This is a genomic window from Pseudorhizobium xiangyangii (assembly GCF_020531965.1).
Lineage (GTDB): Bacteria > Pseudomonadota > Alphaproteobacteria > Rhizobiales > Rhizobiaceae > Neorhizobium > Neorhizobium xiangyangii.
The window spans coordinates 1-57,671 of sequence record NZ_JAJAWH010000015.1 but is presented as its reverse complement, the minus strand read 5'-3'; the positions used below and the strand labels follow the sequence as shown (position 1 = coordinate 57,671).

Here is a 57,671-nt window from a genome sequence, read left to right as displayed (position 1 = left end):
TAAAGCCCACCAAGAGGCCGGAGTTGCCCAACCAGGTTGATATTCAGGCTCGCTTTCCGTCCTCGCGACTTGGGTTCAAGCTACATCGCCGCTGGAAGATCCAGGCCGCTATCGATCAGCCGCCTCTTCGCCGAGAATGCACCGAAAAGTATTCCTCCCGACGAGCCTGATACGGCTCACCTATGACCCAGATCACGGAAGCGGAACGCCTAAGGGGCAGAGGCCGCACGTCTCAGGCTCGCGCGACCAGCGAGACGGCAGCAGAGCATGATTTCCCCGGCCTTGACCGGAAGAAGACTGAAATCGACACGCTGGAAGAGGCAACGGAACTCCTGAAGCAGGCCAGGAGCGGTACCTTGAACGAGAATGTGACTTTGCGCTCTTTCGGGGGAGCTACGATAATCGTTGAGTGTGCCAGGTGCGGCCTCTTCGGTAAACTGGACCGGAAAGACGTCGTCCGACGCTTCAAGGCGTCTGCGTCGATCTCCCGGGTTCGCCGGGGGATCATCGGCAACTGCGATCGCATGTGCGTTGACGGTGTTGACAGATGCGACGCCTGTCTTCTGGCATCCGCTTCAACGGACCAAGAAAGCGGTTAGCGGTACGGCGGTTGCCCAATCACCTGATAGCTGCATCGATCTCATCGAGAGATCTGTCTCCGAGTAAGGCTAATTGCCGAAACCGCGGCTGTCGGAGAGAAACTGAATGGGGACCGCACATAGCGGTCGCCATTCGACATTTTGCCCTGAGATTTTTTCAGAGCTTCAGTTTATGCGCCGCGTGCTTGCCTGACTTTTCGACACTCACCGACGGCGGGGCCCTTTATGTTGTGTCGGGCGTTTAATCTTGACAACCTGGCCTTCGATCCTTCCTGGCTTGTCTCCCAGCTGAGTTTGTCGCCCTTTGACGTCCGTGGTCAAAGATCTTTCTACTCAATCCGAGCTGATTGCAGACGCCGGCTTGAAGTCCGTTGCAGGCCCGGGCTCTTTGCCATCTGTGCCCAACTCGCGGTCGGCTTCCTCCCGCCTCACTTTCGTGACGTCTTCAGATTGCTGATCGCTAGATTGCTGATCGGTCCGCTCCTGCTCCTCCTCAGCGCGCTTCCAGTGGACGTCGTGAAGGCCATCCTGCCGACCCTCATCTTCCCAGATTTTGTATGCACGCTCGCGCTGCTGTAGTTCCTTGTCGGTCATTGTCATCCCTCCTTTTTGATTCGGAATAACTCACCCCACAAACAGTCGTTCCATATCGGAGAAGTCTATTTCGCAGGCAGAGGAACTTCGAGTAACCGAGGTCGTTTTCAGCTCATCATCCACCTGAGGACACCACAATGGCAGGTAACAAATCTCCAGCGGTTCAAGCACTAGAAAACGAACAGGCCATGGACCGTGGTCGATCGAACGAGCTTGATGAAAGGCTGCAGGGCACATTCCCGGCATCCGATCCGGTTTCTGCTACCAGATCGGGCGCTCCTGATGAGATATCACGGTTATCGAGAAACTCTGCTCTGGCCTCTGATGCCCCGCGTGTCGATGAAGCCTTGGCGTCGATACTCGAACACCGGAACGACCCTTACGTCGAACCCCGTGAGAACATTGCCGCCTTGAGAGACGAGGCTGAAAGCCTCAGCTACCGTGTCACGAGTGACGTCAAGAGCAGGATTCGGAGCAATCCGTGGCAGGCGGTTGGGGTAGCCGCTGCGCTTGGCTTTGTTTTTGGACTCACTCGCTAGTCTCACGGAACAATTGCAATCGTGCCTGTTCTTGACCGGAGGCCATTGGAGCCTCCGTGCCCTACTTAACGGTTCAGGGAAAAGGTTGCTTGCGTAGGGCGTGGGATTTGCAGCGAAGCGACCGCTGGCCGAGCGTTTGACGAGGAAGCAAAGATTCGCTCGGCCATGTACTTCAACATTAAGGTGCCTCGCTCCTCTGTTTCTTCGTGCACTCGCCAGTATACTCAACAGCCCACGATTCTGCGACCGCATGACGGAATATTGGACCGGCAAAGTGAGGGCTGTGCTTAGCTTGCTGAACAGGAAATCTGAGCGGCCGGTCTGCTGCGGTGGAACTTTCGATCCCTTCTAAGGTTCACTGCGAGCATACGAAAATGGAAAATCGGGGCCTTCAATTATGAAGCCGCAGGTGAAGCAAATCGCAAACTATCTGGACGTCGGGGCGAAGCTCGAAGTACATATCCCCGAAACCGGGGGCTAGATCGGTATATGGCATATCCTCACGTCTCGGCAGTTTGGATGGTAAAGCCTCGCCATCGCCACAATTGTGAGGAGAGTCTTCATGTCACCACCAAACTGGCGCCATCTCTGCATCGACATGCAGCGGATGTTCAACGAAGACACGCCGTGGCATGTCGATTGGATGAACGCTGTGTTGCCGATGATTGACGAAGTGGCCGGACGCTTCCCATCTGAGACGGTTTTTACTCGGTTTGTTCCTCCCCACCATGCGTCACAGGCGACTGGTGCGTGGCGAGATTATTATGAGAATTGGGGATCCATGACACTCGACCGGCTTCCTTATGAGATGATCGATGTTGTTGATCCTCTGAGGAAGCATATACCCCCGGCTCGGGTATTTGATAAGGCAACCTATAGCCCTTGGGTCGACGGACGCCTCCATTTAATGTTGATCGAGGAAAAGGTGTCGTCGATAGTGGTTTCAGGCGGTGAGACCGATGTCTGTGTTCTGGCGACAGTATTAGGCGCGATAGACCTCGGCTACCACGTGACTGTCTTATCTAATGCAGTCTGCAGCGGAACGGATGAGACCCACGATGCAGCTCTCACTCTCCTCAGAGACCGGTTCTCTATCCAGCTTGATGTAACGACCGTGGAGGCATTTCTTCGAACTGCCAACTGAGCAGGGAGGGGCGCCCCGGCCCCTCGTGATCATGCTTAGCTATGTTTTGAAGGGGTGGGGCGCAACGATATGAGCCCCCCACCACTAGGCTAGCGCGAGTTCTTGTAGAGCTTCTGCGCGATCTCGAACATTTCCTCGGGGGAATAGTCGGGAGTAAATGCCGAGGGAACACCGACGAGCTGTTGAATTTTATGGCCTTCCGGCATGCCATCGATGACCTCAAGTTCGCCCGGGGGATCGGTGGGCAAAGCGACTTCGCCATTCCCCCAGATGCCCGACATCTCCTGGTAATCGCTCGGGCTAAAGGTATAGAGACGACGATGTGAGCCCTCGTCCAAGTACTTTTGGCTCTCGGGTATCTTGCTCAAGGGGATGTTCGGCGTGGGGAGGAATTTTTCGATCTCGACACCAGTAATCTTCTTCAGCGCTAGCGCATATGCGTGTGCGTGAACGGATCCACGAACCAGCAAATAGCCGCATACTTCTCGGCCCGTTGGATCGCTCAGGGTCTCGTAAACGCGAAGTTTATGGAGCCGTGCCCCACACTCGAGGTGGAAGTTGTGAAGGAGGTCCAGAACAACGTTTCCCGTGGTCGTGATAAAGTCATTGTTCCAAGAGACCCCATTGCTATTGACAGGCATCGCTCCGCCTCCGCCGGAGAGGAACGCCGCCGCAAGACGGATATCGGTCATGTCCTCGAACGGCGCGCCCGAGATATCGCCTCCATCGCCGGCATCGCCATCTGGGATATCCGGGCCATTGTTCAACATGGCAACGCCATTGCTGACGAGTTCCACGTGACCGAGTTCTTCGGCGGTGATCGCCGCTACAAGGCTGTAGAAAGGCCGCAGTTTCTCTTTCGATCGAAAATTGAAACTTTGGAACATGTAGTTCCCAAGGGTGGACATTTCCCCGTATTTTCCGCCGAGCAGCTCCTGCAGGGCTGCGGCGGCATTTGGATCGGCACGTTTCGGGGGCGGCAGGTTGGCCTGCAACTCATCGACTCGCATGAACATGGATCATATCCCTTTATTGGAGGTCCAGTTGAAACCACCTGGAGCCGTCAAAGTTCCGCATACTTGCAAAGACAACCGGCGTTCATATGCCCCTCTGTTGTTCGAAATGTCAGGTCCCATACCCCCAAGGACGTGGAAGGGCGCGGCGTAAATCACATCGTAATTAGATAGGTCTGCGCGCTTCCAGTTCCTTGACCTGCGTGGAACTCTTTCCCCCGCGGTAAGTTTGTGAGCGGGAAAACAAGGAGAAAAGCTATGAAGAAGATTCTACTCACCACTGCGCTGGTGCTTACTGCGGCCGGCGCATTCGCCCAGTCTGCCACTGAATCCACCGGAGTGAACTCGGCGCTTGGCGTTGCGCCAAAGACCGAAGACTTCATCCTGCAAGCGTCGGCAAGCGATGTATTCGAGATCGAGTCCAGCAAGCATGCACTGCAGAAGGGCGACGAACCCATCAAGGCGTTTGCCCAGCAGATGATCACGGAACACGAGAAGACGACCGCCGAGCTCAAGGCGCTCCTGACAACCGGCAAAGTCAAGGGAAGTCCTGTTGCGGCCCTGACAGAAGACCATAAGGAAGTAGTTGATGAACTCGCCAAGCTGAACGGTGCCGAGTTCAACGAGCAGTACATCGACGACCAGGTTGAAGCCCACGAAAACGCCGTTGACCTATTCAAACGCTATGCCGAGGAAGGCGAGAACGCTGATCTGAAGTCTTGGGCCGCGAAGACGCTTCCAGCCCTTGAGCATCACTACAAGATGGCTCAGGATCTCGACAAGTAACCGAAGTCGTTGCGGGGAGGCGACGTTTGCCTATCCGCAGCTCATCGCCGTTACGCCGTCCAATCACGAACCGGGGCTTCCGAGCGGAAAGTCGAGCTGGACGAAACGATCGCCTCCGCGCTCCGGCTCCTCATCGAAGAAGCTGCCAGGTGGCCACGATCTCATCATTCGATGATGACCCTCAGATCCTCGCCTGTCAGTCATTCTTCTGCCATAGCGTCCTTGTGCTTGTTGGCATGCACAGGAAAGGCACTCTGTGCCGGGAGCCAAGAACGGAGAACAGAACTGAGCTTGCGCCCCTCCTGGAACGAGGCGATCAAGATCGCGACCGCCTCGCTCCACTTTTTCTCCGCTCTTCGCAAAACGCGGCGGCAATTTCATTCACCAGCGGCAACGTCGCCAACTCCTCGATAGGCACCGACAGCTTAGGCTTCCAGTTGGGATAGCCGTCGCTGGTACCAGGAATATTTGTTGGGCGGTTTTCGCCCGTCATGTCCGCCAACCGGACCGCAGCCAGTACCGACGGCGTCTTGGCAACAAAGCGGTGAGCGCTGACTACCAAGTCTGTCAACTTCTCGTCGCTCGCCGTTTCGGTTGGCAAGCGGTCTGGTGGGCCGGCGCCTGCTTCATCCAGCGCAACCTTCAGGTCCTGCCGTTCCTCCTGGCGTCGTTCAATATGTCTCTCGCTCACATCGGGGGGAACGATCCCATGTTCTGCCCGCGCCTTGATGTCGGCGCCACGCCACCACCCCGCCAGTGTCTGGTGGTCGTGCGTCGAAATGCAAGCAAGCGACAGCCGGGGATAGGCGTCCACGGGCTTGAAACCATCGTCTTCGCGCTCGTAGGAAAGGATACGGTAAGACAGGATCCGAGCTTGAGCCAGGTCGTCCTGTAGCCCTTCCGGGAGCATCCCCAGATCTTCCCCGATCACGAGACAGCTAAACGTCTCGGACGCCTCCGCCAGTATTCGCAGCAAATCATCCTGCGGGTAGTTTACGTAAGCGCCGTCTTCGGGCGCACCGTCGATGGGCACGAGGAACAACCGCCGCAACGCCGCAGCATGATCAATCCTGACGGCGCCGGCGTAGCGCATCGCGGCAGTCACCATGCGCCGATACGGGGCATCCCCGCCCGACGCAATCGCTGTCGGATGGAAAGGCGCCAGATGCCAGTCCTGACCTTCGGTCGCAAAGGGGTCAGGAGGACTACCGACCGTCGCATCGGAAATGTAAGCGCCTGGCTCGCTCCAGGTGCCCGACCCATCGATGGCTTCTCCGACGGCCAGGTCGAGATAAAGGCCTACCCGTAACCCTGCGTCTCGGGCAACGTCAGCCGCGTGGGTCAACTGCGAATGGGCGAGCCATTGCAGCCACATGTGAAATCGGATCGTGTCCGCATGATCATCGGCGAATTCGGCTACCTCCGCACTATCCGGTCGCTGATACTCGGCGGGCCACGATCTCCAACCTGTGCCGTTGTTTCGGTCACCCATGAACGATGACAAGGTTTCGAACAACGCGTGTCGCCGAAGGACCTCTCCACCCTCTCGGACGAAGGCTTCGTAATCGTGTCCATCAATCGAGGCATTGGCAACCGCCTGCCATGATCGCCAAAGGCGGCGCAGCGTTGCCTGTTTGGTTGCCGCGACGCCGACGTAATCCACTAGGTCGGTTTGCCGCAGTGCCTGCAAACGGCTTTGCAGCTCCGGCCCGCCCTCGAAGCCGGGCACTTTGTCGACCGCGATATAAAGGGGGTTCAGCATCTGGCGGTTCGAGGGCTCGTAGGGGCTGCACCGATTAGGATCCGCCAGAAACGGTGCATGTAGCGGGTTCAACCCGACAAAATCCGCCCCCAGAGACTGGGCAAGGCGGACCATTTCCACCAGGTCCTCGAAATCCCCAATCCCCCAGTTACGGCCGGAGCGCAGCTCGTAAAGCTGCAGACTGATGCCCCAAACACGCTTCCTTTCGAGATACTGCGGAAAATAGGATTTTGGGATATCCTTCTTATGTGTCCCTCGCGTCATTCGTTGTTGCTCCCGGGAAGCGGTTGCGGCATCGACCCCTAAAGCAGAGAGGAGATGGTGTTTCGTCGCGTCGGTGATTGGTACCTGGCCATTGTCCGGACTCGGTCTCGTGAGACTGATCCCATTGGCTACAGCCAGACGGTCGAGATCCGATTTCATGTTGGCATCCTCCTATCGACTAACGTCGGCCCTCAAGGTTAGGCCTGACGAATGCTTGCAATGACCGACCACGGAGCGAGAAGATCTTTGCTGTCGGAATTGAGGCTGAAAATCTGTTCGGCCGCATGCTGTTTTGCGAACTTGGCTGGCTGATTTGATAAGTTTAATAGCAGATGAAGCTTCGTGCCCGAGAGTGTCCACTCCACCGAAGTGACATTTCCGTCATGGTGGAAGGAACCGTGAGTCCCATTCCGGCCCTTTAGCAGCGGCACGATCCGCTGGTGTCGCACGGCGAGGATCGACTTGTAGAACGCAAGCATTTCTGCCGCCTCGGCTCCGTCAAGCTGTGACCAGTCCAGCTTCGCCATCGCAAATGTTGACTGCGCGGTTGGATCCAGTAGGTCGTCGGCATCAAAGCCCGGAAGTCTCGACAGCTCCTCGCGTCGTCCCATTCTCACCTTCTCGTTCAGGTCTTCGTCGAAATCGCAGAAATAAGGGAACGGCTCGCGTGCTCCCCATTCCTCACCCATGAACAGCATTGGGATTTGTGGGGACAGCAAATAGATCGCGGTCACGGCCTTGATCGGCTCCAGTGGTCGGTACGTAACCATACGGTCCGCAAACGCTCGGTTGCCGATCTGATCATGATTTTGAATGAAGGAGATGAAAGCGGTAGGAGGCAGCTCAGCCGAGGGTTTGCCGCGGTTCCCGCCACGGTAAGGCATGTGTTCGCCCTGGAACACAAAACCCTCAGCGAGGGCGCGGCCAACGTTGCTCGCATCACCGGCATAGTCCCGGTAATATCCAAAGTTCTCGCCGGTCGCCGCAATATGTAGTACATGATGGATATCGTCATTCCACTGGGCAGTGAAAGACACAACGCCACCATCCTCGTCGCGTTTTAAAAGATCAGCATCGTTGTCTTCGTTTTCCACGATGAGGTGAACGTGCCGCGCGCCTGCCACTTCGCGAACGCGGCGGGCGAGCTCGCTGAGGAGATGTTCCTCGCTGTCGTCCTTGATCGCATGCACCGCGTCAAGGCGCAGACCGTCCAGCCTGAACTCCCTGATCCAGTAAATCGCGTTCTGGATGACGAATTCCCGGACCGCCTTCGAGCCGCCTCCATCGTAGTTGATGCCATTGCCCCACGGCGTCTCATGATGCTCGGTGAAGAGCGGCGCATAGGTCGGGAGGTAATTTCCATCCGGACCGAAATGATTGTAGACGACATCGAGAAAGACGCTGATTCCGCGCTCGTGGGCGGCGTCCACAAAGGCCATTAGATCTTCGGGGCGACCATAGCTGCTATCAGGTGCGTACGGCAGGACGCCGTCGTACCCCCAGTTGTAGCAACCGGGAAAATCGCTGACTGGCATGATCTGAATTGCTGTGACGCCGAGTTCCGCCAGATGGTTCAGCCGTGAAACTGCAGCCCGGAACGTACCCTCCTGAGTGAACGAACCGACATGCATTTCGTAGATGACGCTTTTTTCCCACGGACTTCCGGACCAGGATGACGTCCTCCATGTGTAGGCTTTAAGATCAACGACCTCGCTGGGACCGTGAACGTCATTGGGCTGATAGCGCGACCCCGGGTCGGGGACTTCCGAACCATCCGCCAATACAAATTTGTAGAGGCTGCCAGGCCCAATGCCGGCTACCCGGCAGAGATACCAACCGTCTTCCGTTCGTTCCATCGCTCGTAGCTCGCGGCCGTCCACTTTCAGGGACACAGTGAGCGCGAGGGGAGCCCACAGCCGGAACTCGACCCCGTCATCCAGTAAGAACGGACCAAACGCATATTTTTCCAAGATATCACCTCTGTGATTGCGTCATACAATGTACTAGCGGAGCAGCCCCTGCCCGCCATCGACCCAGAGCGGGGATCCGGTGATGTGACGGGATTTGTCTGACGCCAGGAAGACAATTACGTCTGCGACATCTTCGCTTCTTCCGGGACGACCTCCGGTTATAGGCACCTGTCCTTCAGGCCATATGACGGGAATTGCCGTCTGCTTTTCGTTCCGCAGACTGGTGTTCGACTCAATGTTGGTGTCGATCTCGCCGGGGCAAACAGCATTAATGCGGATATGATGACGGGCAAGCTCTAGAGCGAGCTGTTGAACCATCGCGACCTGACCCGCTTTGGTGGCAGTATAGGCGGTCGCGCCCGGCGTGGTGAATGTCCTGGTTCCATTGATGGACGAGACGACGACGATAGAGCCGCCCCCTGAGCGTTTTAGTTCGGGCACCGCTGAGCGAATTGTCAGGAAGGTACCGGTCAGATTAACCGAAATCGTTTCATTCCATTCAGAAAGCTTCAGGTCATCGATCGGAGCCCACACTCCGTTGATGCCGGCGTTGGCGACAACCACGTCAAGCCGACCAAACTGCCTGACAAGGTGCTTAATCCCTGCGTTCATCTGACGTTCGTCTGATATATCGGCAAGAAGCGAAAGCGCCTCCCCGCCCCCTGCTACGATCTCCGCCACAACAGCGGTAATCTCCCGTTGCGTGTGCCCTAGTACCCCGATTTTGTACCCGTGCTCGGCTAATGCTAGTGCGGCTGCTTTCCCAATACCCGAACCGGCTCCAGTAACGAGGGCGACGGGTGACTTCATGATGATCTCCATATGTTCGGCGAGTGGACGAACTTCCAGATTTCATGGAAGTTCCAGACGCAGGGCGTTGAGTGAGGGGACAATGAGGGGGCATCATCCCACATGGACACACGGAAGACTGACAGCTGACCGCTATACGTTAGTGTTTACTGTGCCATAACGACCGCAACGAGCGGCGCTCGGAAAGCGGCTCACTATCCGGCATCGGGCGACACTCTATCTTGCTGGTGTGTGCGTGGGGAACGGCGATCAAATGCCACGGAGCTGACCCAAAAAGGCACGCAGTAATCGCACTACCTGCGAATATCTCCGGGTATGCCGTCAGCCCCGCATTCGCCATGGCGGCCTTCTGCCGAAAGACCCGTGATCTGATACGGTCGCTGCTTTTTCATCGACGATTGGACATCATCTCTGAGAGCCGCTGCGCGTTTTTGATAGAGTGACCGTCGCGGTCGTTGTTAAAGTAGATCCATGCAGTTTTGGCGCCGCTTTCAGCAATCCGCTCCACCCATATGGCAAGTTCGGCATCGCTATAGTCATGTCGATACCATTGCTTAATGCCGTGGAAACGGATGTAAATGTCGTCTGCGGTCTTCACCAAGTCATCCGGCAGCCGGGGTCCACTGCATGAGCAGAAGATCGCGCCGACTGCTTTGAAGGCCGTGTAAACATCATCGTTCCACCAGCTTTTGTGACGAAATTCAACGACGTTTCGGCGCCGGCCGTCGAGTTGCGAGAGAACTGCATGTAAGGTTACGGGGCTGTATTGAACACTAGGCGGCAACTGGAACAAAAAACATCCCATCTGCGGCCCGAGCAGGTCGGCGATATATCCAAAGTCTTCAATAAGGTCACGGGTATCTTCGAACCGTCTGATGTGTGTGATTAACTCGCAGACCTTAATGGTGTACACGAACCCGGGGGTCGCCTGACGAATCCATGTCTTCACTGTGCCAATTGTCGGCCAGGAATAGAAGGGCGCGTTGAGTTCAACGGTTTGAAAGCAATCCTGGTAGATGGCGAACCAGTGGCTCGACGGGACATCTGCTGGATAAAAGTTCCCTTTCCAATGCCAGTAGTACCATCCTGAGCAGCCGATATGGATTCGCCCGGAGATGTTGCCTTCTATCGGCGGTTGGACCTCCAATGGCTTGGCGACACGAAGTTGGTGCATCTTGCCAGCGCGATCGACGTTCGCATCGCGTTGCTTTTGGCGGCGCTGTGCCCTTCTCGCTCTCCGGACTGCCAATTCTTCAGCTGAAAGTTCCGACAACCCGGCTCTCCTCGTATCGCCATGCCGGTCGACGTCTGCCGGTCTCCGTCGATGCTCCGGACCTCCGGAGCGTCAAATTGCATTGAGACTCTAGATGGCGCTGTAGCTTAGCGGGGCGTTCACGGGTTTTCCTCATTACTAGCTCGACCCAGAAGCCTGACCGCAAGGTGAATAGCACCACCGTCGGCAAAAGAGATGCTCGATACCAGTACTGGATCGATAGCAGCAAGTCGCCCGTAATGTCCGACTGCGCATCAAAGCCAGCAAGTCTCTCCCGAACGCCTGGGTGCCCACCCGTCATTAACGCACACTTGGGCACGGTAGCTTCAGAAGAAAGGAAGGATGCGCCCCTGCTCGGACGTTTCCGTTGATCTTGCCTCGACTTCCCTAAGCGCATTCGCTCGAGCTAATCGCCTTCCGTATTCATTCCGCGTAAACTGAGAAGAAGCTGAGAAGTTCCGAGCGCCGAATATGACGCGGGAAGCAAATGCCCCTGCATTGAAAGCGATGCCGTTTACCGTCCAAACGCCATATCTCTTCAGGTGGCCGGGTAGCCGGTAGAGTTACCACGACGCCCAGGGAACAAACGATCAATGAACCAACATTGCTGACAGGCGTGCCTCGTGAGCCGATCAAAGGACCACGACGGATCACATCGTGAAGACTGCTCTGATTTCGACATCCTTGATTGGGTTCTTAGGTCCTTGGGTAGCACGCAGCTACCTCCCCTAAACAAGGAACGCACCTACGCCCTTAGTGATGCCACCACTTTGACGCGATATCGCGGAAAAACCTGGAACCCCCTGGGAAATTGGCCTACAGCCCTACGGCCAGGATGGCCCATATAGCAAGGAAGGTTAGACCGATCGCTATTGCGGCGGCCCTCCACACTGAACCGTCCGGTACGATGCGGGTCGAGGCCTCCAGCGTGAGCCATGCCGCGGCAAGTAGCGATGCTGCGACTGCATAGTCCTCCCGTCGCCACGCAACTTCCCTCGTTAAAAGCATCGCGACAGCCGGCGCGAGCAATATACACGCTGCAAGGAAAAGGTACACGTATCTCCAGGTCTTCATCGGGAACAGCCGTTGTTTCTGCGAATATACTCGCGTGGGGCGAAAGTTGGTTTCTTCCAGCCTGGCGTCGATTATTCACTTTCTCAGGAAGGTGCGATCGGCCCACAAACATCGCGCTAAAGAATTTCGAGCCATCTCGCGCTCGGCAAACCTTTGTCTCGTTAGCCATGGGTTCAGTTCATTTCTAACCAACACGCGCCCCGGTAACATCGTGAGATGACAAGGAACCCGTGCATCCAGCCGTAGCGGCCGCCGCTGTTGGGCGTGTAGTCAATGTACAGTGGGCTCCTCAGGATTAAGCAGATTCTCCAGGCCTATTTCCCTCACACCTTCTTCAAACTCCTCCCATGCAGCTTCCTCGCTTTCGAAGGGCTCCAACCACACCACCGAATTGCTTTCCTTGTTCACGAGTTGCAGGCTCCAGTCACTCGAATGTTCAAAGCGATAGATATGGACGTCCACCTTGATGTCACCGCTTACAACCGTGCAGGAGCGGGTCGAGACGACAATTTTCGGCGCTTTTTCTGACATCCCGTTCTCCGTTTCCGGCCATTTTGACGGCTCGACGTCTCCCCGAGGCATCCGGGAGGAGCGAATGTCTCCTTTGGCCAAGGCACTCCGCTCTATAGGAAAACGTACTCGTACTGACGTGTGTTCCCAAGACGAACACCGACGCTAGGCGATAGTTTCTTGCTCAGCTACTTCCCACTTGGCAAATTCTTTCGACATTGCAACCAATGCTTTCATGATGGCTACACGGCAGGCCGCCGGTCAGAAGCGCCGACCATCATCGTCCGTCATGCCAGACCCTTTTTTACATCATCCTGTGGAACTGCTGACTTCTTGATGTGTTCGCACCGGTCTTTTTCAACAATGGAGCGCGACAATGCCGAAACAGATCAGTCGATCAGACTGGCGCGCCTGCGGATCGGCAGGTTTGCTGATCGGGGTGGCTATTGCGGGGTTTCTCGATGGCATCTTGCTCCACCAAATCCTGCAATGGCACAGTCTTTTCAGTTCGTTAGACGGCGTGATCTACGAGGACCTCCGGTTCCGTATGCTGACGGATGGGCTTTTTCATGCAGCCATGTATGCGATCGGCATAGTCGGTCTCTACCTTCTTTGGCGCGCACGCGTTGAATTTGCATCGGCGGGGTCCGGACAACGCTTCGCGTCCAGGCTGCTGGTGGGCTTTGGCGCTTGGCACCTCACGGATGCCGTCGTAAATCACTGGCTCCTCGGTCTCCATCACATCAAGGACGACAGTCCGAACTGGCTGTGGTGGGATGTCGCATTTTTTGCTCTCGGGCTGGTAAGTATTGGTCTGGGCACCCAGGTGGGCCGGTCGGACCGAAAAGGCCGATCCCGCCTGAGCAAGACAATCGCGTCCGGCATCGCAATATTCGTTGTGGCTGCCGGTGCGATCGCCGCGTTGCCATTGTCAAACGCCGGCCCCGTGACTGTGGTCTTCAGGCAGGGGGTCAGCCCTGCCTCGGTGCTAGCTGCCGTGGAAAGTGCCAGGGGCCGAATATTCTGGAGCAACTCTGACGGTGATATTTGGACTGTGGCACTCGAAAATCGGTTCGAGGGATGGCATTTTTATACGCATGGAGCGCTTTATGTAAGCGGTTCTGTTCTCGGGATGGGATGTTTCGGCACTACTCCAACACCATTGGCTCAGGGGGTTTATGCTCCATATGAGCGAGAGGGCGATAGCAATGCCTGGTGGGCTTCAGACCCAAGTTGGTGGACATCGTGATCGCGCGCTCGTTTTGGAACAGTGAATCCGCATGTGCCGGGAACGTAACTCTGTGTCAGAGGTTTCACCTATTCAAGGGGAGACAAGGCCATGGGTCCGGTTAATGGGTTTGCGGAAAAAGAACTTCTCGGACATGTTCAGGCGCTTCGCAGTTTCGCTCGGCGCTTCCATTCGTCGCCGAGCGATATCGACGATCTGGTCCAGGAGACATTGACCAAGGCCCTTGCGAATGCCGAGAAATTCCAAAGAGGCTCGCAGTTGCGGTCTTGGTTGTTTACGATCATGCGCAACTCATTCTGTACCAAATTCGGACTGTCAAAACGTGAGCACGTTGGGCTCGCAGATGACGCAGCCTTACTAGTGTCAGTTCCTGCGGTGCAGGAATGGAAGATCAGGGGGCGTGAGTTTGAAATGGCTCTTGCCGACCTCTCGGAGGATCATCGGAATGCGATTGAGTTCATATTTATCGATTGCATGAGTTACGAAGATGCGGCTTCACGATGTGGATGCGCTTTGGGAACGATGAAAAGCCGGGTGAACCGCGCTCGCATGCAGCTATGGACCGCCATCAACAGTGATTGAGCATTAGTTCAACGTCGGATCGGTCTCGTTCGCGAACAAAGCCGCGGCGATTTTACCCAATTCAGTAGGCTTTTCGCAAAGCGCAAAGCCGGTGAATTTTACAGGGATTATCGACGGGTCGTAGCTCGTCGCGAAGACGAACGGTATGTCTCGGCGTTCCAGTTCCTCTGCCACCGGAAAAACGAGTTCGTCACCGAGATGCACGTCTAAGATCGCGGCGTCGACTGGAGAAGCATTTATCAAATCCAATGCGTCCTGAACGCTGCCGGTGGGGCCAACAACAACGGCGCCAATCATTTCGAGCTTAAGCCGCGTCTCATCGGCGAGGAAATATTCGTCTTCCACGACAAGGACAGATTTGCCTTCAAAAAGGCGCAGACAGGTTGAGTTTTCCAATATCACCTCGATGCGACTTTCGTATCTCTAACCGGCCCTACGTACTTGTGGTCACGAATGCACGCTTCTAGCGAAGAGCCTAGCCCCCCGATCTGGCATTGCCATGAGGCAATAGGACGAGCGCCTCCAACAGGGGCTGAATCCGAAAGTTCCGCTGGTCAACAATAAATCGATGAAGCGGGAACTTCTCCTTCGACCTCCAGTTCGCGGGCTGCGCAACACTAGGTGGATATGTCCGTACCAAATTCCTGCGGCTGTTAGTCGACGAAGTCGGCGTTTCTGACCTTCGTGTTTGTCGCCGCCATTAACGATCGTGCCAGGGCACGGATCATGACCGATATTTGAAGGAGACACACATGAAGGCTCTCTGCTGGCACGGCAAAGGCGATATCCGATGCGATACCGTCCCGGATCCACAGATCGAAGATGGCCGCGACGTGATCATCAAGATGACGGCCTGCGCGATCTGCGGATCGGACCTGCATTTGATGGACGGGTATATCCCGTTCATGGAAAAAGGCGACATTCTCGGCCATGAATTCATGGGTGAAGTCGTCGAGGTTGGACGCGACAACAAAAAACTCAAAGTCGGCGACCGGGTCGTCGTTCCCTTTACCATCTGCTGCGGCGAGTGCTCGCAATGCCTCAAGGGCAATTGGTCGGTCTGCGAAAGGTCCAACCGCAAGGCCGAAAATGCCACCAAGGCTTTCGGCTACCCGACCGCTGGCCTGTTTGGATACTCACACCTGACCGGCGCCTATGCCGGGGGCCAAGCGGAATATGTCCGCGTCCCCTACGCAGATGTTTCGCCAATCGTTATTCCCAACGGGATGACAGACGAGCAAGCCCTGTTCCTGGGTGATATTTTCCCGACTGGGTGGATGGCGGCCGCCAACTGCGAGATCGAACCCACAGACATCATCGCCATATGGGGATGCGGTCCTGTTGGGCAGTTTTGCATCAAGAGTGCCTTTATGCAGGGGGCGGCCCGCGTCATAGCGATCGATAACGTTCCGGAGCGCCTCGCATTGGCTCAGGCGATCGGCGCCGAAATCATCAATTTCGACGACATCGACGGTACGATACCCGACTATCTCAAGGAAATGACCGGTGGCCACGGCGCTGACAAATGTATCGATGCAGTCGGTGCGGAGTCTCATGCAACGGCTTCCTTCGACGCGATCGTTGACAAGGTCAAGGCCGCAACCCTGCTCGGGACAGATCGCCCGCACGTGTTGCGCACCGCAATCATGGCCTGCAGACCAAGCGGGATCGTCTCGGTGCCAGGCGTTTATGGTGGTTTCCTCGACAAGATCCCGTTCGGTGCAGCGATGAATAAGGGGCTGACGATCCGGAGCGGCCAGACCCACGTCAATCGCTACTCCCTCGACCTTCTGCGCCGCATCGAGGAGGGGGAAATCGATCCGAGCTTTATCATCACCCATCGCGCCAAGCTCGAAGACGGGCCGGGGCTTTATGAGACTTTCCGGGACAAGAAAGATAACTGCATCAAGGTCGTATTGACCGCTTGACGCCCAGATCTGAGGTGGCTCGCATTCGTTGTCATAGGGGAACTTTCGAGGCCGGCTCCAGTTCGGGTTGGCCGAATTGAACGGAGAAGGAGTAAACATGGCCGAGAAGACATTGGACGACCTGTTCCTTGACACACTCAAGGACATCTATTTCGCGGAAAAGCAGATTTTGAAAGCTCTTCCGAAAATGGCCCGTGCTTCGCAATCGGAAGAAGGCAAGGCAGCGTTCCTCAAGCACAAGGACCAGACTGAGGGTCAGATTGAACGCCTCCAGCAGGTGTTCGAATTGATTGGCAAGCCTGCGCGTGGCAAGACTTGCGAGGCCATCCAGGGCATCATCTCCGAAGGTGAGGAAATCATCGAGGAGTATAAGGGATCTGCAGCGCTCGATGCAGGGCTTATCTCTTCTGCCCAGGCCGTTGAGCATTACGAGATCACCCGCTATGGCACTCTGAAAAGCTGGGCCGGTCAGCTCGGTTTGATGGACGCCATTCCGCTTCTGGACGCCAACCTCCAGGAAGAGCTGGAGACGGACGCGTTGCTGACGCAGCTTGGTGAAGCATCGGCAAATCCGAAGGGCTCGAAGAAGAGCGCCTGATTGCGAATGGCCGAGCCGCCCGACACGGCTTGGCCACACCCTCAAATCACAACGCAAATTGGAGGACAGGATGGGTATCGACCGCGAGGAATGGATCTCGAAGCGGGCCTATGAGCTTTGGGAACAAGCTGGTCGCCCGGATGGAAAGGACGATGAGCAGTGGAGCGCCGCCAGCGCCGAATGGGAGGCCAAATCACGCGGCGCCGCAGATCATTCTCCGGTGAGCGCCACATTGGATGACGAATCCTGATGCATGCGAATACCGACTTCTTTGCACCGCCTCGCGTCTCTGGCGGTGCCAAGATCCTAAAATGTCAAACACTATGGGGAGATACAGTCTCTCAGGCGCTAGGCCCATCATGGGTCCCGTCGGCTTCACTGCAGATAGCATCGATCTCACGACGGAAATCACGGCCCGCGGTCCGAGGCGCCAAACGACAGATTGAGCCTTGGCGAGTAACGATACTGCCCGCGAGGGAGAGGGCTCGCAGGCAGTAGGTGCGGGTGATGCACCAGAACTGCGCCCCCGAAACCACCACGGTTCGGTGTCGCAACGACTCGGCGTGTAATGCATCTGTCGTAGCCGAACCTGCCCTAAACCTTTGCGGTCTGCCCAGCTTCTTTGAGATTGGCGAATTTGATCGTGGTCGGCCTCAGATTGCTCTCGAGCCAATTTGCCATCGCGATCTCCTGATCCAGGTTCATCTGAAGCGAACCGACGACGCTGGAAAATCCTCCGAGTTCGGCGATCGTGATCAACGATTTGTAGGCGGCGATCTCGAAATTCTCGAACGCAAAGTTGGCCATACTGTTTTTGAGGATCTCGTCGCCGGCGACGGAATGGCCAAGCGCTGCCATTGAACCCGTGAAGGATAGCGCGAGGTCTTTCAAGGATGAATGGTCTTCCGCCAGTGACGTCAGGATTTCTTCGAGCCGGACAATTTGGCCTTCAGTCTCCGTGATGTGCTGTTCGAGTTTGGCGGCGATATCAGGATAGTTTTCGATCCGTTTGATCTGCGGTTTCATGATGGACAGCGCCTGGTTTTCCATTGCATGGGCATTCTTCAAACCAGTCACAAAAATATCGCGTGTTACATCTTCAGACATGAGATCTCTCCTTTGCTACAGTGCGCAAACCAGAAGCGGCATCGAAAGTTCCGCCAATAGTCTTGGGCCTATCTCGTCGTCAGGTACCTTCCCCCACCGGTGCAGAAACAAGGAACTATCTGCCACTTTTCCAGTTAGCCGCACCTAACATCAGGAGATTTGACCATGAGCATGACTAAGCCAACCCCCGGTGCACCAGGTACGACTGACCAATCACCGCGCTGGGAGGGACCCGAAGAAACACGACCACGCGGCTATCTCCCGGCCTCTCCCGGCCCAGGACGATCCCGACACAGATCGAGACGCAGTGGGCGAGACCAACCGGGATCCCTCGCGGGAAAAAATTTCCGACGCCGGAAAGATCAAAGGAGACTGACCAAGGGTAAATCCGCGACGACGCCAAAGGCCCATTTGCACGATCGCGGACCGATCGTAAGGCAAGTGGCGTCACGGCGCCAAGGTCAACACCGATTCGGAAGACGCCACCCTGGATCGCCGTCATCATGCCCTTGAGGTGGATTGCCGGGGCGCCGTGGGCGTCGAACGGTGATTGCGAGCCGCGGCATCCTGCAACTCCCATCAGGACGAAGAAAAGAAGAGTAGCGACCACTCTCATGGGCTCGGTCCCTGGTCGGGATGAACACGGGTCGGGACTGGCTCGAAGAGGATCGCCGCGGGCGCGCGGTTTTCAGCCGGGCGCGTTTGTCTGCCATCACTACGGCCAGGCGCTGCAACCTTGGCCCGATAGGCTCCAATCGACTGGACATATCCTGCCAGCTGCCAGATCTGCTCGATCGGGATCTTGTCCTTGTAAGGTGGCATACCGTGCGGTCGCCCGTCGCGGATAGAGGCGACGATCGACACCATTTCTGGGCCGTAAAGCCACCAGCCATCGAGGAAGGAGGGTCCTCTTCCGGCCTGACCGTCCCCGTGACAAGTGGCGCATCCGAACCAGGAGTAAAGGCGTTTGCCTTGGGCAAGATTGTAGGAGGCGGTCTCATAGGGCTGGCCGAGCGCGAAATCGACATTCGGCGGCGCCCCGCCGATGCCGTTCGGCATCAACCGGATCTTTTCCAGCTCCGTGGTAACGGGGGGATCCTGCCGCAACTGCAAGGGTTTTCCCGTATAGCCGAGCAGAGCGGCCACTCCCAGGCACGATGTGAAAGCAGTCATGATGCCAAGCCACTCACGCGTCTTAAGCCCAGGACCGGAAATCGCGGCCTTGTGCAATTCCGGTCCCGAACCACGAATAGGCGTGCGGTCGTCGGGCCTCGGTCCCCTTTTCGAGGTCCGCGCCGATATCGCCATCGCAACAGCAGCACCTGCCGTGATGGCCAACGACCAGAATACCAAATTCAACCGCCTTTTGCGCATACGCGATGACATCCGCCTGGGCCAAGCAGGTCAATCGTGAGGCAATTCGGAAGACGGTGTAACGAGGATGGGAAGAAGCTTGTAGGAGGGCGTTTTCGACTGGGCGTCGTGATGGTCAAGAGGAAACAGCGGGTTTGTCTCAGGGAAATACGCCCCGCACGAGCCTCTCGGGATATCGTATTCGACAACGCGGAAGCCAGTGACTTTGTGCTCCGTCTCCTCGTCGATCGCCGTAGTGAGATCAACGCTCAAGCCGTTAGTCAGCCCCAGCGCGGCTATGTCTTTGCCGTTCATGAAAACCACTTTCCGTGTCCCCTCCACACCGCGGAACCGGTCGCTATACCCATAGATCGTCGTGTTGAACTGATCGTTCGAACGTAGTGTCGCAAGATGAAGCACGTCGGTTCTGCCGGATGTCGACAGATCCGGGAACAGCCTGTCCGGCGTGATGAAGTTCGCCTTGCCGCTGCTCGTCACCCATTTGCGCTCCCGCGCCGGTAAGGGCCGCGGGAAGCCGCCCGGCTGGAACAATCGCTTATTAAAGTCCTTGAACGTCTCCGGATAGGTTGCCTCGATCGCATCCCTGACCGTTCCGTAGTCGCCCACCCATTGATCCCAGGGCACACGGGTTTCACCGAGCGTCGCCTTGGCAATGCCCGCGATAATCGCCGGCTCGGACAAGAGATCAGGGCTGGCCGGTTTGGTTTTCCCGCGCGACCCGTGAAAGTAGGCGATTGAACTTTCCATCGACACGGCCTGGGGACCCGAGGCCTGCTTGTCGATCTCGATCCGACCGAGACAAGGCAGGAGATAGGCGACCTCGCCATGGAGGACATGGCTGCGGTTGAGCTTGGTCGCAATCTGTACCGTCAGGCGCAGTTTGCGCCAGGCTTCTTCCACCGCATTCGTTTCGGGGATCGCTTTCAGGAAATTGCCGCCGAGGCTCACAAAGGCGCGGCTTGAGCCATCGATAATCGCCTTGCAAGTTTCGACGGTGGAGCGCCCCGTCCAGCGCGGCGGCTCGAACTCATAAAGTTCTGCAAGCCTGTCGAGCGGCGCGAGTCCCGGCTTCTCGGTAATGCCGACCGTTCGCTGCCCTTGGACATTCGAATGGCCACGCACTGCACATATGTTTGCGCCGGGCTTGCCAATATTGCCACGGAGAAGGGCAAGGTTCACCACCATATGAACGTTCTGTACGCCCATCAGGTGTTGGGTCAGCCCCATCCCATAGATCGTCAAAACGGCGTTAGACTTCGCATAGGTCGCCGCCGCCTTGGTCATTTGTACGCGGGTCAGGCCGGAAATACGCTCGAGCTCCTCCCAGCGATGTTCGCGAGCAGCTGCTGCAAAGACCTCGAAGCCAGACGTATGCTCCTTAATAAAATCATGATCGAGAACATGCTTCTTATTGGCGGCGGCCATTGAGGCGGCAAACGCCACCATCGCCGCGTCCTCGGGATCGGCAGGCTTGTCGTCATCGCCTGCAACCCGCGAGACATGGGCTGCCGTCAGCGCATCGTCGGCTTCGATCAGTGCCTTGCACACTCCGAACAGAGCCGCGATGTCGCCGCCGTTCCTCACCTGATAGTAGTCGGAGGAAATCGGCGTCTCGTGACCAGTGAGCATCTGGGTCGGAGATTGCGGATTGATGAACCGCTCGAGACCTCGCTCCCGCAGCATATTGAAGGTGACGATCTTCGCGCCCCGATCGACTGCATCCTGGAGATCATGTAGCATCCGAGGCGACGACGTGCCGACATTTTGGGCGATGTAAAAAATGCAGTCAGTATTTTCGAAATCGGATAGGATCGCCGTACCAACCGACGCGCCGAGGCTCTCTGGAAGAGCCACCGACGAACTTTCGTGACACATATTTGAACTGTCGGGCAGGTTGTTGCTGCCATACATCCGGGCAAACAACTGATACATGTAGCTGGTTTCCAGAGAGGCGCGCCCTGACGTGTAAAAATCGACCTGCTCGGGCGCCAGCGCCCGCAACTCCCGGCCGATCTCCGCGAAGGCTTGCTCCCATGACACCGGAACGTACTTGTCTGAAGCGGCATCCCATTTCATCGGGTGGGTCAACCGGCCCTGCTCTTCCAGGTCATGGTCGCGCCCGCTTTCCAGCTCGGTCAGTGTATGGGCGTCAAAAAACGCCCGGTCGGCGCGGCGGCTGGTTACTTCCCAAGCCGTTGCCTTTGCACCGTTCTCACAGAACTCCAGTGGATGGGTCTTAGCCGGCTTCGCCCAGGCGCAACTCACGCACATATAGCCTTCCGGCTTATTCTGGTGGCGCAGCAGACTGCTGCCCCTGAGGGGGATATGTTCGCGAACCAAGATTTCCGTAACGGACTTCGCCGAGCCCCATCCCCCCGCGGGACCGGTATAGGTTCGAACTGTAGGCTTGGTCGTGCTACTGCTCATGACGAACATTCCGGTTTGCAACGTCTCGGCCCTCAAGTCGGTCGGCAACCCCAGAAATGATCATCTCAAGACCGGGCCAAACATTCGATTCCGAAAGCTCTGCGGACAGTTTCGGTCTCCGTTCGGGGAAAATTTCCTTGGAGCCGGGAACATTGGTCGGTGAGGTGAGCAAGCCTGTCGGCGAATTCACTATTTCTCCAGTTTGGCTCCGACCTCAACTCGTAAAGCCGAAGGGACGAGCCGCAGACCGATTCCTTCTGTAGAAAGCCAGGCGGGAACCAGATCGAGGAAACAGGCGCCTCAGATGGACGCTGCTTGAATACTTCCAGTGCCGGAACGATCGATTCTCGGCCACTTCTCGAAAGCGGAACGTCCTGCCTGGCCGCCGATGGCGCTTCCGGCTCGATATAATCGCGGATGTCTGAAGTGCGACTGCTATCAGGTTGATCTGTTCGATCCTGCCCAGTATCACGCGTCATGGGCATACCTCCAACGCGTGACCCAAGATGGGGGAGGTTAATGCCAGCAAAACGGCCGCTTAGTAGAATGTTTTTTGTTTTGCTCATGAACACGCTCCGCTGGACCGAACATCGGATTTCGCAGCATCTAACCAGACCATCGCCGGAGAGTTCCCTTGGATCGTGACAATTGGAACCAAAGCCCGTCCCCGAGGTTGTTAGTGCCGCAATCGGTGGGCCGGACATGACTTCGTTTATCGTACGAGTGGTTTCGAATGTGAGTTTAGACGTGGGATGAAAACTTTTTTCACAACGACATTCGGCCCAACTGAGCTCATGATTATTGAAGCCGTTCTGGAGCATTGGTGCAAAAAGCACTCGCTTGCCAAAGATACGCCGGAGGTGGATTTGGCCGGGGCCGTGATGATCAATCTTTTTAGGGAAGGACATGACACCGTTCCAACTCTTTCGCGAGCGGTAGATAAACACAAAGGTCTTCGTGATTTGATTTAGTTTCCTTCCCTGCGGCTGGCTTAATTCGTCCTTGACGGCAAAGGACAAGCTCCTTCTCGCCGAAGGCACAATTTGAGCGAAAAACGCGGCTTCAAGGCTAATAGGCCGCTCTGCAATGCCTGGAGTCCAAGGATTTCGTGACGATGTGCTGGATCGCGGTCGAGAACGCTCAACCGGTCGCAGATCTGGCGCGCCGTGGAAGTGACCAAACCTGAGACGTTACCAGTGCCCCAAGGGGAGGGTGTCACTACAGAGCCAAAAATGAACGCCGGTCGGTCTTGTCGCATCCGCCAGTTTAGTGGAGTTTCACGGCACCGGCCTAAGGTCTCATCCACGGCAACAACCTCCGAACGGAGTGAAACGTGCGCTCCTGCTCAAAGAGCACACCATGGTCCGTGAGGGCCGGGCCAAACGGGAAATGGCAGGACAAGAGTCACATACCCCCATTCTTTGTCGGAGCAACGATTAATTTCGGACTGACCGGCTCCTCCCGGCTTGTCAGTTGAAGCCGGTTCTTGGACCACAGGGCGAGAACCGGATCGGACTGCCATAAAGTTCCTTCACGGAAACTGGAACTACATGGCGCGCTCCCTGTTTGACTCGATGGGCACTTACTGAGCCATGGGCCAGACCCCCACCGTGAACGCCAATATCGAGCATCCAAATGCCGCACCTCGATCACGAATTTTTTTGACCGCTACCACCTACGCTGACTTGTGCAAGGGAGGACAAGTGATTGAGCCATCGTACCTTTGCATTGCAACTTCGCTCTGCAGCAAATTTGGTGGAAGATGTGCCGGCTCAGGACCTCAGGGCCTTCCTCCGGCGCGCAGCCATAAGGTTGGACAATGTCGGGGGGCCTGTCCTTGCTCCCGACGTTGAGGAGGCGGTGGCTCTCGCTGCTGCCGATTTCGGCCTCAGCTGTGAGGATATAGTGGCAATAATCCTCCGGCATTGGCTGGGCCATAATCGGTACATGTCCCCATGGCATTTTAATCTCGGATTGCCCTGGGGTACCGAAGCGGTGCAAAAGATGGAGCAGCCATGAAAACGACGTTTTAAGCCGAATATTTTCAAGACCCGGTGATTGCCTCCGCCGCTTCAGGCTGACCGACGGGTGCCGAGCCATTTTCATAACACCTGTCCTTTATGCCTCGAGCGGAAGCTGTATTCTTAATAGGGCGGCAGTGGGCCCCGGTGTACGAGCAGGCCATGTCGCGTGGGAATCCGACGCCGCGCCAGCACTTGGGAGGTCAAGAAAAAGAACCTTGCGCTTTCTACCCGAGTTTAAGCTTCAAGCGGCGATGCCTATGCCATACCATAGGTCCCCAGCAGTGCGGTTTTATCAGATGCCATCGTCGTGAAACTTTACGCCTCAGAGATCAGATCCGGGGGTACGTCGCAAATTGGCCGATCCGCCAGAGAACGATACCATCTTACCTGGCCAGGAGATGGAGCCCGAGGCCCCTTTGACTTGCCGCCACCCACAGAGAGGGTGAGGCCTAAATTGTCGTGCTGTCGTGTGTTTCTCGGTCACCTTCAGTGGTGGGCAGGATTGGAAACCTTGGCGGGTCAGGTTGTTCTTGCTCTTGCGCATCAGGATCGACGTCAGCCGTCGGCTGGAAAGGCCCAATGACAAGCGAGGTCCCCCTAGTGCGTTATCCAGGCGGGGCTTTGGCCGGAGGTGTCGCGAAGTTCTTTATGCCCCGCGAAGGGGTAGAGGTCGGTGAGGGTATCCCAGCTCCGGCGAAAGCTAGCGTAGAGGAGAATGTGGTCCCGCTCGTTCCCTCCATCCAGTGCGGCGGTTTCATTCCCAACCTGAGAATGCCACGAGAGGTAAGGTGTGAAGCTAAAACTCAGGTCGGCCCCGCCTCGACGAAATCAAGCGCTAGTCGACCCTCGCGTTATTCAGGATGGGTCGGAACTTCCTCAAGCGGCAGGTGTTCGGCGCTTGTACTAAATGGGTAACGCACCGGAGCATCCGGCACCAGGAGGAACCAAGCATGCTGACCAAACTTCTTACGATTTCTGCATTCACCCTTGGCCTCGCCACTAGCGCGATGGGACAGACCGGTGGTGGCACCTCGGATAGCGGCGGAACCGGTGGCACTGGAGCCGCTGGCGGAACCGGTACATCCTCAGATTCTTCAACTCCAGGCACTGACACCGGCACCGGCTCATCGGCTGACACCGGCTCCACCACCGACGGCACAGAAAAAACCTCTGACGACGATCAGTGCACGGAAACCAGTGCCGAACAGTCCAGCTCTACCCCAAGCGGCTCCGCGCCGACAGCTGCGTGCCCGTAAAACCGCAGGCGACCCAAGAGCCGTTCGGACCTTGGGTCGCTTTGCGAGCGAGAAGCATTCAGGACACAGCGGGGGACCCGAGATAAATGATCCAAATGCCTCCCACCTTAAACTGCTGATTGACTTTGAGAACCTCCTCGCCGTCGAATACGCGGCTCCTTGGCGAGCCGCCTCCGTCTCGGAACACCAAGCTGCTGCTACCCGCAACCGTACCCCGCCCACTATCCGGGATGGGAACTAACGACGTGTCGCGAGGTTCGAATGTCGTGCCAACGCGACCGAGCGCCGGGTGCGCGGCCAGCTAAGGGTATCATCCAGGGCAGCCGCGTACTCGTTTGTTGTCACGCGATGTCGGGGCAAAGCCCCGCTGCGACCAGCAACACGAACTGATCCGTCAGGCTACCGAAGCCCGACTTGCGCAGTCAGGGATTCGCTCAATCCGGGAAGACGACAGATGCGCCATCCCATTCGTTGATGCGGGCTTGCCCGAGCGGTCTATTATCGGAGCCTTCGGCCTACCTTCTTCCGTCTGTGGACCTACTGCACCGGGCGGGGCCACGTAATCCGGCCACTGACGATCGGCGTGCGGGTATCGGCGGGTGCTCATATTGCAGCTCCGGATCGAGCTTCTATACCTGATGGCGATCGCTTCTGAACCTCGACTAGGACCCTCTTGCAGCCCCAATGAGGGGGGTCCGCTCCCCCAAGATGTCCATGGCGCGCTGCCGCGAGATTGCAGCACGGCAAAGGCTGGAGCTATGCCAAGGCGGCAAAGACGACACCCTCTGCGGAACCCTCGCTAGGGCAGGTTGTTTAACTGATGTGCTGGAGGATAAAAAATGGCACTTCATTCGTTGATGGCAGAAATCACCGGCGGGCTCCCTGTAACGGACGATGCAGCCGATGGCGTGCCGCACAAGAGACTAGTCGTTATTTTCGAGGACACCCTTGGCGCCCTAAGAGCGTGGCAAAATGAGCTGTTAAAGATCAACAGTGCCAGGTTGCGCAGCATGGACATCTGCGTCGCGTGCATCCCAAATGATGGGTGCGGGCCTTTGCTGAACGGTCGGCCGGCCGCCCTGCCCGTTGCAGACCTAAAGCTTCAATTCCAGGGAACTGACACCGGTAAGTTTGAAGTGCTTCTGGTTGACTATGACGGAAGCATCATGCTTCGCTCGGACGGCCCGGTGACCATCGAACAGTTGCAAGATGCCGTCACGGGGCTCGGCAATGCGGATGAACAATCGGAACGCCAGACACCGTGAATCTGACGCCCACCCGTAACGTCGAAATGCGAATAATGGACTTGCACGGCGCCCATCAGCCTTCCCGCCGCTGTGAAATGGCTTCTGGTGCGATCAATTATGGTTCTCGAAACCTTGCATCAGACAGGCCCGAGCGAGTAGAGCCCTGCGGTTCAATGGTTTGAGAAGGGCGCTGCAGCTGTCGAAAATGTGCCTTCTCCCGTGCAGCATATCAGACAAGACGCGCTAGGCTGCTTCCTGTTGCATAACGCGACAGCGTGCAACGCCATATCGCCAACGATAGTTCGTGCTCTCCAGACGGCTTTGATAAATCAATATGAGGTCGTCCTGATCGATGAGAACCGTCGAGTGGCCGTTCTCTCCCGCGTGGGGCGGATCCAGTACAGGACCGACGGAAACATATGGTCCCTGCACTTCATCGGCGATAGCGAAGAAGACACGCTGCCTTTGGCCGCGCGGACCGGACGGCAGGAAGCAGGTCGCGTTGAGCAGAATCTTGCCGCTGGGAAGCTGCACTAGCTGTGCACCTTCGATGCCCCATTCATAGTCGGGATCATCTTTCCTGTTGTGATGCGGAAGATCGTGGTGATCGAGGATCTTTCCAAGGCGCTCCCAAGGACCGAACCAGCTATTCGACGCACTTCGCGCAAGATAGATGTCGGGCTGGGGAGCCCGCTCGAATGGCTGCATCGCGGAATAGACGAGGTACTTCTGCCCGCTAAGCTCGGCGGGATGGGGATCGTAAATGCCATGCTCCTCGCTGCCAGGTACCGCTATCAGAGCCGGGTGAAGTACGACCCAATCGAATCCGTCATTCGACACAGCATGCTCTATCCGTCCGTGCGGCTTCATGAACTCCGTCTGGACGAACATGTGGAATACGCCTGCCGCATATATCACACCGGGTGCAGCTATGCCCGTCCCGGTAATCGGAAGCTGGATGTGCGGCTGCTCTGCCCAAGGACCCTCCAAGGCGGCGGCCGTTGCGTGGAAGATAGTCCAGGTTTCGGTTGTCACAGTGCCGCCAGAACCGAACATATGCCAAAGCGTGCCGTCAAAAACCGGGCACGGATCCTTAACGTCATCCAGCTCGTACGGATCAAACAAAGGAAACAGGTTGTTGTGAAATACCACTTCCATGAATGCCTCGATCGGTACGACTATGGACAAGAAGAATCGGTCAGCGCGCATCGCGCGGGCCTTTTATCACAAAATTGAGATATAACAAATCCGTCTGCCCGGCCGCCTTGCGTTAAATGTCGGCCAGATGCGGCACGCTGGGCATCAGGAAGAGGCGTGAGGCGTGGAACCGCCGGGATCCTCCGTAGTTAGATGGCAGCTGAGCGACCGTTCAGCTCACACCGGCGCCCTTAAAATGCCCCGGATATTGGGAGCCAATATGGCCACTTTCCGTAAAACCGCCGCCATCGCGTCTTCGCCGATCCTCTGCTTCTCCCATCTCCGTTGGAATTTCGTCTATCAGCGTCCTCAACATCTTTTATCCCGCGCAGCGGAGGATCATGAGGTGTTCTTCTTCGAGGAACCCGTCTTCGCTGAGGGAATTCAACCGTTCGTCCAGAGGACGCGGAGCAATGAAGGTATCACTGTCCTTGTTCCAATGCTTCCGAAGGCTATGAATGGACCTCAGATCACCCGGGCACTGCGAAGTCTCGTCGACACGGTAGTAGGCGGTATCGGCCGCGCGGATCTTGTGCTGTGGTACTACACGCCGATGGCACTTCCGTTCAGTCGTCATTTAGCAGCTTGTCTTCGGGTCTATGACAATATGGATGAGCTGTCAGCATTCTCCGGTGCGCCGCCCCGGCTGATCGCCATGGAGCGCGAACTTTTTCGAAAAGTTGATGTCGTGTTCACAGGTGGCCAGAGCCTATATGAAAGCAAGAAGAAGCGCCACCCGAACGTTCACGCCTGTCCCAGCAGCATCGATGCCTCGCATTTTGGAACGTCGCGGGAGGCGAGCCAGCGCGAGCCTCACGATCAGGCGAGCATCTCTGGCCCGCGGGTCGGGTTCTTCGGTGTCATAGACGAGCGCATGGATCTGGATTTCCTTGCCAAGGCGGCGGCAATAAGACCCCAATGGCAGTTTGTGATGATCGGGCCGGTAGTCAAAATTGACCCGTCCTCCCTGCCTCAGCGCCCCAACATCCACTGGCTCGGGCCGAAAACCTACGCGCAGCTGCCCGCCTATCTTGCTGGATGGGACCTCGGCTTCATGCCATTTGCCTTGAACGAAGCGACCCGCTTCATCAGTCCCACCAAAACCCCGGAGTTTCTGGCCGCAGGCATTCCCCTTGTGTCTACGGCAATAGCAGATGTTATCCGTCCCTACGGGGAACTCGGTCTTGTCGAGATCGCCCACAGCCCGGAGGATCTCGTCAACTTAGGTACCGCACTGCTCGCCCGGCCGACTCTTCCCTGGCTGACGAGGGTCGACCAGCATCTTGCCGGCATGTCTTGGGACCTAACATGGGCGAGCATGCACCGCATAATGCTGAAATCACAGCCGCAGGCTGGTAGGACGGTGAGCGCTTGGGACGAGGCCGTAAGCCATGTTTGATTGGCTCATCGTTGGTGCGGGATTTGCAGGCAGTGTACTTGCTGAACGTCTCGCTCGGGAGAGAAATGATAGGGTGCTGATCATTGATCGACGGCCGCACATCGCCGGGAACGCGTTCGATCATTACAATACCGATGGGATCTTGGTTCACCGATACGGCCCGCACATCTTCCATACCAACTCGGCACAGATCTTCGACTACCTGTCCAGGTTTACCAGTTGGCGGCCCTACGAGCATAGGGTCCTTGCCGAGGTGGATCGAAAGTTGGTCCCAGTCCCGATCAACCTCGATACAATTAACCAGCTCTACGGCCTTGATCTGACGAGCGAAGAGCTTGCCATGTGGTTTCGGGAGAGGGCCGAAAAAATTGACCCTGTAGTGACGTCGGAAGATGTCGTGGTCAGTCAGGTCGGGCGGGAGCTGTATGAGAAGTTCTTCAAGGGTTATACCCGCAAGCAGTGGGGCGTGGATCCGGCCCAGCTCGATAAATCGGTTACAGCGCGGGTTCCGACTCGCACTAACAGGGACGACCGCTACTTTGGGGACTTACTCCAATTCATGCCTGAACATGGGTACACGAGGATGTTTGAGAATATGCTCAACCATCCAAACATCAAGGTCATGCTCAAGACGGATTTCGAGGATATCCGCGACGAGATCCGTTTCCGTCGGATGATATTTACAGGGCCAATTGATGGGTTTTTTGGGCACCGCTTCGGCAAACTCCCCTATCGCTCGCTCAAATTCCATCACGTCACGCTTGAAAAGGAGTGGCACCAGGCCGTTGCTGTGGTCAACTATCCGATGGAGCACGACTACACCCGGATCACCGAGTACAAGCACCTTACCGGCCAGAGCCACGCCAAAACGAGTCTCACCTACGAGTACCCTTCAGACGACGGAGACCCCTACTACCCTGTTCCACGACCGGAAAACGAGGCGCGCTACAAGCAGTACGAGAACCTGGCAAGGCAGGAACCCGACGTTTGGTTCGTAGGGCGCCTTGCCACGTACCGCTATTATAACATGGACCAGGTTGTGGGTCAGGCATTGGCAACATTCCGGCGGATCGACGCCGCTCTGCCCAGTTTCGCCAACGCGCAGATCAAGGCCCCCTTCCCTCGTCCCGGACGGGCGAACTCGTGACCCCTGATCAAGACAAAGGGCCGCTGGAGCTTTGGGGAGGCGTGGAGTGTACCATTGCCCGACTGGGAGATGAGTACAGGGACCAGATTCGCGAGACCGGCCACGACGCCCGGGTAGGCGATCTCGATGCAATCGCAAGCTTGGGGATTAGGACCATCCGCTACCCGATCCTGTGGGAAACCGTATCTCCGGACGATCCCGAAGAGGCTGACTTTAGCTGGCATGATCGACAGCTTGCGCGCCTGAGGGAACTCGGTATCGAACCGATCGTCGGACTTCTTCATCACGGAAGCGGTCCGCGCTACACGGATCTGCTGGACCCTGCTTTCCCCGATCTCTTCGCTCGCCACGCCAGAAGGGTTGCTGAAAGATATCCCCATCTGCAGCACTTTACACCCGTCAACGAGCCACTCACGACCGCTCGCTTTTCAGCCCTTTATGGCTTCTGGTACCCGCACATGAAGGACGTACGGGCCTTTGTCCGCGCGTTCATAAATCAGAGCAAGGCTATCACGTCGGCAATGCGGGCAATCCGGGGCAGGCTGCCGGATGCGCAGCTCGTTCAGACCGAGGACTTTGGCAAGACATTCAGCGGTCCCAAGCTGAAGTATCAAGCTGACTATGAAAACGAACGGCGCTGGCTGACATTCGACGCACTGTTTGGCCGTATCGTCCCCGGCCATGCCTGGTACCGGACCTTCCTCGATCACGGGATTACGCCGCACGAGCTTGACGAGCTGGCGGAAATGTCCTGCCCGCCTCAGATCATAGGAATCAACCATTATCTGACCAGTGAGCGGTTCCTTGAACATGACGAACGATTGTGGCCACCGGAGGCACAAATTGGAAGCAACGGCCGCCATGCCTATGTGGATCTGGAGGCCGTGCGCATGCGCCTTCCACCGGACGAAATCGGCCTCCAGGCACGGCTGAAGGAAGTGTGGCACCGTTACAGGACCACAATCGCTATTACGGAAGCCCACCACGGATGTACGCGTGAGGAGCAGTTGCGCTGGCTCTCCGAGGTCTGGGAGGGGGCGCGTCGTGTCCGGATTGAGGGATGCGACATCAAGGCGGTGACGATCTGGTCCATGTTCGGCGCAGTCGACTGGAACAGCCTCCTACAGGAGAAATCTTCTGCATATGAGCCTGGCCCCTTCGACGTCAGAGGGACAAGGCCACGCCCCACCGCGCTCGGTGCGGCCGCAAAGGCTATTGTCCGTGATGGTCATTTCGACCACCCGGTACTCGACATACCAGGCTGGTGGCGACGGCCAGACCGATTTTACCACCAGCACGCCTCGACAATGGCAAGCGTCTCCCGGGGTCGGCGGCTGCTCGTCGTGGCGAGTGGCGCCGGTGGGATGGCGCTGCAAGGTATCCTTCAACATCGCGGACTTGCATATTCAGTCCTGCGCCAATCCGATACGCGGCTCACGAACATCGCTGATATTCGGGATCTTTTGGACGAGATGGGCGCTTGGGCTTTTGTCCGCCTTTCCACGGGCTCAGACGAGCGCCTAAGTTTCCTGCTAGGCCAGGCCATGAAGGCGCACAACTTACGCTCCCTCGCATTTCAACTGCCACCGGGGACCTCCGATAAGTCATCTCCCTGGGCCGCACCGAACCGAGGGGAGCCATACTCCTCGAGGTTCTCCGACTTGGCCCTCACGATCCGATGCCCATCCGCTTTTGGCGCCGGGTGCAACCACACTGATATCTCAATCCTATTGCGGGAGCTGCGGCAGGGGCGGCGGGTTCAGCTTTGCGCACATACGAAAGCAGTCGGAGCCTATCTTCCGGACCTCTTTCATGCGGGCCTGGATCTTCTGATAGATGGAGCGGCCGGTGAATGGTGGCTCGCCAATAGCGGAGACATCTCATGGCTCGAGTTCGGCCGAATGCTCACGGGAAAGCCAGATGTTCGCGAAAGAGGTCAGGCCGATACATCAGAAACAGATAGCAATCGCGGCTCTCTCCTGACGAATGATTTCAGCCTTATGCCGAGCCTACTGAATGCAGCCGGACGGTACTTCCAAGAACTGGAGCATCACCCATAGCCGGTTGAAAAGTTCGCGCGCGTAAGCAGAATGAGCACCGGAACGCGAGTTCGGAGAGCTTTTCCCGCCCGCTGGAACAGGAGAAGCGGGCGACGCTCAATGCAAGCCGGCAATCATAGTATACCCGTATGCCGCTACAGGGAGTGTTCAGCGGCGTTTCAACCACTGCTAGCGGTGCCTCGAGTTGACTCTTCCCGCCACCGACAGGACTGCACATGCGGCATCGGGGGATTTAATTGCAAGCGGAATGGATACGCGAGCGATCCTGGTTAGAGGTCGAGATAAAAGCTGCATTGGCGCAGTCAATCCGACGAGCCAGGCTCTGACATCTTACGGTGCTGCTCGGCCAGCATCCCTGCTGGTGTTACGTTTGCGACAGCAGCTTGAAGCTTGTTTTTCCAACCGCTGACAATGTCTCCCTCACCGTTCAGCATCGCCTTAAAACCGGCTTCAGCTACGTCCGCCGGGTCATCCTTTTTTTGTGCCCCGACAGCGGTATCAAGCATGTCGGCCCTGCGAAAGAACTCGGTCTCTGTAGCACCAGGCATCAAACAGGTGACAGTTATCCCGGTGTCTTTCAGTTCGTTTCTAAGCGCGAAAGAGAAACTGTTGATGAAAGCCTTCGTGCCGTTGTACACCGCCTGGAAGGTACCCGGCATGAAACCCGCGATGGAGCCAGTCAAGAGAATGCGCCCCTCCCCGCGCCCTCGCATCAGATTGCCGATTTCGTGAACGAGATAAATCGTGCCGGTAATGTTCGTATCGACGACATGTTGGACACGCTCAAAATCTTGGTCAAGAAAGCCGTGACCCAATCCGCAGCCCGCGTTGGCCATCAGTAAATCAACCGGCCAACCGGTTGACTGGATGTACTCCAGCAGCCGGTTTACTCCTTCAATTGTCGAAAGGTCGGTCTGGACGGTGTCGACCGAAACCCCTGCTACTCGGAGCTGAGCAGCAGCATCCTATTTTGGGTTCATCAGCCGCGATGATGAGATCGTAGCCTGCTTCAGCTGCACACCTTGCTAGCTCGAAGCCGATCCCTGTAGAGGCCCCTGTGATCACCGCGATACCACTGTGGGATGAGCTAACTGTCACATTGCCTCCTCGGCTGTCAGCCAGATTGGACCGGGCCGAGGGTGGTCTCGCCCGACATCAGTTATCTCATCGACTAACCGCTTCTCGGACCGGATGTTCCCGGGGGCGAACGACCAACGTCCGCCAGTCCAGTATTTAGATGGCTACGGCCTACATCCTTCCTGTTGCCCCTAGGCGCTGGGACGGCCGCTTTGGGAAAGCTGGGCGGAACTGCGCGCTAGATAACCAAAATTCAAAAATGCGCCACGCTAGCAAGGCCTCACTCTGATCGGCCGTGCCCGAGGCATAAGGAGTTACAAGGACAAACGGCCAATAAAGGCGACGTATAAAGTCGTGTGATGACATCAGACCCGAACATCACTGCAATGTTCTATGCTGGCCGTTTCCAGCTCGGCGTGTAGTCAATGCACTGTCGGTTCCTCAGGATTAAGAAGATTCTCCAGGCCTATGTCCCTGACACCTTCTTCGAACTCTTCCCATGCAGCTTCGTCGCTTTCGAACGGTTCCGTCCACAGCACTGAATTGCTGTCCTCGTCGACGAGTTCGAGGCTCCATTCACTCGACTCTTCCAACCGATAGATGTGGACCTCCACCTTGATGTCGCCGCTTACGACTGTGCAGGAGCGGGTCGAGACGACAATTTTTGGATCTTCTTCGGACATCCCGTTCTCCTTATTCCGGCAGTTTTTCTGCTCGCCGTGGCCATCCAGTTGGCGCAGAAGTGAATTGCGGACGCGAATGGCATAGCTCGGGTCCGACAGTCCTGGCGCTCCGCCCATACGAAAAACGAGCTTGTGCTCAGATCTGTTCCTAGGACGCACGCGGGGCGCCACCTCTCAATTGGTGCCCACAGGGTGGACCCGGATTTTCGAGACGACAATCAAAACTTTTTCATGTTCATTCGTTTTCTATCGGCCTATCAAGATACGCAGGTTGTGCCACAAAGCGTCCTTTCGGGTTGTGCCTGACTCGGTATAAAAACTGTGAGCAGGCTCATCCGATCACGATGGCGCGAAAGACTGCACCACCGACGCGGGACTGAAGTCTTTTAGAGCAAGTGGCCACGCCAGTGTGCCGTTGCGCGGCTTGCCAGAAATTTCAAGAAGATGCTTGCCCGGCGGAGATGGAGGCGGAGGCGGATACCAGGTCATGCGTCTCGTTTACGGCACATTCCCCAAGGGTCGATTCACGCTCACACCTGCTAGCAGGTCGCTTATCGCAGCATCGCGAGGGTACTTGATGATTCGATCGTCTCTTGTCGAACTCGCTTGTGGGCAGTTCAACCCGGAAAGAGATATATCACAATCAATGCTGCCGCAGCAAAAATTCCGGCAACAGCGATTGCAATCGTCGACCGATTTGAGAAATCCTTATAGACCGCGAAGCCGTACGCGGCGCCGATAGCAGCCGCGCCTCCAACAATAAGTAAAACGCCAAGACAGGTCTCCATAGGCGTTTGCTACTCCCCCGTCTCCAACTGGTTCCACCCTCGCTGAACCTTGGTCTTTGGATGATCATTGCCACCCTTCGGAAAAGCCTCTGCAACAACTGCCTTTTGATTTTGTTCCTGTCTGGGCGGATTAAAATCAGGATGTGGTCAAAGTCCCCCCCGCAGTGTCTCGCCCTAAAGAAGGTCCTATTATATATGATTGGCTGCCCAGGGGGTCACCATGGGGTGGCCAAACGAGCCCGCTCGTCGCCCCTGCGAAAATGACGCAGCGCGTCTACGCAAAGGTCACGTGGCGATCCCGTTAAGCAGATACCCATGTCGTCTAAAAGTAACGGAACTTCTGAACGCTGGAGCTGTTCTAGCAAACACCTTGAGGACATTCGTGATAAAGCGAACATCATCAAATTCGAAAGATGCACATCCGCGGACTGCACAAGCCGAACCCGAGTCGGCGGTCCTGCCATGGGGCCAAGATAGTTCAAAGCATTGATGGATACTGATCTCCATGGTCACCCAAGGTCAGGTGGAAACAGAATCCGGAGGAACACACGGTGAAAAGAGGACACGGATATGGGCATTAAGAAAGATATCATTGAACAAGATGCCAAAGGGCAATACGCAAAATCAATCGGCGACAGAAGGGCTACCGGCGTAGCTAGCGCCAAGCCAACCGTGATCACCGGTTCGGAAGATGGAACTGCTCACAAGATGCCTCCTGACGCCAAAGGTCGTGTGCCCGAGAGTCCCGACCACCATGATCCTGCAGAAAGAAATGAAGACACCTTGCGGCGCTCCCGTTAACGTATTTGTTTGGAGAAGTATCGGGGCACTCCGTTGAGTTTTCGTTTAACCGTCGTTTTCGCGCTCAACGGGTCGAGGATGAATCTCGATACGATCCATTCTCGAGCATACAAGCTCCGCGACCTGGTCGAACAGGAACTGGCTGACGCCTGTGTTCCCTTCGCCGAGCGCTCCGACCTCCCTCAGCGTATGCGATGACTCAAAATCTGAAGACTTGAACGAAAAGGCCCTTGCCGTCCTCGCTGGTGATGGAGGAGACACCAGGACTGCGAAGTCCTGAATCGTCCGCTAGCTCTTCGTCAATCCCCGATTCACCAGGGGAAACAAATGAAAGGCCTGCCGCGGGAGGCAGGTGCGTGTTTTACGAAAGGAACCGAACAGTTGCTGGGAAGAAGTGGCCCGGCGGGTTGGCCTCCAAAACTGATCTTGATTGCAGAAGCGGCCTGCCTGTTTCGATCGAATGGAACAACAGCTGCCCAATCGAGTTCGTACCACACCTTTCGGAAGACTCCGCCCTCCAGCGCACCCGGCGGTTTTGAGCGTCCGTTTTGAACCTTGTACCTGGGTGCAGCCCGCCTTTTGGAAAAGTCATGACCGTCCCGACCGCCACTTACCGCATCCAGTTTCGCGAAGGCATGACCTTGGACCGCGCCGCGGAGCTGGTGCCGTACTTGAAACGCCTCGGCATCAGCCATCTCTATGCCTCCCCGATATTTACCGCCACCACCGGTTCCACCCATGGGTATGACGTCACAAACGCCAACGAAATTGAGCCGTCCATCGGAGGTCGCGCAGGTTTCGACCGTATGGTCCAGGCTCTGAAATCCGCTGGCCTCGGCCTCATCCTTGATATCGTACCGAACCACATGGCGGCCTCGCTGGAAAATCCGTGGTGGCGCGACGTGGTCGAGAACGGCGACAATAGCCGTTACGCCAGACATTTCGATATCGATTGGTCTCGCAGGTTGACCCTCCCCTTCCTCGGTGACACCTTTGAAAAGGTACTGCAAGCCGGCGACATTTCGGTGAAGCGTGATCCAAAGAGCGGCAAACCGGCGCTCGCCTATTACCATACCTTCTATCCAATGGCACCGACGACCTATGCCGGTCGCGAGGCGGAAGTCCTGAGCCTGACAGACAAGGTCGGATTGGCAAAGCTACACGACCAGCAACCTTATCGGCTGATGTCGTGGCGGGATGCAGCAAGCGACCTCTCTTACCGCCGTTTTTTTGAGATCACCGGCCTTGCGGGCGTCCGTGTCGAAGACAGCGCGGTATTCGATGATACCCATCGGCTCATTCTTGAACTTGTGCATTCGGGCGCGGTAGATGGCCTGCGCGTGGATCATGTCGACGGCCTGGCCGATCCGAAAGCCTATTTGGAGCGCCTGCGCCAGCAGGCGGGCCCTGACTGCTATATTACCGTCGAGAAGATCCTTGGTGAAGGGGAGCATATCCCCTCCGGGTGGCCGATCTCCGGGACGACCGGCTACGAGTTCATCTCCGCGATCAGCGATGCGCTGGTGGATGGTGAGAACCTAGATGAACTTTGCACCGCCTATGAGATGGTCGCCGGCCGGCCCGTGGATATGGAAGCAGAGCTGCGCGCCGCCAAGTTGCTGATGGCGGACCGGAACTTCGCCGGCGAGGTCGCGACGCTGCTGAAGCTCGCGCGACAGATCGGTCAGGCCGAGGATCGTGAGTCCGGCAGGCCGTATGATGAGCTCAAGGGGGCGCTGCGCGAACTGCTCGTCAGCTTCCCCGTTTACCGGACCTATGGCACACGGTACGGCCTTCCACCTGAAGGCAGGCAGATGCTTGCTTCGGTCGTGCACAAGGTGCGCCATGGACCGAACGCGCCCCCGCCTCAGGCTCTCGCCTTTTTCGAACGCATCCTGGTCGGTGATGTGGAACAGTCGGTCACTGGCCTCGCCTCCGCCTTCCGTATTCGCTTTCAACAGCTGACCGGCCCGCTGATGGCGAAGTCCGTCGAAGACACGCTGTTTTACCGCCAGCACATGGCGCTCGCCTTAAACGAAGTCGGCGCTGAACCGCTTCCTCGTGCTTTTTCTCTTCAGCGTTTCCACAAGGAAATGCAGGCCCGTCTCGAACACCAGCCGGATGGGCTCTCCACCACCTCGACCCACGACACTAAGCGCGGGGAGGACGCTCGCGCCCGGCTTTACGCAATCACGGAGGCGCCGCAACTCTGGTCCAATGCGGTTAACCGATGGCGGGAGATGAACAAGGCCCAAGTCACGACGCTCGAAGATGGCCCGGCCCCAGAGCCGGCGGTCGAATGGATGCTGTATCAGGCGCTTGTCGGCGTCTGGCCAGCGGACCTCCAGCCAGAAGATGCAAAAGGTCTGAAGGCGCTCGAGGAGCGCTACGTCTCATACGTCGAGAAGGCAGTGCGCGAAGCAAAGCTCAGGACCGACTGGGGCGACAGCAACGAGGCCTATGAGGCGGCCGTAACGGACTATGCTCGTCATCTGCTCGCACCGGACAATCGGGATTTCCTTGCCGATTTCACTGGCACAATCCAGCCTTTTGTGCGTGCCGGCCTCGTGAACGGCATTTCCCAGACGATCGTCAAGCTCACGGCTCCGGGGGTAGCCGATATTTACCAGGGCAGCGAAGGTCTCGATTTTAGCCTCGTCGATCCAGACAATCGCCGACAACCGGACTTTGGCATGCTGAATAACAATTTGCTCAAGACCGAGCTGACGCCTGACGAAGAAGACGAATGGCGCAGCGGTCGTCTAAAACAGCATATGACTGCGGCCCTGCTGCACCTGCGCCAACAAAAGCCATCGCTCTTCGCGAGGGGTGCCTACATACCGGTTGTTGCCAGTGGTGCACGACCCGAACTTGTTATTGCCTACGCACGCGCAGACACTACCGACGCAGTTATCGTGATAGCTGGGCGCCTTGCCTTCCACGACAATGAACCCCTCGTTTTGAAACATTGGCAAGGGCTGACGATCACGTTGCCAGACGTCCTTCGAACCCGTCGTTTCGTTGACGCGTTCACAGGGCGGGACATTGATCTTGACGGCGAGATAGACGTTGAACTTGCCACCTCCGGCCGACACTACGCTGTCTTAAGAACCGTTTGAACCGGTGTATCAACAATTCGCTCCACCTCGAAAGGCAACATGTTCCAAAGCTCGAGATTCACGCTATTGTCCCGCCATGGGGCCTGCTTTGGAGCGAGCCCTGACGGCGAAGATCAGCACCTCCTCAACAAGGGCATGAAGAATTTCTGGGGCTACAACACCCTCGGCTTCTTCGCCATGAGTCCGCGCTATTAAGGTCCACACGGCAGCCAGGGGCGGTCGCAACATGGTGGGGTGGTTCCACTATACCGGTATCGAGGTGATCCTGGACCCGGTTTACTTTCACGCGTCCCCGCGCGCCGCAGCTTGCCAGCAATTCGCTGCGCTATTGGAAGTGTGCCGGTCATTGACCTGCCGTCCCGAGGAAAATTATCACAAAGTTACTTGGCCAGAGGCTCCTCGGAACTCATGGCGAGTGCTGCCCATTCAGTCTTTGGATTCCGCTGCTTCAGTGGACCCTTGGCTCAGTCTCAACACCGTTAGGACCACCCATGTCGAGTGATCAGATCTGGCTCTGCCTATCCGGCGGTAACGCGCTGGGAGCTTATCAAGCTGGCGCATACGAAGCGCTCAGCGAAAGTGGTGTGCAGTTCACCCGTATAGCGGGAGCATCGATTGGCGCAGTGAACGGCGCCTTGATCCTCGGAAACCGCCCTGAGGAGCGGGTGGCGCGCCTACAAGAATTTTGGCGCGTGGCCGCTGACTCTTCGACTGCCGCCGTCAATCTCGGCGGGTTTGCTCATATGGAACGGATGCGGTCATCGATCATGTCACTGTTGGTGGGAAAGCCGGGACTGTTCCGGCCGTCGTTCCCCGGTCCTTGGTCGGCATTGCCCTTCGTAGCATCTGATGACAGCTTGTTTAGAACGGAGCGGCAACGAGAGACGCTAAAGCGATTGATTGACTTTGAACTTCTCAACCAGAGCGGAGTACCGTTCCAGGTGACCGCTGTCGATATTGAGACCGGGTCCGACGTGGCGTTTGCAAACTCTGATGTCCAGCTGTCGATCGACCATATCATGGCGAGTACCGCATTCCCCATCGCATTTCCTTTGGTGAAAATGAACGGGCGAACCTATGGGGATCCAGGTCTTTCCGCCAACCTCCCCCTTCGAGCACTGTTCTCACGCTCCCCTCAACAAGAGGTAGTTTGCATCTGCCTTGACCTTTTTCAAGGTCCGGGGGTTGTACCTCGATCGCTGGAGGAAGCAGTCGGTAGGACCTCCGACCTTCTGTTCGCAAGCCAAACTCGACACGCGATTTCAGAGGTACGCAATGGGCTTCAGGACGCAAATGGCCCATCCGTGACTTTGATCCACGCTGCTTATGGCGGAGACGAGGAGATAGGGCTAAAGGCAGTTGACTACTCTCGCAGCTCCCTTGCCCAGCGTTGGAAATCGGGACACCGCGACGGGATTAAGATTGCAGAATTCCTCCAGAATCCACCGACGCGGCGGCGCGGACGTTTCGACCTATGGCGCAAGTCAGTGACCGGAGTGCTGGAATATGATGGTTGATCTTGCGCGGCTTTGAAGCGCTGTCGCCCTCGGATTGTGCGGAGCTGGAGAAAAGCCAGAATGAGCGGATCGCGACCACCGCAGCTACAGGACGGACCGAACCGGGTGGCCGTGCAGGCAGCGCAACGCGCCTCCCTCTGTCTATCCGGTGGATTGACCGGCCAGAAGCATGGCGCCCTTTTATGAACTGTCGATTGAGCCGACCTTATCTGGCGATGTCGTACTGAAGTGAAGTGGGGCGGGATCACTCGGGGGGGCCCGAACCGAGTGCATCCTCCCAACCCTCGTGAAGGTAAAAGCGCTTTTTCGTCTCAAGGGCCGTTAAGGATGGCGTCGAGAACACCTCATGCCATCTCCAGCCCGATCGCCTAGCAACCAAACGCTGGAAAGAGTGCTCCCGCCCGGAAATATCGCTGCACTCTGACGGACCGTGACTCAGCAAATGGGTTCCGAGCTCCAACGGGGCGCGAAATGCCGGAGCCAATGTCCTCGCGGCGCTGTCGAGCCGGAGGTAGCTGCCTGCCGGTGCAGATGGTCGCAGCACCCCTTGCGGCCTCGCAAAAGGGAACTCTCGCGCGGCTTCCGGGTTTGACGGCCCTTACAGGGAGGATGACCTATGAGTGACAAAGATCCAAAAGCCAAGAACACCAGCGGCGGCGGTCACCTGGGCGGGACCAAGCAGGGTCAGGCGCCAGATGCCAAGACTTCGTCGACAGTCGAAAAAGACGGCGACAAGGCCCGGCCCAACAACGGCAAAAGTTGACGCCGCTCCAGTATGAAGCCCGGACCATAAGGCCGGGACGTGGCCCAGCATGGCTCGTTGAAGCGTGCGCATTTGCAGCGGGAGTACCCGATAGCGGTGCGATCGCGCGGACGGGTCCCGACCGAGGCTTCCGTCGGGAAAATCTAAGCTTTGTTCAACGAGTTACACCCATCAACCGGTAGCCGGGAACTTTCCATCTGCCCTCAAGTTCTCTGCAGAATCCGGAGCGAATGTTCAGAGGGTCGCTCCATTAACGAGTGGGGCCCCGCCGATGCAAACGACATACGACGGATATCCAGCAGGGCCGCTCATTGCTTTAGGCACGGTGCCAATCATCGTCAACCAGCAGGCAGCGCTGAGGCCGAATTCGCGGGAGGAGTTGACATGTCAACCTTAGACACACCTATCGACGCTCCGCGCATGCCGACAGACCTTCGCCGGTCGATTTCTAATACAATCAAAGGCTCGGCCGGCAACCTGATCGAATGGTATGATGTTTATGTTTATTCCGTCTTTGCATCCGCGTTTGAACATCATTTTTTTAGTGCGGCCGACAAAAATGCCGGAATTTATATCTGGGCCATCTTCGCAGTGACCTTCCTAATGCGCCCGGTCGGCTCATGGTATTTCGGCCGCTTCGCGGATCGCCATGGGCGCCGTGCGGCGCTGACCATCTCGGTCTTGATTATGTCGATCTGTTCTTTCGTTATTGCCATCACTCCGACGCAGCTCACTATCGGAGGATTTGCAGCAGTGATACTGATCGCCTGTCGCTTGATTCAGGGCTTTGCCACCTGGGGAATACGGGACGTCGGCGACCTATCTCACCGAAGCGGCCGTGCCACGGCATCGCGGTTTCCTTGCGTCTTTCCATTACGTTACGCTGGTGGGCGGACATGTTCTCGCGCAGGCACTGTTTCTGATGCTGTTGCTGGGAACGTCATACGAGGCTATCGGCGAATGGGGATGGCGCCTGGCATTCCTGCTTGGCGGCGTGGGTGCCTTGGTCGTCTTGTGGATGCGACGCACAATGGATGAATCCATGAGCCCCGAAGCGCTACAATCTGTCAAGAAAGGCGCGACGACCGGTTCCGGTTCTATGGCCGAATTGTTCAGCAGTTACTGGAAGGAGCTGCTGGCCTGTTTCCTGGTGACGATGGGTGGGACGGTCGCCTTCTATGCCTATTCCATCAACGGCCCAAACATCGTCAAAGCCACGTTCTCCGACAGCAGCCCGATCACGGGCTCTGTGATTTCCCTGACCGCGCTGATCGTTCTCATGGTGCTACAACCCGCCCGCGGTTATATCTCGGACCGTGTGGGCCGCCGTTCCCTGCTGGTTTTCTTCGGCGTCGGCGGCGTGCTATTCACGTGGATACTCTTCTTCGTGCTGCCGGGCGTGACCAATGGCTTCCTGTCCTTTGCCATTCTCACGCTAGGTTTCATCATTCTTACCGGATACACCTCCATCAACGCAGTGGTCAAAGCGGTGATGTTCCCGACTCATATCCGCGCACTGGGCGTCGGTGTCGGTTATGCAATTGCCAATTCGTGCTTTGGTGGGACCGCGCCGTTATTCTACGCGGCGGCCAGAAGCAGCGGACACGTTCTGTTGTTCGTTATCTACGTCACCACGCTTATTGGGGCATCACTGCTCGTCTACCTGTTCCTGTTAAGGAATCATGGCGCAAACTGGCTTGATGCTCCTGAAGAGATGCGCCGGCGCAGGGATAGCAAGGAACACCGGACATTCCCGATGGGAGTGTGATTTCGCAGACATCATAGGTTCACACTCGCGAGATATGAAGATGCCTTCGGATGCACTTCTCTGACAGCCTCAAAAAGCTTCTTAGGGCGCATCTTAAGCGGCGCCACTTCCGAAACCGTCGGAGCGAAATTTCTCGGACATGCTGGCTCGAGTGTTTGTCTTCCTCGACGGCAAGTTGATGTACAATTAAGCCCGAAGAGATTGAGAGTCCGACCCATCACTCGTGATGAATTAGCGGGGACTATCGAGCTTGCTCCCCGGAAGTGCCGTGTTGGGGACTGCTGATAGTCTCCTTACCTGGAGTAGCAGGCGTATACACGTAGAAGTATAGGCCAGCTAGTACGACGGCTAGTCCGAAGATACAGCCAACGAACACCAGCATGCCGCGGCGAGCCGACTTATCAGTATCCATGGGAATTCCTCCGTTCCTACAGATGGTCCTGACGAAAACATTGGTAACGAGCCATAGTTCCCGCGCTAGTATAGACCGGCTGGATAAGGGAGGCCCAGCCGTTGTTAGGCGGGAGTTGCGCCGGGACTTGGGACTCGCCTTGTCGCGGGCCCTTGATAAAGGGGAGCCCACGGTAACCCCACCGACAGGCGTCGCTTTCGACCAAGGGAGGCGACGAACGCGAACCAGTGTGCTTCTGTGTTTTCTCATAAGTGACTCGTTGACGACACCACTTCAACGTACCGCAGAAGATGTCAGGTATCTCGAAGGTGCATGGGTTTCGATCTTGCGGGAGCACCATCTAAATCAGGTCGCCCCTGACACCGCGCAACTTCCGCAGCAACGCTTCTCCTGTCGCGCGTTGATAGCTGCGCCCGGGTTAGAGGGCACTCCCTGGACGGATTGAGCGCCCTCGGTATGATTGCATTTCACGCGCCATCAGGTCGGTTTAGTGGAGCTACTGCGCCTGCCGTTGCGTCTCTTTCGACTTGCCGCTCGTCGAACTGGTCGGAGTTCCTCAATTGTCGGCTGCCACCATTTCGCTCCCGGAGCCGGAGCCGTTTTTGAAGGCCACGCACGCACGAGCTCTTCATACGTAGGGAGCCTCCAAATTCCCCAAACGTGGTCGTCGGTGAGGCCGTGATAGAATTTGCCGACGACCTCCAGATCGACGAGTTCTCCGGTGATCTCTTCGAAGACCACGAGTCCATAGTGGATCGCGACAACGCACCCAACCGGGGGCAGGTCGTCGCTGGTCAATGGATAGCGTCGTCGATTTCGTTCGACCGTTCGCGCTCTCGACTTCGCCTCCTCCTCGGTCCCCTTTCTCGCTTCGGCACGACGTCGCCGTTCCTCTGGTTCGTTGCGACGTGCCGCCTCTTCAATTACCGGCCAATGATGCCGAAGGTCTTCAAAGGATCGGTAAGGAACGTGCCACAGCTTGAGGTCGCCATCCCATCGCGAGTACGGAACCTCCCGAAGCCTATCAACGACGGTCCGCGAATAGGGAGTCTTGATCCGGAATCCCGCTTTCCCAAGTTCGAGGTAGACGCTCTCAATCGGTTCGAATTCGAATGAGTCCCTGCCCTTCGCGTCCGCGAACGCGTCGGCTTCCGCCTCAAGGTCTGCAAGCCATCGAGTGAATCGACGCGACGCAGTTCGGCCCGGAACGAACCAAGCTTGACGAGAGTCGCTCCACCGGGCGCGAGGAAAGCGTTTCCTGAACTGTTCGACGGTCATTCTGTCGAACGGAAAGCTGACGTCGGCGCCGGGCCTCGGGCCCTCTTTAGCCATCCGTTCAAGGTTGTCTGATTTGGCTTCCTCGCTCATGGGAAGAGAACGTTCTTGGCGCGAACAGGTTGCCCACAAGACTACGTGCGCGACGTCATCCACTATTCTGTTCAGCCTCCAGAGAACCGTCTCGGTGTCGGCCGCGTTCTGATAATCGTCCAGCTTGATGTGGTATAACGTCGCCGTTCAGCAGTCTGCTCTTCGGGAGCGCAAGGCACCGCTCGACGCGCACGGGCATCTGGTCGAACGGTAGTGTCGGCTGCCGGGCGATCACGCATCCGGATCCGTCCGCTTTTTAGCGGGGATGAATATCGACCAGTAGAGGCTTGGCGGGCGCGCTTGGGCATGTCGTTACTCGTTCCAGGACCAGATAGCCCCGACTAAGGTGCAAGGCAGTCGTCGGAACCGGCATCGGCTCAACACGGGGTATTTGACCAAGTCGTCAGCGAGGCTTGCGTTGGTTGCGTTGTCCATCTCGATGCTCCCGGTCGAGGTCTGGAGTCGAGTAGTAATGTACGCACCAGCGCGAGATCGGCGCCCCGAGTGACGGCGGTTGCACCAATCTCTGGATCAATTAGTACTCCAATGAGTTCGGCTTGGAGAGAACGGTGTTTTCTATGCACTCACCAAAGGTCGACCGGTCCGTGTCTTCGCAGACTACCATGAGATCCTGAGCGGACAGCCCGTGCGGGAGGTTGTCCTAGAACGATGACGTGGCCACCAGGCAAGTACGGACGGTCCAATCGAGCTTAATTACGCTGGCCGATGCATCGACGGGTCCCCGCGCACACTACGGAAGAAGGCGAGCAACTTCTCGCATCATTACTGAACTTAAATTTGAGCAACGACTGGAGGATGAAATGGTAGAGCAGAAAACAAGCCCGGAGAGCGATGCGGCCCGATCCGAAGGTAAGCAGGCGGACGAGAACCGTGACCTGCTGAAGAAGAAGGCCGAACAAAACCTGAGAGCTGCTCGTGGCGATCCGTTAAAAGATGAGTCATGATCATGGATCGAAAAGCTCGCTCGGGATGGATGACATTCGTCACCGTGGCATTCGCCGTGGCGCTCGTCATCGCCATCTACATGATCATCTTCACTACCGGCCAGCCCGAAGGGGAGCAACCATCGCCCCATGCGATCCAGCAGAGCAATTGATCGTTGCCCATCCGTGGCCACCACGGCCCGGATGTGCGCAATTCACCCTATCGAGCTGTATTGGAACGCGTTCCCGCGCGACGGACGAGGGTTCGCTCGTAACGAGGTTCGCAAACGAACCACAACCTCACCGAGGTTTTTCGAAGCCTGCTGAGAAGAAGAAAGTTGCCCAGGTTGATATCGCAACGAGCTGGTGACTGCGGGTAAGCGGCACAAAACTGTTTTGGTCGTTTTAGTTGAAAAGGAATGAGACCATCCATAACAAACTACCCAGACGGCCTCGACGTGGGCGAGGAAGGCGAACCTGAAATCGTCTTACAAACAGGCACGATCGGCGACTTCAACTGACCCGGATGGCACCATGCGCTACTTGATCGAGATCCTGCTTCCTGTTGGCAACGACGCCCAACCTGTGCTGACAGATGTCCGCGCCAAGCTAACGGAGACCTTTGGAGGCGTGACGATGCATATCAACGCTCCGGCGGAAGGTCTGTGGGTGAACGGTGGGGATATCGACCGGGACACGATCGTGGTCGTTGAGGTGATGACAGAAGACCTCGACCCGGCTTGGTGGGCGTCCTACCGCAAGGATTTGGAAGACCGACTTGACCAGGAAGAAATCGTTATCAGGGCGAGCGAGATCCAGCGACTGTAGATCCTTCGAGACAGCGCTTCCCATCCAACATAGACGGCTCTTCAACTTGCGAAGACCGGGCGAAATCGGATCGACCCTCCTCGTGTTGCCTACCCCGCGTGAAAGTACATCCTTGGTGACGCGGGAGGCAACGGAACAGGCAGACGCGCTGCTGTCGAATGGTTTTCCAAGCTCCCGCTAGCCTCCGGTGACGAGGGCCGTTTTGGCTTCAGGGACGTAAACTTTCGCCATAGGAGCTGGATCCTGCAGAAAGACAAGGGAAGCGACCATCCCCGCCATTACCACCGAGATACCGAATGCAAAACCGCGCATGCTGCCATTCCATTGTCGAGCGGTCGGAGATCGTCCGACCGCTCTTGCATTTAGTCGATTACCTGGACGACCCGGCGGGACGAAGGCTCGACGATGACCCGTTGCTCATTGACGACAGCGTAGGCGTAGTTCGGGTCTTCGGGAATCTGCTGGACTACGACGGTTTGCGGGAGAGGTTCGCCGACCACGATCCGCTCCTGAACGACAACCCGCTCAGCCGGAAGCGGAGCCTGTTGGACGTAAGTGACCACGCGTTCCGGCGGCGGATCGATCGCGGTTCCGGCGATGGCGCCCACTACACCACCAACCGCTGCGCCGACGGGGCCACCAACGACTGCTCCGGTGACTGCGCCACCTGCGGCACCGGTCACGGTAGAGTTCTGAGCAAAGGCTGAACCGGCGACGAGAACTGCAGCGCCTACAAGTACAAGACGTTTGACTGACATTTATATTCCTCCACTGGCGCTTGAAGCGCGCCAATTAACGCGCCGAGTTGTGGGTGGTTCCCGCAATGTCTCCAAGATTTGGCTACGGTAGCAACGACCCGTGCGAGCTGACTGAATCATACTCTCAAGTCGGATCGCTAACCCATTGAAAAACGATTCATTTCGAGTCGGAACGAATCACTGAGATTCCGATTGAGTCGCTGTTCTACGTGATTCGGGAGTAAAGCGGATGGCAGCCCCCAGAGCCCAGTGGAAAGGCTTCGTGAAGTTCGGCGAAGTGAGTTGCGGCGTCGGTCTCTACACCGCTGCCAGCACGTCCGAACGGATTACATTCAATACCATCAACACGGCCACCGGTAACCGGGTCAATCGTATCTTCGTCGATAGCGACACAGAGGAGCCGGTGCCGAAAGAAGCGCAGATGAAAGGCTTCGAAGTCGAGAACGGTCAGTACCTGCACATCTCCCCGGAGGAGATCGCGGCGACAATCCCGCAGAGCAATAAGACCCTTGAGATCGAGGCATTCATTCCCTGTCGCGATGTCGATGACGTCTACTTCGACAAGCCCTACTATCTCGTTCCCGACAAGACGAGCTCAGATGCCTTTGTGGCTCTGCGCGATGCCATGAAGAAGTCGAAGGTCGCGGCGATCGCCCGGGCAGTTCTCTTCCGTCGGGTGCGAACCGTACTCATTCGCTCTCACGGCAAGGGTCTGATCGCGACCACCCTCAACTTCGACTATGAGGTTCGGTCTAGTTCTGAGGCGTTCGAGGAGATGCCGAACCTCAAAATCGAGGGTGAGATGCTCGAGCTGGCGAAACACATCATCTCGAAGAAGAAGGGCGAGTTTGACCCGTCTGCCTTTGACGATCGGTACGAGTACGCGCTTGCGGAACTGGTAAAGGCCAAGATCGAGGGAAAAGCCCTTCCTAAACGGAAGAAGGTCGAAGTCTCCAAACCCAACGATCTGCTGGCAGCTCTGCGCGAGAGCGCTGGCATGATGAAGACCGCCGAAGAGAAACCAACGCGCACTGCCGTCAACGCGAATGCTGGCAGGCAGCGCGCCGCGCGCGGGGTGGCGTCGAAGACCGCCGCTTCGAAAGCCCCGCAGCGCAAGGCAAGTTGAGGAGATAGCGAGTGCCCCGCCCCTATTGGAAAGGCTACCTGAAGCTGTCGTTGGTAACGTGCCCGGTCCACATGACCCCGGCGACTTCGGAGAGCGAAAAGGTTCGCTTTCACACGCTGAACAAGGAAACCGGCAACCGTGTGGTCTCGCAATACGTCGATTCCGTCAGCGGAAAGCTGGTGAAAGACGAGAACGAGGCCAAGGGCTACGCGCGCGGCGAGAACGACTATGTCGTCCTGAACGAAGACGATCTCGACGCGGTACAGCTCGACACTGTTAAAACCATCGACATCGAGAAGTTCGCTCCCGCCGACAGCATAGAGTGGGTTTATCTCGAGAAGCCACACTACCTTATGCCGGACGATCCGGTTGGCCAGGAAGCGTTCGCAGTGATCCGCGATGCCATGAAAGCCGACGATGTGGTCGGTATCTCAAAATTGGTGGTCGGGCGACGCGAGCGGGCGGTCGTCCTGGAGCCACGCGGCCATGGCATCGTGCTCTGGACCTTGCGGTTTGGCGACGAGGTCCGGCCGGAGGAGAGCTACTTCGAGGATATCGACGACAATGCTGAGCCGGAGCTTGTCACGATGGTGCAGCGGCTGATCAAGCAGAAAACAGAGAAGTGGTCGCCGACCATGGTGGCGGACCCGATCCAGGAAGCTCTGCTTTCGATCATTACCGAGAAAAAGAAGGCTCTGAAGCCTGGAAAGAAAACGCGAACGAAGAACGACGATGCCCCGGCCAAGAGCAATGTCATCGACATCATGGCAGCCCTGAAGCAGAGCCTTGTGGCCGGTACGAAGAGCAGAAAGGCAAGCTGATGGATCACGCAAGGGAAATTGAACTCTGCGAGCCGGCGCCATTTCTATACTACGAGAATGGTCAGCTTGCTGTGACGGACGGGATGACCGTCTGGCTAGTGATCGTGACCTGCGAAGCCATCAAGGCGACGGCGCGCCCGCCCGAGAAGTCTCTACGAAGGCTCGCCCGGTTCGCGGGCTTCTACCGTGATCTCGCGGCGGCGGCGATTAGCCGTGGTGATGACGTCAATGGCAAGGTGTTTATCCGGGAGTCGGACATCCTTTCTGCAGTTCGCCCCCTCCCATCCATAGGGGCTGCATCACCCTCGGGCTTTCGGCAGCAACCTCACAGGCGCGGGACAGCCTGACGAGTTTGGCGAATCTGATGTATGTCTCGGTCGAGCCATTGGTGGATGCCATACGACAATATTGGGTTCTCCTTCCAGGCTTCATGCTGTACTCGCGCTGGCTACGTCTATGTCCTGTCTGGCAACGTGACGGCGACAGAGCGATTGTCTTCGGCCAGAATGCGCCGTCCTTGCCGTAATCATCAAGGCCGTCTTCAGGATCGGCAGCAGCGCTCAATAACAGAGCACTGGTCGCAATAGCGACCGCAGCTTTCGTTGGCGCAGGACATCCATTCCTGCGAATCCGCCCGGAAAGCCCTTCAGCCGCTGATCAAGAAAATGTGGGCTAGCGCGAAGCCGATGCGATTGGCGCCAAAACGGTGACGCTCAAGGTGAATCAACCGCAGCACGACGGTACCGGCACCCGATGGTCGGCGATATGGAGGAGGTCGTCGATCTACTGGTTATGAGGGGCCCGATGTCGGAATTCACCTTGATGGTCAGGATGGCATAGGCGCACGACAAATCCGGAGAGCCCGGCTGCCAGATCCCCCCGACCTGGAACCAATCATTGCTGGCATCCGGCAGCGATGGGTGAAACGTCTTAGATTCAGAGCGAACGACATTGACCGTGCGCGGGCCGCAATTCAGTCGGGCGCAGCCCCTAGGCAGTTCGACCATCTCCACATCGCCGACTTGCCGTCTTATGACGACGCGTCGCTTCGTCGAGAGGGGCCGTGACTGGAAATCATTTGCGTTCGTCATATATAGAACACAACGGGAACTGTGAGGAGCAAATGTGCAACGATTATCGGCTAATGGTGGACGTGGCCTCGATCGTCGGAGATTTTGCCCATCTCAAGATCAAGATCCGCTTTGGTGAAGGTGTACCGAACGTTGAAGCACGCGAAGACATCAAGATCACCGATATGGCGCCGATCGTCCGGGGGATTGAGGGAACGCGCGACGAGGCGGACCTCGTCCAGCGCCGATGGAGCTGGCCGGACCGGAATAAGCGACCGGTCTACAATTTCCGCTCCGATGGCCGCGAGTTCATTTCTAACCGGTGCCTTATCGTTGCCGATGGCTTCTACGAATTCACCGATCCAACGGAAAAAGGGAAAAAGCGCAAGGACAAGTGGCTGTTCACCAAGAAGAACGAGCCGATCTTCTGCATCGCCGGCATCTGGCGCGAAACGGATGATGTCGGGCAAGCCTTCACCATGCTGACGATGGAGCCTGGCCCCGATATCGCTCCTTACCACGACCGGCAGATCGTCATCCTTGGGCGGGATGCCTGGGCTGACTGGCTCGATCCATCAGTATCGGCGAAGTCTCTGATCAGACCACTCCCCGCCGGCACTCTCAATATCGAGCAGGTCGGCTGACGCGCGTTCTGTTTCCATCATTACATCTCAACAGGGTGGAACAAAATGCGGGCTGGATGCTTGTCGGTTCCTAGGTCAACCGGACGTGACAGGGATGATGAACGCTAGGATTTTACGAGTCGAGCGTCCCACCTGTCCGGCCCGCGCCTCAGCTCTGTCGTCATTCGACGCGGGCGGATCTGTCCCGAGGACTTGCGATGGTCAGTGACAAGCTCTCAACCTACAAGCAGAAGCGCGATTTTCAGAAAACGCAGGAGCCGAGCGGCCGGACGAAGCTGAAGGCGTCGAACCGCCGTCGCTTTGTCATCCAGAAACATGATGCGACGCGATTGCATTACGATCTCCGTCTTGAACTCGATGGGGTCTTCAAATCCTGGGCGGTGACCAAGGGGCCATCTCTCGATCCGCACGACAAGCGTCTTGCCGTCGAGGTCGAGGATCATCCGCTCGACTACGGCGACTTCGAAGGAACCATCCCTAAAGGTCAGTATGGCGGCGGCACGGTCATGCTATGGGACCGCGGCTATTGGGAGCCGGAAGGCGGCAAGAGCCCTGAACAGGCACTGGCGAAAGGCGATTTCAAGTTCACGCTGGAAGGTAATCGCGTGCATGGCAGCTTCGTCCTTGTGCGGATGCGCAACGATCGCGACGGCGGCAAGCGCACCAACTGGCTGCTGATCAAGCATCGCGATGATTTCGCCGTCGAGGAAAACGGCGCGGCAGTGCTGGAAGAGAACGCGACCTCTGTCGCGTCCGGCCGGACGATGGAAGCAATCGCCGCCGGCAAGGGAAAAAAGCCGAAGCCGTTCATGATCGAACGTAGCGACATGCAGGCCGATGCGGTCTGGGACAGTAACCACGGCCTCGCGGCCCAAGAGCGCAAAGCCGAAACCAAAACCAAGAAGAGGCCGGAGCAGACAAAGGCAGCCAAGTCCGCGATGCCCGACTTCATCGCGCCGCAGCTCTGCGAAACGCGCGAGCGACCACCCTCGGCGGACGGATGGATCCACGAAATCAAGTTTGACGGTTACCGCATTCAGATACGGATCGAAAATGGCGCCGCAACGCTCAAGACCCGTAAGGGCCTCGACTGGACAGGCAAATATCCTGCGATCACAGCTGCCGCCGCAAAATTGCCTGATGCCATCACCGATGGCGAGATTTGCGCGCTTGACGAAAATGGGGCGCCAGACTTTGCTGCTCTGCAGGCAGCGCTATCGGAAGGAAAGACCGATGCGTTGGTCTACTTTGCCTTCGACCTGTTGTTCAAGGGCGACGAGGACCTGCGGCAACTGCCACTCACTGAGCGGAAGGAACGCTTACAGACATTACTGGGCGATGCAGGTGACGATCCACGCCTGCGTTTCGTCGAGCATTTCGAGACCGGCGGCGACGCGGTTCTCAAGTCGGCCTGCCGCCTGTCGCTCGAAGGCATAGTTTCCAAACAAGGTGATGCGCCCTATCAGTCAGGTCGAACCGAGACTTGGGCCAAATCCAAATGCCGGGCCGGCCATGAAGTCGTCATCGGCGCCTATGCCAAGACGAACGGCAAGTTCCGTTCGCTGCTGGTCGGCGTGAACCGAGGCGACAACTTTGTCTACGTCGGCCGGGTCGGTACGGGCTACGGCGCCAAGGTCGTCGACACTGTTTTGCCGAAGCTTCGCAAGCTGGAAACGATAAAGTCACCGTTCACAGGCATCGGAGCGCCCAAGAAGAGCCTTGATATCGTCTGGCTGAAGCCGGAGCTTGTTGCCGAGATCCAGTTCGCCGGCTGGACGGCCGATGGCCTTGTCCGCCAGGCAGCATTCAAAGGCCTGCGAGAAGATAAGCCTGCCGGAGAGGTGGTCGCGGAAAAGCCGGCTCCTCCGAGCACGGCCGACGTGCCCGATCCTGAGATCAAGACCGAAAAGCCAGCGCCGCCCAAATCTTTTCGGAAAGGCGGAAAGGAAAATGTGATGGGCGTGTTGATCTCCAATCCAGAGAAGCCGCTGTGGCCTGACGCTGGAGACGACGAGGCGGTGACCAAGGTCGAGCTCGCCACCTATTACGAAGCCGTCGGGCCCTGGCTCATCGACCACATCAAGGGCCGGCCGTGCTCGATCATCCGAACCCCCGATGGCATCGGCGGCGAGCAGTTCTTCCAGCGCCATGCCATGCCCGGAACGTCGAACCTGCTGGAACTGGTGACCGTGTTCGGCGACAAAAAGCCCTATCTGCAGATCGATCGAGTCGAGGGGCTGGCCGCCGTCGCCCAGATCGGTGGCGTCGAACTGCATCCGTGGAATTGCGAACCGAAACTGCCCGACGTTCCGGGTCGCCTGGTGTTCGATCTCGATCCCGGGCCGGACGTCCCCTTTTCCACCGTCGTCGAGGCTGCCCGCGAGATGCGCGACCGGCTTGAAGAGCTTGGGCTCGTTAGTTTCTGCAAGACCACCGGCGGCAAGGGGCTACACGTGGTCACGCCTCTTGCCGTGGCGAAGGGCAGGAAACTCGCATGGCCGGAGGCAAAAGGTTTTGCCCACGACGTCTGCCTGCAAATGGCGCGCGAAAACTCTGAGCGCTATCTGATCAAGATGGCGAAGAACCAGCGGAACGGCCGCATCTTCCTCGATTATCTGCGCAATGATCGAATGGCGACGGCGGTTGCGCCGCTGTCGCCGCGCGCCCGGCCCGGCGCAACGGTGTCGATGCCTCTCACCTGGAGCCAGGTGAAGAGGGATCTCGATCCCAAGCGTTTCACCATTCGTACCGTGCCGGCGCTGCTTGAGAAGACGAGCGCTTGGCAGGATTATTCCGACGGGCGGCGATCGCTCGAACAAGCGATCAAGCGGCTTGCCAAATCGATGAAGCAAGCCACCTGACCAGCGTCAGATACCATAGCACCGATAGAGTTCCCTGAGGGCACAGTGCACTTTATTGACCGAGAATGGCTCTGGTATTCCCGGCGGCCGACGAAGCCGATGCCCCGGGGGCGAGAATCTTGCTTTGACGGAAGAGCCGGCGCTTTCACGACGTTGATCAGCCGAAGAAGCTGCATACGTGAAGCAACGGCTCGCCCCGCCGCTATCGCATGTTGGGGGCCTCCTCCAACACGTCGGGCATCGGCCTGCCTCATCGCACGTGAGGGTCCCGGTCGCGCCGCAGGCGTGAGGTGGCAATCAGATTGCTGTCCGGTGCAAGCAGGTCATGTTTCTCCGCGAAGGCGGCAAACAGTCCCCGCGCGGTATCTGCTTCGATCTCGCCGTGCAGCGCGGCAGTGCAAGCCTTGAGCGCCACCGAGTGCGCGGGGTCCCTCAGCGAGGATGGCCACTCGACGAGATGCCGGTAGGCGTCCATCACGCTTCGAACCTCTGCCGGAAAGCCGAGGCCGACAAGAATGGAAACGGGCTGTCTGAACATATCCGGTTTCATCGCTCTCTCCTTCCCAACCCGGAATGTTGATGGGCGCCGTCCCGACGGCGCCCATGTTGTGCGGATATATGGTCTAAGCCGCCTTCTGCGCGTCGATCTGTGCCGGAGCAGCCGACTTTACAGTGGGCTCGCTCTGGATCGAGATTTTGCGAGGCTTCAGCGCCTCCGGGATCTCGCGAACCAGATCAATCGACAGGAGACCGTTGCTCAGATCAGCGTCGTTCACCCTGACATGATCGGCAAGCTCGAACCGGTGTTCGAACGGACGGCCGGCAATCCCGCGATGCAGGTAGCCCTCGGCGGATGTCTCCTTCTTCTGGCCTGTGACGATCAGAAGGTTGGACTGGAACGTGATGTCCAGATCATCTTGAGCAAATCCAGCGACCGCAATAGAGATCCGGTAGCTGTCATCGCCGGTCTTGACGATGTCATAGGGCGGCCAGTCGCTGATCGAGCGGGCACGCTGGGCATTTTCCAAAAGGTTGAAGACCCGGTCGAAGCCGACGCTCGAGCGGAACAGCGGTGCATAGTCATAAGATGTTGCCATAGCCATATCCTCCTTGAAGCAACATGGGTACGGAAGCGCCGAAATCGACGCTCCCTGCAGCGCCAGCCCTGTCATCAGCGGCTGGCGTCAATCGATTTGGTTTTCACCAATTTTGGATTCAAGAGCAGGGCCAGAAAAATTCTTGCTTTTTTTGTCTTCGCTAGCGCCACTCAATCTAGCTCGTAAACCGCGGCATTATCCTGAACTTCGCGCAAACCTTTGTATGAGGCATGGCGCAGCTTACCCTCGTCTGTCCAGCCGCGGAATTCGATCTCCGCGATCAACGTCGGCTGCGCAAACACGTAGTTCTTGCCTTTCAACAGCACGGCCGGCGTCCTCGTTTTCAGCATGTCGAGGGTCTTTTTCAAATACGCGGCATCTTTTTCCTTAAAGCCCGTGCCCACGGCGCCGACATAGACCCAGTCATGCCCGCGACGGCCAGCAAGCAGAAGACTGCCGATACCGCCGCGCGCCGCGGTTGACTGCTCGTAACCGACGATCATGAAACTCTCGCTCTGGACGCATTTGATCTTCAGCCAGTCTCCGGTCCGCCCGGAGCGGTAGGGGCTGTCGCGGTGCTTGGCGATAATCCCTTCCAATCCAAGAGAGCAAGCGTTGGCCAACAACCCCGTTCCGTCCCCTTGAAGTTCCTCCGAAAGCTGGATGGCGCCCACGGCGCCTTCCAACAAATCTTCGAGAAGATGCCGCCGGACTGAAAGCTCTGTTTTCGTCAGATCATGCCCGTCGAAATACAGAAGGTCGAAGGCAAACAAGATGGATTCCGTCGAGGATCGTTTGCCGCCGCGTCCGCCAAGTGACCGCTGTAGCGCTCCGAAGTCGGATCGGCCCGCAGCGTTGAGGACGACAGCTTCCCCATCGAGGATCGCTGTCCCGACTCCGAGTTCCTTGGCCGCCGCGGCAATCTTGGGAAAGCGGTGTGTCCAGTCGTGGCCGCCACGGGTGATGATCCGCACGCCCTTCGGCTCGATATGGATGGCGAGCCGATAGCCGTCCCATTTGATTTCATAAGCCCAATCCGGCCCGACCGGCGGCGCCGTCTTCAGCAGTGCCAAGGAAGGTTCGACGCGATCAGGCATTGGGTCGAAGGGAAGGTTCGGCTGCGCCGGGTCGCGTTTCCGTCTGGGTTTGGATCTCGCGGTGAACCCATCGTCTTGGAGTAGAGGCTTTGCGCGTTTGCTCATGTGCCAGTACGCGTTTCCGCAGCGACCGACTTTGTCAATGCATCGATGATGTTGATGACGTGGCTCGGTGCGGACGCTGAGGCTAGCGCTTTGGCCTTGCTCTTGGAGGGCTCCACCGGCACCTTCGTCTTGGACTCGATGATATCGAGGAGCCGGTCCTGAACCGGGTCGATGACTATCGTCGGGTTCCAGTGCTGTGTCTGCTTTTTGATCAGTGGCTGGATCAGCGGCATCATGTCGGAATCCGCTCTATAATCACCGGTGCCCTCGAAATAGGTCTTTTCATCACGCACCTCGTCACCATGGCGCAAAGTCCAGAGAGCGATACCCTTGCCGCATGGCTCTAACATCGCGGCGCGCTCGCACCGCGTGATTACCAGACTCGAAATGCAGACCATATCCTGAGGTTCCATCGCGTCGTCTAAAATCGAGAACGCCTCTTGGCCAACCAGATCTTTCGCAGACCGGCGTTGATTTCCGAGCAGGTGATGAACGCGTTGATCTTCGGGGTGGTATCGCCTTTCGGAAGCCGCCGCAGCACACCTCGTCCAGTTCGAGAACGATATTTGGCCGCTTTCAGTCTCGTAGCCTTTGACCTGGTCACCGCGCTCGACGGAATTGCCCCTTTCGCCATCGACGAATTCTCGATTCATCGGATTGCCGGTATTTCGATTAAGCGTATGAAACGCGATGCGCTCGGACGGGGAGGCTGCGGTGTATTGCGCTGTCTGACAGGTCGTCAGCCCTCCGAACTTGGTGAAGCCTTTCCGATCGCTCTTGGGGAACCTATGACGCCGAACTCCTGATAGACCCGGTGCGGGTCGATTAAATTGACGTCCGATTGTTCCGGGCCAAAACGCATCATTTTCAATATCTTTGCAACCCGCTGGGCCCGTTTCACCACTCTCGGCTAGGCTCCGATTCACAAGCATCCTTTGGATGCGACCCGCGTTTATGGAAGCGGCAACATAAAGGAGCCCTGCCATGACGAAACGCGAACTGATTGATACGGGGACCGTCAAGCGGTATTCGCGCCGCGATGAAGAAGGCAAGTTCAAGGAGGGCTAAGACGAGCATCACCAACACCTCCATTCTGACGGTGCGGTTCAAAATTGCTACTGCTTTTCCGTGCCACTGGCGGTATAGTAGCGCATGCTTAAATACTACTACCATATTCGTGAGGGCGGCAATCTTGACCGTGACGAGACAGGCGTAGAATTTGAAACGCTGGATCAAGCGTACGAGGAAGCAATGAGGGCCGCGGTCGAAATGGCGTTGGCAAGGGACGGTCTCTGTCTGGACGACGACCGGGTGTTCGAGATCACGAGTCCCGAAGGTGTGATCTTACGTGAGGTCGCGTTCAGGGATATGTTTAGGGTAAAATGACGCGGAGCCCAATATGGATGCATTATGGGACTCCATTGAGAATGTTGAAGACGAACGCGGCGGGTCGTTCACATCATTAGAATGGCGAGACCAGTGATAAACAATTCGCCTGTAGCATCCGCTGGGTCGCCTAAATGACAGAGCTGACAAGCGAAGTGAAGATTCGCCCCTTTGGCGAACGAAGAACCGCCCCCTTCATTTGATCTGCGGTTTCGTGAGACCGAGCACTCTTTGATATGCCGATCAATTGCATGCTCCGGGGGCGCGACTTTCTCCGGCGAGATGTCCGCCTTAGGAGCCGTGACGGCATGAGCTAGGCTACGTTGCCGCCACCAGCTCCCTTGTGCATGATCCCTTTGCGCTGTTACCTTCCACACGATGCAATCCAACAACTGTCGCGTTGCGATCGACGTCCGCAGCCGAGCCTCGGAAGACGCTACTTTGCAGGTTTGGGTATACCTTCAACGAGGCAAGAGGTCTCGCGACAGGCTGGGCGACAAGTGACAAGGAACTCGCCCAAAACTAAAAGTTGACATCCTGCCCCTTCACCTCTATCTATGGTTTATCGATCTTTTCTTGCTGAGCTTTGGTTACCGCGTGATTGGCACCGCGCCTGAACGAACCTTTCCTTTAAAATATCGCTTTCACCATCCACGATGTCACCGACGTTGTGGTCGATCACTATTGCTTTGAAAGGGTTCATCA

General features: G+C 57.2%; 46 protein-coding genes and 3 pseudogenes. 29 read left to right on the top strand and 20 right to left on the bottom strand.

Translation table 11 applies throughout. The features are described from left to right. Positions 1-932 precede the first annotated feature (932 nt). The gene (locus LH464_RS14865) at positions 933-1,193 is read right to left on the bottom strand and encodes a DUF2934 domain-containing protein (RefSeq protein WP_226787184.1); all 261 of its coding nucleotides are present in this window, start codon (positions 1,191-1,193) and stop codon (positions 933-935) included. A gap of 137 nt (positions 1,194-1,330) precedes the next feature. Here LH464_RS14865 and LH464_RS14860 point away from each other — a divergent pair, with 137 nt between their 5' ends. Next, the gene (locus LH464_RS14860) at positions 1,331-1,732 is read left to right on the top strand and encodes a glycine zipper domain-containing protein (RefSeq protein ID WP_226787183.1); all 402 of its coding nucleotides are present in this window, start codon (positions 1,331-1,333) and stop codon (positions 1,730-1,732) included. Between the two features lie 562 nt (positions 1,733-2,294). Continuing rightward, on the top strand, positions 2,295-2,876 hold the full coding sequence (locus LH464_RS14855) for a cysteine hydrolase family protein (protein WP_226787182.1): 582 nt from the start codon (positions 2,295-2,297) through the stop codon (positions 2,874-2,876). Positions 2,877-2,965: 89 nt separating this feature from the next. Here the strand turns inward: LH464_RS14855 and LH464_RS14850 are convergent, their stop codons facing one another. Beyond that, entirely contained in the window at positions 2,966-3,892 is a 927-nt protein-coding gene (locus LH464_RS14850) for a manganese catalase family protein (protein ID WP_226787181.1), read from the bottom strand. A gap of 255 nt (positions 3,893-4,147) precedes the next feature. Here LH464_RS14850 and LH464_RS14845 point away from each other — a divergent pair, with 255 nt between their 5' ends. Further along, positions 4,148-4,675 (top strand): DUF4142 domain-containing protein, encoded by a 528-nt coding sequence (locus LH464_RS14845; RefSeq protein ID WP_226787180.1) that lies wholly within the window; start codon positions 4,148-4,150, stop codon positions 4,673-4,675. Between the two features lie 316 nt (positions 4,676-4,991). Here the strand turns inward: LH464_RS14845 and malQ are convergent, their stop codons facing one another. The 5 genes from malQ to LH464_RS14820 all read right to left on the bottom strand — a co-directional run bounded on the left by malQ (position 4,992) and on the right by LH464_RS14820 (position 12,359). Then, on the bottom strand, positions 4,992-6,860 hold the full coding sequence (gene malQ / locus LH464_RS14840; protein WP_226787179.1) for a 4-alpha-glucanotransferase: 1,869 nt from the start codon (positions 6,858-6,860) through the stop codon (positions 4,992-4,994). Positions 6,861-6,898: 38 nt separating this feature from the next. Then, positions 6,899-8,671 (bottom strand): malto-oligosyltrehalose trehalohydrolase, encoded by a 1,773-nt coding sequence (gene treZ / locus LH464_RS14835; RefSeq protein ID WP_226787178.1) that lies wholly within the window; start codon positions 8,669-8,671, stop codon positions 6,899-6,901. 33 nt (positions 8,672-8,704) lie between these two features. Continuing rightward, complete coding sequence (locus LH464_RS14830) at positions 8,705-9,481, bottom strand: SDR family oxidoreductase (RefSeq protein WP_255648398.1); 777 nt, start codon at positions 9,479-9,481, stop codon at positions 8,705-8,707. Between the two features lie 388 nt (positions 9,482-9,869). After that, a complete protein-coding gene (locus LH464_RS14825) occupies positions 9,870-10,754 on the bottom strand; it encodes a DUF72 domain-containing protein (RefSeq protein ID WP_226787177.1) in 885 nt (294 codons plus the stop codon). Positions 10,755-12,098: 1,344 nt separating this feature from the next. Beyond that, complete coding sequence (locus LH464_RS14820; protein ID WP_226787176.1) at positions 12,099-12,359, bottom strand: hypothetical protein; 261 nt, start codon at positions 12,357-12,359, stop codon at positions 12,099-12,101. 355 nt (positions 12,360-12,714) lie between these two features. Here LH464_RS14820 and LH464_RS14815 point away from each other — a divergent pair, with 355 nt between their 5' ends. Beyond that, the gene (locus tag LH464_RS14815) at positions 12,715-13,587 is read left to right on the top strand and encodes a DUF2243 domain-containing protein (RefSeq protein WP_226787175.1); all 873 of its coding nucleotides are present in this window, start codon (positions 12,715-12,717) and stop codon (positions 13,585-13,587) included. Between the two features lie 90 nt (positions 13,588-13,677). Continuing rightward, positions 13,678-14,169 carry a sigma-70 family RNA polymerase sigma factor gene (locus LH464_RS14810; protein ID WP_226787174.1) on the top strand — a complete coding sequence of 164 codons (492 nt, stop codon included), beginning with the start codon at positions 13,678-13,680 and terminating at the stop codon, positions 14,167-14,169. Positions 14,170-14,172: 3 nt separating this feature from the next. On the opposite strand, the gene LH464_RS14805 is transcribed toward LH464_RS14810, so the two are convergent. Further along, positions 14,173-14,565: a response regulator gene (locus tag LH464_RS14805; protein ID WP_226787173.1), complete on the bottom strand. Its 393-nt coding sequence runs from the start codon at positions 14,563-14,565 to the stop codon at positions 14,173-14,175. A 356-nt stretch (positions 14,566-14,921) separates the two neighbouring features. On the opposite strand from LH464_RS14805, the gene LH464_RS14800 reads away from it, so the two are divergent. From LH464_RS14800 to LH464_RS14790, 3 genes are all read left to right on the top strand, one after another. After that, positions 14,922-16,097 carry a zinc-dependent alcohol dehydrogenase gene (locus LH464_RS14800; protein WP_226787172.1) on the top strand — a complete coding sequence of 392 codons (1,176 nt, stop codon included), beginning with the start codon at positions 14,922-14,924 and terminating at the stop codon, positions 16,095-16,097. 97 nt (positions 16,098-16,194) lie between these two features. Beyond that, a complete protein-coding gene (locus tag LH464_RS14795; RefSeq protein WP_226787171.1) occupies positions 16,195-16,695 on the top strand; it encodes a YciE/YciF ferroxidase family protein in 501 nt (166 codons plus the stop codon). Between the two features lie 70 nt (positions 16,696-16,765). Continuing rightward, positions 16,766-16,945 carry a DUF2934 domain-containing protein gene (locus LH464_RS14790; RefSeq protein WP_315859661.1) on the top strand — a complete coding sequence of 60 codons (180 nt, stop codon included), beginning with the start codon at positions 16,766-16,768 and terminating at the stop codon, positions 16,943-16,945. Between the two features lie 344 nt (positions 16,946-17,289). Here LH464_RS14790 and LH464_RS14785 read toward each other — a convergent pair whose 3' ends face one another. After that, the gene (locus LH464_RS14785) at positions 17,290-17,802 is read right to left on the bottom strand and encodes a ferritin-like domain-containing protein (RefSeq protein WP_226787170.1); all 513 of its coding nucleotides are present in this window, start codon (positions 17,800-17,802) and stop codon (positions 17,290-17,292) included. A gap of 171 nt (positions 17,803-17,973) precedes the next feature. On the opposite strand from LH464_RS14785, the pseudogene LH464_RS14780 reads away from it, so the two are divergent. Next, positions 17,974-18,178, top strand: a pseudogene (locus LH464_RS14780) (hypothetical protein). 236 nt (positions 18,179-18,414) lie between these two features. Here the strand turns inward: LH464_RS14780 and LH464_RS14775 are convergent. Together LH464_RS14775 and LH464_RS14770 are read right to left on the bottom strand one after the other, a co-directional pair. After that, a complete protein-coding gene (locus tag LH464_RS14775; protein ID WP_226787169.1) occupies positions 18,415-18,975 on the bottom strand; it encodes a c-type cytochrome in 561 nt (186 codons plus the stop codon). A gap of 231 nt (positions 18,976-19,206) precedes the next feature. Further along, complete coding sequence (locus LH464_RS14770) at positions 19,207-21,603, bottom strand: FdhF/YdeP family oxidoreductase (protein ID WP_226787168.1); 2,397 nt, start codon at positions 21,601-21,603, stop codon at positions 19,207-19,209. Between the two features lie 752 nt (positions 21,604-22,355). Between LH464_RS14770 and LH464_RS14765 the strand changes: the two genes are divergently transcribed. After that, positions 22,356-22,574 (top strand): hypothetical protein, encoded by a 219-nt coding sequence (locus LH464_RS14765; RefSeq protein ID WP_226787167.1) that lies wholly within the window; start codon positions 22,356-22,358, stop codon positions 22,572-22,574. Between the two features lie 3,148 nt (positions 22,575-25,722). After that, the gene (locus LH464_RS14760; protein ID WP_226787166.1) at positions 25,723-26,148 is read left to right on the top strand and encodes a DUF4174 domain-containing protein; all 426 of its coding nucleotides are present in this window, start codon (positions 25,723-25,725) and stop codon (positions 26,146-26,148) included. 225 nt (positions 26,149-26,373) lie between these two features. On the opposite strand, the gene LH464_RS14755 is transcribed toward LH464_RS14760, so the two are convergent. Then, on the bottom strand, positions 26,374-27,288 hold the full coding sequence (locus LH464_RS14755; RefSeq protein ID WP_226787165.1) for a hypothetical protein: 915 nt from the start codon (positions 27,286-27,288) through the stop codon (positions 26,374-26,376). 163 nt (positions 27,289-27,451) lie between these two features. On the opposite strand from LH464_RS14755, the gene LH464_RS14750 reads away from it, so the two are divergent. The 3 genes from LH464_RS14750 to LH464_RS14740 are packed head-to-tail and all read left to right on the top strand — an operon-like array spanning position 27,452 to position 31,933. After that, positions 27,452-28,726, top strand: coding sequence for a glycosyltransferase family 1 protein (locus tag LH464_RS14750; protein ID WP_226787164.1), 1,275 nt, complete (start codon positions 27,452-27,454; stop codon positions 28,724-28,726). Beyond that, the gene (glf, locus tag LH464_RS14745) at positions 28,719-29,873 is read left to right on the top strand and encodes a UDP-galactopyranose mutase (protein WP_226787163.1); all 1,155 of its coding nucleotides are present in this window, start codon (positions 28,719-28,721) and stop codon (positions 29,871-29,873) included. Before LH464_RS14750 ends, glf begins: the two co-directional genes overlap by 8 nt. Next, complete coding sequence (locus LH464_RS14740; RefSeq protein WP_226787162.1) at positions 29,870-31,933, top strand: family 1 glycosylhydrolase; 2,064 nt, start codon at positions 29,870-29,872, stop codon at positions 31,931-31,933. The genes glf and LH464_RS14740 overlap by 4 nt, the downstream gene beginning before the upstream one ends. A gap of 302 nt (positions 31,934-32,235) precedes the next feature. Here LH464_RS14740 and LH464_RS14735 read toward each other — a convergent pair. After that, positions 32,236-33,031: pseudogene (locus tag LH464_RS14735) on the bottom strand (SDR family NAD(P)-dependent oxidoreductase). Between the two features lie 401 nt (positions 33,032-33,432). Beyond that, positions 33,433-33,693: a hypothetical protein gene (locus LH464_RS14730; RefSeq protein WP_226787161.1), complete on the bottom strand. Its 261-nt coding sequence runs from the start codon at positions 33,691-33,693 to the stop codon at positions 33,433-33,435. 1,358 nt (positions 33,694-35,051) lie between these two features. Between LH464_RS14730 and LH464_RS14725 the strand changes: the two genes are divergently transcribed. From LH464_RS14725 to LH464_RS14700, 6 genes and pseudogenes are all read left to right on the top strand, one after another. Next, complete coding sequence (locus tag LH464_RS14725) at positions 35,052-35,282, top strand: hypothetical protein (protein WP_226787160.1); 231 nt, start codon at positions 35,052-35,054, stop codon at positions 35,280-35,282. A gap of 590 nt (positions 35,283-35,872) precedes the next feature. Next, positions 35,873-38,401 carry a malto-oligosyltrehalose synthase gene (gene treY / locus LH464_RS14720; RefSeq protein WP_226787159.1) on the top strand — a complete coding sequence of 843 codons (2,529 nt, stop codon included), beginning with the start codon at positions 35,873-35,875 and terminating at the stop codon, positions 38,399-38,401. 491 nt (positions 38,402-38,892) lie between these two features. Next, a complete protein-coding gene (locus LH464_RS14710; RefSeq protein WP_226787158.1) occupies positions 38,893-39,918 on the top strand; it encodes a patatin-like phospholipase family protein in 1,026 nt (341 codons plus the stop codon). Positions 39,919-40,534: 616 nt separating this feature from the next. Then, on the top strand, positions 40,535-40,681 hold the full coding sequence (locus LH464_RS14705) for a hypothetical protein (RefSeq protein ID WP_226787157.1): 147 nt from the start codon (positions 40,535-40,537) through the stop codon (positions 40,679-40,681). Between the two features lie 384 nt (positions 40,682-41,065). After that, positions 41,066-41,464 (top strand): annotated as a pseudogene (locus LH464_RS24565) (MFS transporter); the annotation flags it as partial. 55 nt (positions 41,465-41,519) lie between these two features. Beyond that, positions 41,520-42,449 (top strand): MFS transporter, encoded by a 930-nt coding sequence (locus LH464_RS14700; protein ID WP_315859660.1) that lies wholly within the window; start codon positions 41,520-41,522, stop codon positions 42,447-42,449. Between the two features lie 889 nt (positions 42,450-43,338). Here LH464_RS14700 and LH464_RS14695 read toward each other — a convergent pair. After that, on the bottom strand, positions 43,339-44,229 hold the full coding sequence (locus LH464_RS14695; protein ID WP_226787156.1) for a hypothetical protein: 891 nt from the start codon (positions 44,227-44,229) through the stop codon (positions 43,339-43,341). Between the two features lie 821 nt (positions 44,230-45,050). On the opposite strand from LH464_RS14695, the gene LH464_RS14690 reads away from it, so the two are divergent. The 3 genes from LH464_RS14690 to LH464_RS14680 all read left to right on the top strand — a co-directional run bounded on the left by LH464_RS14690 (position 45,051) and on the right by LH464_RS14680 (position 46,001). Continuing rightward, positions 45,051-45,194: a hypothetical protein gene (locus LH464_RS14690; RefSeq protein WP_226787155.1), complete on the top strand. Its 144-nt coding sequence runs from the start codon at positions 45,051-45,053 to the stop codon at positions 45,192-45,194. Positions 45,195-45,196: 2 nt separating this feature from the next. Beyond that, positions 45,197-45,346, top strand: coding sequence for a hypothetical protein (locus LH464_RS14685; RefSeq protein WP_226787154.1), 150 nt, complete (start codon positions 45,197-45,199; stop codon positions 45,344-45,346). A 361-nt stretch (positions 45,347-45,707) separates the two neighbouring features. Further along, complete coding sequence (locus LH464_RS14680) at positions 45,708-46,001, top strand: hypothetical protein (protein WP_226787153.1); 294 nt, start codon at positions 45,708-45,710, stop codon at positions 45,999-46,001. A gap of 362 nt (positions 46,002-46,363) precedes the next feature. Here the strand turns inward: LH464_RS14680 and LH464_RS14675 are convergent, their stop codons facing one another. Next, positions 46,364-46,759, bottom strand: coding sequence for a DUF1236 domain-containing protein (locus tag LH464_RS14675; RefSeq protein ID WP_226787152.1), 396 nt, complete (start codon positions 46,757-46,759; stop codon positions 46,364-46,366). A gap of 229 nt (positions 46,760-46,988) precedes the next feature. On the opposite strand from LH464_RS14675, the gene ku (LH464_RS14670) reads away from it, so the two are divergent. The 5 genes from ku (LH464_RS14670) (at position 46,989) to ligD (LH464_RS14650) (ending at position 53,281) form a co-directional block, all read left to right on the top strand. Beyond that, entirely contained in the window at positions 46,989-47,885 is an 897-nt protein-coding gene (ku, locus tag LH464_RS14670) for a non-homologous end joining protein Ku (RefSeq protein ID WP_226787151.1), read from the top strand. Between the two features lie 11 nt (positions 47,886-47,896). After that, positions 47,897-48,706 carry a non-homologous end joining protein Ku gene (gene ku / locus LH464_RS14665; protein ID WP_226787150.1) on the top strand — a complete coding sequence of 270 codons (810 nt, stop codon included), beginning with the start codon at positions 47,897-47,899 and terminating at the stop codon, positions 48,704-48,706. Beyond that, positions 48,706-49,053: a hypothetical protein gene (locus LH464_RS14660; protein ID WP_226787149.1), complete on the top strand. Its 348-nt coding sequence runs from the start codon at positions 48,706-48,708 to the stop codon at positions 49,051-49,053. The genes ku (LH464_RS14665) and LH464_RS14660 overlap by 1 nt, the downstream gene beginning before the upstream one ends. A gap of 776 nt (positions 49,054-49,829) precedes the next feature. Then, positions 49,830-50,420: an SOS response-associated peptidase gene (locus tag LH464_RS14655; protein WP_226787148.1), complete on the top strand. Its 591-nt coding sequence runs from the start codon at positions 49,830-49,832 to the stop codon at positions 50,418-50,420. A 197-nt stretch (positions 50,421-50,617) separates the two neighbouring features. Then, positions 50,618-53,281, top strand: coding sequence for a DNA ligase D (gene ligD, locus LH464_RS14650; RefSeq protein WP_226787147.1), 2,664 nt, complete (start codon positions 50,618-50,620; stop codon positions 53,279-53,281). A 250-nt stretch (positions 53,282-53,531) separates the two neighbouring features. Here ligD (LH464_RS14650) and LH464_RS14645 read toward each other — a convergent pair whose 3' ends face one another. The 4 genes from LH464_RS14645 to LH464_RS24850 form a co-directional block, all read right to left on the bottom strand. Beyond that, positions 53,532-53,831 carry a DUF982 domain-containing protein gene (locus LH464_RS14645; protein WP_226787146.1) on the bottom strand — a complete coding sequence of 100 codons (300 nt, stop codon included), beginning with the start codon at positions 53,829-53,831 and terminating at the stop codon, positions 53,532-53,534. Between the two features lie 73 nt (positions 53,832-53,904). Further along, the gene (locus tag LH464_RS14640; protein WP_226787145.1) at positions 53,905-54,378 is read right to left on the bottom strand and encodes an Hsp20 family protein; all 474 of its coding nucleotides are present in this window, start codon (positions 54,376-54,378) and stop codon (positions 53,905-53,907) included. Between the two features lie 170 nt (positions 54,379-54,548). After that, complete coding sequence (gene ligD / locus LH464_RS14635; RefSeq protein ID WP_226787144.1) at positions 54,549-55,580, bottom strand: non-homologous end-joining DNA ligase; 1,032 nt, start codon at positions 55,578-55,580, stop codon at positions 54,549-54,551. After that, entirely contained in the window at positions 55,577-56,512 is a 936-nt protein-coding gene (locus LH464_RS24850) for a Ku protein (RefSeq protein WP_390624988.1), read from the bottom strand. The genes ligD (LH464_RS14635) and LH464_RS24850 overlap by 4 nt, the downstream gene beginning before the upstream one ends. A gap of 220 nt (positions 56,513-56,732) precedes the next feature. Here LH464_RS24850 and LH464_RS14620 point away from each other — a divergent pair, with 220 nt between their 5' ends. Then, a complete protein-coding gene (locus LH464_RS14620) occupies positions 56,733-56,966 on the top strand; it encodes a DUF6894 family protein (protein WP_226787141.1) in 234 nt (77 codons plus the stop codon). The last annotated feature ends 705 nt before the right edge of the window (positions 56,967-57,671 follow it).

Coding starts and splice junctions, on each gene's coding strand:
- LH464_RS14865 (WP_226787184.1), bottom strand. CDS start 1,193: ATGACCGACAAGGAACTACAGCAGCGCGAGCGTGCATACAAAATCTGG.
- LH464_RS14860 (WP_226787183.1), top strand. CDS start 1,331: ATGGCAGGTAACAAATCTCCAGCGGTTCAAGCACTAGAAAACGAACAG.
- LH464_RS14855 (WP_226787182.1), top strand. CDS start 2,295: ATGTCACCACCAAACTGGCGCCATCTCTGCATCGACATGCAGCGGATG.
- LH464_RS14850 (WP_226787181.1), bottom strand. CDS start 3,892: ATGTTCATGCGAGTCGATGAGTTGCAGGCCAACCTGCCGCCCCCGAAA.
- LH464_RS14845 (WP_226787180.1), top strand. CDS start 4,148: ATGAAGAAGATTCTACTCACCACTGCGCTGGTGCTTACTGCGGCCGGC.
- malQ (WP_226787179.1), bottom strand. CDS start 6,860: ATGAAATCGGATCTCGACCGTCTGGCTGTAGCCAATGGGATCAGTCTC.
- LH464_RS14830 (WP_255648398.1), bottom strand. CDS start 9,481: ATGAAGTCACCCGTCGCCCTCGTTACTGGAGCCGGTTCGGGTATTGGG.
- LH464_RS14820 (WP_226787176.1), bottom strand. CDS start 12,359: ATGTCAGAAAAAGCGCCGAAAATTGTCGTCTCGACCCGCTCCTGCACG.
- LH464_RS14815 (WP_226787175.1), top strand. CDS start 12,715: ATGCCGAAACAGATCAGTCGATCAGACTGGCGCGCCTGCGGATCGGCA.
- LH464_RS14810 (WP_226787174.1), top strand. CDS start 13,678: ATGGGTCCGGTTAATGGGTTTGCGGAAAAAGAACTTCTCGGACATGTT.
- LH464_RS14800 (WP_226787172.1), top strand. CDS start 14,922: ATGAAGGCTCTCTGCTGGCACGGCAAAGGCGATATCCGATGCGATACC.
- LH464_RS14795 (WP_226787171.1), top strand. CDS start 16,195: ATGGCCGAGAAGACATTGGACGACCTGTTCCTTGACACACTCAAGGAC.
- LH464_RS14790 (WP_315859661.1), top strand. CDS start 16,766: ATGGGTATCGACCGCGAGGAATGGATCTCGAAGCGGGCCTATGAGCTT.
- LH464_RS14785 (WP_226787170.1), bottom strand. CDS start 17,802: ATGTCTGAAGATGTAACACGCGATATTTTTGTGACTGGTTTGAAGAAT.
- LH464_RS14775 (WP_226787169.1), bottom strand. CDS start 18,975: ATGACTGCTTTCACATCGTGCCTGGGAGTGGCCGCTCTGCTCGGCTAT.
- LH464_RS14770 (WP_226787168.1), bottom strand. CDS start 21,603: ATGAGCAGTAGCACGACCAAGCCTACAGTTCGAACCTATACCGGTCCC.
- LH464_RS14765 (WP_226787167.1), top strand. CDS start 22,356: ATGAAAACTTTTTTCACAACGACATTCGGCCCAACTGAGCTCATGATT.
- LH464_RS14760 (WP_226787166.1), top strand. CDS start 25,723: ATGGCACTTCATTCGTTGATGGCAGAAATCACCGGCGGGCTCCCTGTA.
- LH464_RS14755 (WP_226787165.1), bottom strand. CDS start 27,288: ATGGAAGTGGTATTTCACAACAACCTGTTTCCTTTGTTTGATCCGTAC.
- glf (WP_226787163.1), top strand. CDS start 28,719: ATGTTTGATTGGCTCATCGTTGGTGCGGGATTTGCAGGCAGTGTACTT.
- LH464_RS14730 (WP_226787161.1), bottom strand. CDS start 33,693: ATGTCCGAAGAAGATCCAAAAATTGTCGTCTCGACCCGCTCCTGCACA.
- LH464_RS14725 (WP_226787160.1), top strand. CDS start 35,052: ATGGGCATTAAGAAAGATATCATTGAACAAGATGCCAAAGGGCAATAC.
- treY (WP_226787159.1), top strand. CDS start 35,873: ATGACCGTCCCGACCGCCACTTACCGCATCCAGTTTCGCGAAGGCATG.
- LH464_RS14710 (WP_226787158.1), top strand. CDS start 38,893: ATGTCGAGTGATCAGATCTGGCTCTGCCTATCCGGCGGTAACGCGCTG.
- LH464_RS14705 (WP_226787157.1), top strand. CDS start 40,535: ATGAGTGACAAAGATCCAAAAGCCAAGAACACCAGCGGCGGCGGTCAC.
- LH464_RS14695 (WP_226787156.1), bottom strand. CDS start 44,229: ATGAGCGAGGAAGCCAAATCAGACAACCTTGAACGGATGGCTAAAGAG.
- LH464_RS14690 (WP_226787155.1), top strand. CDS start 45,051: ATGGTAGAGCAGAAAACAAGCCCGGAGAGCGATGCGGCCCGATCCGAA.
- LH464_RS14685 (WP_226787154.1), top strand. CDS start 45,197: ATGGATCGAAAAGCTCGCTCGGGATGGATGACATTCGTCACCGTGGCA.
- LH464_RS14680 (WP_226787153.1), top strand. CDS start 45,708: ATGCGCTACTTGATCGAGATCCTGCTTCCTGTTGGCAACGACGCCCAA.
- LH464_RS14675 (WP_226787152.1), bottom strand. CDS start 46,759: ATGTCAGTCAAACGTCTTGTACTTGTAGGCGCTGCAGTTCTCGTCGCC.
- ku (WP_226787151.1), top strand. CDS start 46,989: ATGGCAGCCCCCAGAGCCCAGTGGAAAGGCTTCGTGAAGTTCGGCGAA.
- LH464_RS14660 (WP_226787149.1), top strand. CDS start 48,706: ATGGATCACGCAAGGGAAATTGAACTCTGCGAGCCGGCGCCATTTCTA.
- LH464_RS14655 (WP_226787148.1), top strand. CDS start 49,830: ATGTGCAACGATTATCGGCTAATGGTGGACGTGGCCTCGATCGTCGGA.
- ligD (WP_226787147.1), top strand. CDS start 50,618: ATGGTCAGTGACAAGCTCTCAACCTACAAGCAGAAGCGCGATTTTCAG.
- LH464_RS14645 (WP_226787146.1), bottom strand. CDS start 53,831: ATGAAACCGGATATGTTCAGACAGCCCGTTTCCATTCTTGTCGGCCTC.
- LH464_RS14640 (WP_226787145.1), bottom strand. CDS start 54,378: ATGGCAACATCTTATGACTATGCACCGCTGTTCCGCTCGAGCGTCGGC.
- ligD (WP_226787144.1), bottom strand. CDS start 55,580: ATGAGCAAACGCGCAAAGCCTCTACTCCAAGACGATGGGTTCACCGCG.
- LH464_RS24850 (WP_390624988.1), bottom strand. CDS start 56,512: ATGCTTGTGAATCGGAGCCTAGCCGAGAGTGGTGAAACGGGCCCAGCG.
- LH464_RS14620 (WP_226787141.1), top strand. CDS start 56,733: ATGCTTAAATACTACTACCATATTCGTGAGGGCGGCAATCTTGACCGT.